The organism is Pseudoalteromonas sp. RB2-MNA-CIBAN-0110, from assembly GCF_040309305.1.
GTDB classification, from domain to species: domain Bacteria; phylum Pseudomonadota; class Gammaproteobacteria; order Enterobacterales; family Alteromonadaceae; genus Pseudoalteromonas; species Pseudoalteromonas arctica.
Genome location: NZ_JBEOOQ010000013.1, coordinates 1 through 57,671 on the forward strand (window position 1 = coordinate 1; position 57,671 = coordinate 57,671).

The 57,671-nt window shown below is 38.9% G+C and carries 51 protein-coding genes (1 of these 51 running past the window's edge); 32 read left to right on the forward strand and 19 right to left on the reverse strand.

Features of this window, described 5'->3' with window-relative positions:
- On the forward strand, positions 1-484 hold a 484-nt coding region (locus AAEY68_RS08375), incomplete at its 5' end, for an IS3 family transposase (protein WP_350585817.1).
- A 42-nt stretch (positions 485-526) separates the two neighbouring features.
- Here AAEY68_RS08375 and AAEY68_RS08380 read toward each other — a convergent pair.
- Entirely contained in the window at positions 527-1,285 is a 759-nt protein-coding gene (locus AAEY68_RS08380; RefSeq protein WP_024590993.1) for a hypothetical protein, read from the reverse strand.
- A gap of 350 nt (positions 1,286-1,635) precedes the next feature.
- On the opposite strand from AAEY68_RS08380, the gene cysB reads away from it, so the two are divergent.
- Positions 1,636-2,613 (forward strand): HTH-type transcriptional regulator CysB, encoded by a 978-nt coding sequence (cysB, locus tag AAEY68_RS08385; RefSeq protein WP_002961670.1) that lies wholly within the window; start codon positions 1,636-1,638, stop codon positions 2,611-2,613.
- A gap of 77 nt (positions 2,614-2,690) precedes the next feature.
- Here cysB and AAEY68_RS08390 read toward each other — a convergent pair whose 3' ends face one another.
- The 3 genes from AAEY68_RS08390 to pabB form a co-directional block, all read right to left on the reverse strand.
- Positions 2,691-4,067 carry an L-serine ammonia-lyase gene (locus AAEY68_RS08390; RefSeq protein ID WP_024590992.1) on the reverse strand — a complete coding sequence of 459 codons (1,377 nt, stop codon included), beginning with the start codon at positions 4,065-4,067 and terminating at the stop codon, positions 2,691-2,693.
- A 103-nt stretch (positions 4,068-4,170) separates the two neighbouring features.
- Positions 4,171-4,746 (reverse strand): NUDIX hydrolase, encoded by a 576-nt coding sequence (locus AAEY68_RS08395; RefSeq protein WP_024590991.1) that lies wholly within the window; start codon positions 4,744-4,746, stop codon positions 4,171-4,173.
- 6 nt (positions 4,747-4,752) lie between these two features.
- A complete protein-coding gene (gene pabB, locus AAEY68_RS08400; protein WP_024593926.1) occupies positions 4,753-6,111 on the reverse strand; it encodes an aminodeoxychorismate synthase component I in 1,359 nt (452 codons plus the stop codon).
- Between the two features lie 155 nt (positions 6,112-6,266).
- Between pabB and AAEY68_RS08405 the strand changes: the two genes are divergently transcribed.
- The 5 genes from AAEY68_RS08405 (at position 6,267) to AAEY68_RS08425 (ending at position 14,395) form a co-directional block, all read left to right on the forward strand.
- Positions 6,267-7,793 (forward strand): fumarate hydratase, encoded by a 1,527-nt coding sequence (locus AAEY68_RS08405; RefSeq protein ID WP_350585818.1) that lies wholly within the window; start codon positions 6,267-6,269, stop codon positions 7,791-7,793.
- Between the two features lie 429 nt (positions 7,794-8,222).
- A complete protein-coding gene (locus tag AAEY68_RS08410; RefSeq protein ID WP_024593927.1) occupies positions 8,223-9,263 on the forward strand; it encodes a Leu/Phe/Val dehydrogenase in 1,041 nt (346 codons plus the stop codon).
- Between the two features lie 185 nt (positions 9,264-9,448).
- A complete protein-coding gene (locus tag AAEY68_RS08415; RefSeq protein ID WP_024593928.1) occupies positions 9,449-10,087 on the forward strand; it encodes a chloramphenicol acetyltransferase in 639 nt (212 codons plus the stop codon).
- A gap of 198 nt (positions 10,088-10,285) precedes the next feature.
- The gene (locus AAEY68_RS08420) at positions 10,286-11,110 is read left to right on the forward strand and encodes a M90 family metallopeptidase (protein ID WP_002961680.1); all 825 of its coding nucleotides are present in this window, start codon (positions 10,286-10,288) and stop codon (positions 11,108-11,110) included.
- Between the two features lie 105 nt (positions 11,111-11,215).
- Positions 11,216-14,395 carry an amidohydrolase family protein gene (locus tag AAEY68_RS08425; protein WP_350585819.1) on the forward strand — a complete coding sequence of 1,060 codons (3,180 nt, stop codon included), beginning with the start codon at positions 11,216-11,218 and terminating at the stop codon, positions 14,393-14,395.
- Positions 14,396-14,594: 199 nt separating this feature from the next.
- Here AAEY68_RS08425 and AAEY68_RS08430 read toward each other — a convergent pair whose 3' ends face one another.
- Positions 14,595-14,936 (reverse strand): hypothetical protein, encoded by a 342-nt coding sequence (locus AAEY68_RS08430; protein WP_002961684.1) that lies wholly within the window; start codon positions 14,934-14,936, stop codon positions 14,595-14,597.
- A 150-nt stretch (positions 14,937-15,086) separates the two neighbouring features.
- Here AAEY68_RS08430 and AAEY68_RS08435 point away from each other — a divergent pair, with 150 nt between their 5' ends.
- On the forward strand, positions 15,087-15,839 hold the full coding sequence (locus AAEY68_RS08435) for a Nif3-like dinuclear metal center hexameric protein (protein ID WP_010555099.1): 753 nt from the start codon (positions 15,087-15,089) through the stop codon (positions 15,837-15,839).
- A gap of 80 nt (positions 15,840-15,919) precedes the next feature.
- Here AAEY68_RS08435 and AAEY68_RS08440 read toward each other — a convergent pair whose 3' ends face one another.
- The 3 genes from AAEY68_RS08440 to AAEY68_RS08450 form a co-directional block, all read right to left on the reverse strand.
- Positions 15,920-16,684, reverse strand: a complete 765-nt coding sequence (locus tag AAEY68_RS08440) for a YdcF family protein (protein ID WP_197111518.1) — start codon at positions 16,682-16,684, stop codon at positions 15,920-15,922.
- 54 nt (positions 16,685-16,738) lie between these two features.
- Entirely contained in the window at positions 16,739-17,626 is an 888-nt protein-coding gene (locus AAEY68_RS08445; protein ID WP_002961689.1) for a LysR family transcriptional regulator, read from the reverse strand.
- 413 nt (positions 17,627-18,039) lie between these two features.
- Complete coding sequence (locus tag AAEY68_RS08450) at positions 18,040-20,409, reverse strand: EAL domain-containing protein (protein WP_282114921.1); 2,370 nt, start codon at positions 20,407-20,409, stop codon at positions 18,040-18,042.
- Positions 20,410-20,699: 290 nt separating this feature from the next.
- Here AAEY68_RS08450 and pyrC point away from each other — a divergent pair, with 290 nt between their 5' ends.
- From pyrC to AAEY68_RS08495, 9 genes are all read left to right on the forward strand, one after another.
- Positions 20,700-21,752: a dihydroorotase gene (gene pyrC / locus AAEY68_RS08455; protein WP_165740288.1), complete on the forward strand. Its 1,053-nt coding sequence runs from the start codon at positions 20,700-20,702 to the stop codon at positions 21,750-21,752.
- 440 nt (positions 21,753-22,192) lie between these two features.
- The gene (locus AAEY68_RS08460) at positions 22,193-22,396 is read left to right on the forward strand and encodes a cold-shock protein (RefSeq protein ID WP_002961702.1); all 204 of its coding nucleotides are present in this window, start codon (positions 22,193-22,195) and stop codon (positions 22,394-22,396) included.
- Between the two features lie 1,097 nt (positions 22,397-23,493).
- Positions 23,494-24,264 carry a DUF3450 domain-containing protein gene (locus AAEY68_RS08465; protein WP_024590812.1) on the forward strand — a complete coding sequence of 257 codons (771 nt, stop codon included), beginning with the start codon at positions 23,494-23,496 and terminating at the stop codon, positions 24,262-24,264.
- Positions 24,265-24,270: 6 nt separating this feature from the next.
- Positions 24,271-25,635, forward strand: a complete 1,365-nt coding sequence (locus AAEY68_RS08470; protein ID WP_007583865.1) for a MotA/TolQ/ExbB proton channel family protein — start codon at positions 24,271-24,273, stop codon at positions 25,633-25,635.
- Positions 25,635-26,159 (forward strand): MotA/TolQ/ExbB proton channel family protein, encoded by a 525-nt coding sequence (locus AAEY68_RS08475; RefSeq protein ID WP_002961709.1) that lies wholly within the window; start codon positions 25,635-25,637, stop codon positions 26,157-26,159. Before AAEY68_RS08470 ends, AAEY68_RS08475 begins: the two co-directional genes overlap by 1 nt.
- 14 nt (positions 26,160-26,173) lie before the next feature.
- Complete coding sequence (locus tag AAEY68_RS08480) at positions 26,174-26,578, forward strand: ExbD/TolR family protein (protein WP_007583867.1); 405 nt, start codon at positions 26,174-26,176, stop codon at positions 26,576-26,578.
- A complete protein-coding gene (locus AAEY68_RS08485) occupies positions 26,578-27,195 on the forward strand; it encodes an energy transducer TonB (RefSeq protein WP_007583869.1) in 618 nt (205 codons plus the stop codon). The genes AAEY68_RS08480 and AAEY68_RS08485 overlap by 1 nt, the downstream gene beginning before the upstream one ends.
- Before the next feature lie 11 nt (positions 27,196-27,206).
- The gene (locus AAEY68_RS08490) at positions 27,207-28,466 is read left to right on the forward strand and encodes a tetratricopeptide repeat protein (RefSeq protein WP_350585820.1); all 1,260 of its coding nucleotides are present in this window, start codon (positions 27,207-27,209) and stop codon (positions 28,464-28,466) included.
- A 61-nt stretch (positions 28,467-28,527) separates the two neighbouring features.
- A complete protein-coding gene (locus AAEY68_RS08495; protein WP_350585821.1) occupies positions 28,528-29,571 on the forward strand; it encodes a hypothetical protein in 1,044 nt (347 codons plus the stop codon).
- A gap of 16 nt (positions 29,572-29,587) precedes the next feature.
- Here the strand turns inward: AAEY68_RS08495 and AAEY68_RS08500 are convergent, their stop codons facing one another.
- Both AAEY68_RS08500 and AAEY68_RS08505 read right to left on the reverse strand, forming a co-directional pair.
- The gene (locus tag AAEY68_RS08500; protein ID WP_024590816.1) at positions 29,588-29,914 is read right to left on the reverse strand and encodes a TraR/DksA C4-type zinc finger protein; all 327 of its coding nucleotides are present in this window, start codon (positions 29,912-29,914) and stop codon (positions 29,588-29,590) included.
- 61 nt (positions 29,915-29,975) lie between these two features.
- Positions 29,976-30,956 (reverse strand): tRNA-dihydrouridine synthase, encoded by a 981-nt coding sequence (locus AAEY68_RS08505; protein ID WP_007583877.1) that lies wholly within the window; start codon positions 30,954-30,956, stop codon positions 29,976-29,978.
- A 225-nt stretch (positions 30,957-31,181) separates the two neighbouring features.
- On the opposite strand from AAEY68_RS08505, the gene AAEY68_RS08510 reads away from it, so the two are divergent.
- From AAEY68_RS08510 to adk, 12 genes are all read left to right on the forward strand, one after another.
- Entirely contained in the window at positions 31,182-31,721 is a 540-nt protein-coding gene (locus AAEY68_RS08510; protein WP_350585822.1) for an HvfA family oxazolone/thioamide-modified RiPP metallophore, read from the forward strand.
- Positions 31,722-31,788: 67 nt separating this feature from the next.
- Positions 31,789-32,646 (forward strand): HvfB family MNIO-type RiPP peptide maturase, encoded by an 858-nt coding sequence (locus AAEY68_RS08515; protein ID WP_024590818.1) that lies wholly within the window; start codon positions 31,789-31,791, stop codon positions 32,644-32,646.
- Between the two features lie 36 nt (positions 32,647-32,682).
- Positions 32,683-33,435, forward strand: coding sequence for an HvfC family RiPP maturation protein (locus tag AAEY68_RS08520; protein ID WP_350585823.1), 753 nt, complete (start codon positions 32,683-32,685; stop codon positions 33,433-33,435).
- 72 nt (positions 33,436-33,507) lie between these two features.
- Entirely contained in the window at positions 33,508-33,630 is a 123-nt protein-coding gene (locus tag AAEY68_RS08525; RefSeq protein ID WP_002962301.1) for a hypothetical protein, read from the forward strand.
- A 170-nt stretch (positions 33,631-33,800) separates the two neighbouring features.
- On the forward strand, positions 33,801-34,346 hold the full coding sequence (gene apt / locus AAEY68_RS08530) for an adenine phosphoribosyltransferase (protein WP_010553391.1): 546 nt from the start codon (positions 33,801-33,803) through the stop codon (positions 34,344-34,346).
- Between the two features lie 3 nt (positions 34,347-34,349).
- Positions 34,350-36,875 carry a DNA polymerase III subunit gamma/tau gene (gene dnaX / locus AAEY68_RS08535; RefSeq protein WP_197103264.1) on the forward strand — a complete coding sequence of 842 codons (2,526 nt, stop codon included), beginning with the start codon at positions 34,350-34,352 and terminating at the stop codon, positions 36,873-36,875.
- A 60-nt stretch (positions 36,876-36,935) separates the two neighbouring features.
- Complete coding sequence (locus AAEY68_RS08540) at positions 36,936-37,262, forward strand: YbaB/EbfC family nucleoid-associated protein (protein WP_002962306.1); 327 nt, start codon at positions 36,936-36,938, stop codon at positions 37,260-37,262.
- A 7-nt stretch (positions 37,263-37,269) separates the two neighbouring features.
- Complete coding sequence (gene recR / locus AAEY68_RS08545) at positions 37,270-37,878, forward strand: recombination mediator RecR (RefSeq protein WP_008165968.1); 609 nt, start codon at positions 37,270-37,272, stop codon at positions 37,876-37,878.
- A 296-nt stretch (positions 37,879-38,174) separates the two neighbouring features.
- The gene (locus AAEY68_RS08550; RefSeq protein ID WP_024592696.1) at positions 38,175-40,076 is read left to right on the forward strand and encodes an MFS transporter; all 1,902 of its coding nucleotides are present in this window, start codon (positions 38,175-38,177) and stop codon (positions 40,074-40,076) included.
- A 4-nt stretch (positions 40,077-40,080) separates the two neighbouring features.
- Positions 40,081-40,806 carry an RluA family pseudouridine synthase gene (locus AAEY68_RS08555; protein ID WP_350585824.1) on the forward strand — a complete coding sequence of 242 codons (726 nt, stop codon included), beginning with the start codon at positions 40,081-40,083 and terminating at the stop codon, positions 40,804-40,806.
- 118 nt (positions 40,807-40,924) lie between these two features.
- Positions 40,925-42,838 (forward strand): molecular chaperone HtpG, encoded by a 1,914-nt coding sequence (htpG, locus tag AAEY68_RS08560; protein WP_024592695.1) that lies wholly within the window; start codon positions 40,925-40,927, stop codon positions 42,836-42,838.
- A gap of 188 nt (positions 42,839-43,026) precedes the next feature.
- The gene (adk, locus tag AAEY68_RS08565) at positions 43,027-43,671 is read left to right on the forward strand and encodes an adenylate kinase (RefSeq protein ID WP_007584076.1); all 645 of its coding nucleotides are present in this window, start codon (positions 43,027-43,029) and stop codon (positions 43,669-43,671) included.
- Between the two features lie 88 nt (positions 43,672-43,759).
- Here adk and tpx read toward each other — a convergent pair whose 3' ends face one another.
- The gene (gene tpx, locus AAEY68_RS08570; protein ID WP_024592694.1) at positions 43,760-44,341 is read right to left on the reverse strand and encodes a thiol peroxidase; all 582 of its coding nucleotides are present in this window, start codon (positions 44,339-44,341) and stop codon (positions 43,760-43,762) included.
- A 233-nt stretch (positions 44,342-44,574) separates the two neighbouring features.
- Here tpx and AAEY68_RS08575 point away from each other — a divergent pair, with 233 nt between their 5' ends.
- On the forward strand, positions 44,575-45,579 hold the full coding sequence (locus tag AAEY68_RS08575; RefSeq protein WP_007584074.1) for a response regulator: 1,005 nt from the start codon (positions 44,575-44,577) through the stop codon (positions 45,577-45,579).
- Positions 45,580-45,582: 3 nt separating this feature from the next.
- Complete coding sequence (locus tag AAEY68_RS08580; protein WP_350585825.1) at positions 45,583-46,554, forward strand: sensor domain-containing diguanylate cyclase; 972 nt, start codon at positions 45,583-45,585, stop codon at positions 46,552-46,554.
- A gap of 98 nt (positions 46,555-46,652) precedes the next feature.
- Here the strand turns inward: AAEY68_RS08580 and AAEY68_RS08585 are convergent, their stop codons facing one another.
- The 4 genes from AAEY68_RS08585 to AAEY68_RS08600 all read right to left on the reverse strand — a co-directional run bounded on the left by AAEY68_RS08585 (position 46,653) and on the right by AAEY68_RS08600 (position 52,216).
- The gene (locus AAEY68_RS08585; RefSeq protein ID WP_350585826.1) at positions 46,653-48,167 is read right to left on the reverse strand and encodes a SpoVR family protein; all 1,515 of its coding nucleotides are present in this window, start codon (positions 48,165-48,167) and stop codon (positions 46,653-46,655) included.
- A 19-nt stretch (positions 48,168-48,186) separates the two neighbouring features.
- Positions 48,187-49,470, reverse strand: coding sequence for a YeaH/YhbH family protein (locus AAEY68_RS08590; protein WP_342877382.1), 1,284 nt, complete (start codon positions 49,468-49,470; stop codon positions 48,187-48,189).
- A gap of 31 nt (positions 49,471-49,501) precedes the next feature.
- Positions 49,502-51,424, reverse strand: a complete 1,923-nt coding sequence (locus tag AAEY68_RS08595; RefSeq protein WP_350585827.1) for a PrkA family serine protein kinase — start codon at positions 51,422-51,424, stop codon at positions 49,502-49,504.
- A gap of 210 nt (positions 51,425-51,634) precedes the next feature.
- Positions 51,635-52,216, reverse strand: a complete 582-nt coding sequence (locus tag AAEY68_RS08600) for a superoxide dismutase (RefSeq protein ID WP_002960323.1) — start codon at positions 52,214-52,216, stop codon at positions 51,635-51,637.
- Between the two features lie 266 nt (positions 52,217-52,482).
- Between AAEY68_RS08600 and AAEY68_RS08605 the strand changes: the two genes are divergently transcribed.
- A complete protein-coding gene (locus AAEY68_RS08605; protein WP_004335359.1) occupies positions 52,483-52,821 on the forward strand; it encodes a Grx4 family monothiol glutaredoxin in 339 nt (112 codons plus the stop codon).
- 89 nt (positions 52,822-52,910) lie between these two features.
- Here the strand turns inward: AAEY68_RS08605 and AAEY68_RS08610 are convergent, their stop codons facing one another.
- The 4 genes from AAEY68_RS08610 to AAEY68_RS08625 all read right to left on the reverse strand — a co-directional run.
- Positions 52,911-54,224 carry a sensor histidine kinase gene (locus AAEY68_RS08610; RefSeq protein WP_024592689.1) on the reverse strand — a complete coding sequence of 438 codons (1,314 nt, stop codon included), beginning with the start codon at positions 54,222-54,224 and terminating at the stop codon, positions 52,911-52,913.
- Positions 54,224-55,555 carry a sigma-54-dependent transcriptional regulator gene (locus tag AAEY68_RS08615; RefSeq protein ID WP_024590831.1) on the reverse strand — a complete coding sequence of 444 codons (1,332 nt, stop codon included), beginning with the start codon at positions 55,553-55,555 and terminating at the stop codon, positions 54,224-54,226. Before AAEY68_RS08615 ends, AAEY68_RS08610 begins: the two co-directional genes overlap by 1 nt.
- A gap of 71 nt (positions 55,556-55,626) precedes the next feature.
- A complete protein-coding gene (locus tag AAEY68_RS08620) occupies positions 55,627-56,835 on the reverse strand; it encodes an ABC transporter permease (RefSeq protein WP_024592688.1) in 1,209 nt (402 codons plus the stop codon).
- A gap of 11 nt (positions 56,836-56,846) precedes the next feature.
- Positions 56,847-57,671, reverse strand: the 3' portion of a protein-coding gene (locus AAEY68_RS08625; RefSeq protein ID WP_010553404.1) for an ABC transporter permease. The gene runs 489 nt beyond the window's last position; 825 of the gene's 1,314 nt are visible here — the last part of the coding sequence; its start codon lies off the right edge, out of view; it ends in the stop codon at positions 56,847-56,849.

Sequence of the window (57,671 nt, forward strand, 5' to 3'; positions counted from 1 at the left end):
AAGCGATATAACCTATGTTCAATCAGAGCAAGGTGTTCACTATCTATCGCTAGTAACTGATGCGTATAGTCGCAAAATTATGGGTTATGAACTCAGTGATGAAATGAAGGCGACAGATGTTGTTAAGGCATTAGATATGACAATCAATAATCGTCAGTATCAATGTAGTACGATTCATCATTCAGATAGAGGGTTGCAGTATTGCTCGCAGGTATATCAAGTAAAGCTTAATGAAAATGGCATTATTCCATCAATGACCGATGGCTATGACTGCTATCAAAATGCACTGGCGGAGCGTATTAACGGCATATTGAAGCAGGAGTTCTTACTCTATAAATGCCAAAATCTAAAAGAGCTACGTGAACTCGTCGAAGAATCAATATTAATATACAATGAAATGAGGCCGCATTTGAGTTTAGGAATGAAAACACCAAACCAAGTGCACAAAAAAAGCCAGGAGCAAAAGCTACTGGCCTTCAATTAAAACCGTCAACGTATTTTAGGACGGGACACTTTTATAAAAGAATTACCATTTCTTTTTAGGAGCAAACAGTATATCTAAGTCGTCTTGCTCTTCTTCTGTTTTCTTTTTAAGTGCGCTTGCATTAGAAGCTCGCAGTTCAACACTAATTGCTTCTAAGTAACCCTCAACTTCTAGCCGTTTTGTTGTTACGTATTCATCAGAGTAGGTGACTGCACTGAGTGTTGCCTGCGCTTTTTCAAAGTACTGTCTTGCAGAACCAACCATACTGGCTGAGCGGGCAGACAAGCCACGTTTTATTTGGCTTTCAATATTAATACGCAGCTGTAGTTTTTCGAGACGTTTATCTTCTAAAACAAAAACTTGGCTATCAATACGACCTTTGCTGTGTTCAGAGCGTAAAATTGAGCGTAATTTTTTAATGCCTTGAATTAGGCCTACAAGTTGTTTGTCATTACTCGGTAGCGTTAAAGCTTCATTGCTATTATCTTGAACTGGATTAGATAAGTGCGTTTTTGCTTCACTTAAGCGGCTTTTAAGTGCTTTAGATGTTTGCGAGTTAGTAACCATTGTATTTAAGGCTTCGTAAATACGGCGCTGTAATGTACGAATTAGATTTTCAGAAAGGGGGATGTTAGCACTATTCATTAGTGCCTCTTCTGTTTCTTCTATTATAGCTTTTTGTTTTGTAAGCTCTTTACGGCGTTCTGCCTCTTGTTTTTCTTTGTGTTGTTGTACAGCACTTACCCAAAGTGCAATCACAATCAATGCAACTATAAGCACTATTATAATAGAAACGATCATGGTGTAATTCTCGGATATATAACCTAATTATTTAATCTTACATTAAATATACGTTAACAGGGTAGCTTTGCGCCGATTAACTTAAAAAATATACCAAAAAATTGATAGGTTGAGCTCTTTATAAACTGCAGTAAGCCTAAGGGCTTATAAACTGCAGTAAGCCTAAGGGCTTATAAACTAAAGCTGAATAATCATCGCTACCTGAAGCATATTTATTATGCTAGCCTTGAGCTCTAATCAGATAATTGCACACCTAAAGACCTAAAGTGCTATTTTACGTAAATAATACTTGGTTTTAAGCGGTATTGCCTTTATAAATAATATGAATAATAACGTTAAAATTTGCAGCCATGAAATTACAACAACTCAGATACATTGTAGAAGTACAAAATCATAAATTAAATGTTTCAGCGACTGCTGAGAGTTTATTTACCTCGCAGCCAGGAATTTCTAAACAAGTACGCATGTTAGAAGATGAGTTGGGTGTGCAAATTTTTGGTCGTAGTGGTAAGCATTTAACGCATGTAACCGGTGCCGGCGAAGATATTATTAATATTTCTCGTGAAATACTCTCTAAAGTAGAAGGTATTAAAGCCGTTGCTAATGAGCATACGCTACCTGATCAAGGTAAGTTAAATATTGCTACAACACATACCCAAGCGCGTTATGCTTTGCCTAACGTAATTCAAGGGTTTATGAAAAAATACCCTGCGGTATCGCTTCATATGCACCAAGGTACTCCACAGCAAATATCGGATGCTGCAGCACGCGGTGATGCCGATTTTGCTATTGCAACAGAAGCACTGCATTTGTATTCAGATTTAGTTATGCTGCCTTGCTACCATTGGAATCGCAGTATTGTTGTCGCTAAAGACCATCCGTTGGCTAAAAAGGCAAATAGTTTAACCGTTGCTGATATTGCTCAATATCCACTCATTACATATGTATTTGGTTTTACGGGCCGCTCAGAGTTAGATAAAGCGTTTAGCGCACACGGGCTTGAACCACACATTGTATTTACCGCAACCGATGCTGATGTTATAAAAACATACGTACGACTGGGTTTAGGAGTTGGTGTTGTTGCTTCAATGGCGATAGATCAAGTAAGCGATACCGATTTAGTGTGTATTGATGCAAGCCACTTATTTGAAGCTAGTACGACCAAGATTGGTTTTAGAAAGGGCAGCTTTTTACGTACTTATATGTATGATTTTATCGAACGTTTTGCACCGCACTTAACTAAAGAGCGAGTAGAGCGAGCAAGCTTATTACGTAACCAAGATGACGTAGATAAGTTATTTGCAGATATAGAGTTACCCGTTAAATAATGTCACTACATTAAACGAATAATAAAAAAGCCGCCTATTTTAAAAATAGGCGGCTTTTTCTTTTTATAGCGAGCTGATTAACATTCGATAATATTAACAGCCAATCCACCGCGAGCGGTTTCTTTATATTTAGTTTTCATATCGTTACCAGTTTCAAGCATGGTTTTAATCACTTTATCAAGCGATACCTTTTGCTCGCCACTGCCACGTATAGCTAAACGTGAAGCGTTAATTGCTTTAATAGCGCCCATTGCATTACGTTCAATACACGGTACTTGTACTAAGCCACCAACAGGGTCGCACGTTAGGCCTAAATTATGTTCCATACCAATTTCTGCTGCGTTTTCTACTTGCACAACATTGCCACCAACAATTTCTGTTAATGCGCCTGCAGCCATAGAGCACGCAACGCCCACTTCACCTTGGCAACCTACTTCGGCACCCGATATAGAGGCATTCTTTTTATATAAAATACCAATAGCAGCAGCGGTTAATAAATAACGCGTGGCTATATCGCGGTCTACTTCTTTCACAAATGTGTGATAGTACATAAGCACAGCCGGTAAAATACCCGCAGCACCATTAGTTGGTGCGGTAACTACACGGCCACCTGCCGCATTTTCTTCGTTTACGGCAAGGGCAAATAAATCAACCCAGTCCATTGCTCGAAGCGGGTCGTTACTGACCTCTATATTTAGTTTTAAGTATAAGCTGGGCGCACGGCGTTTTACTTTTAAGCCGCCAGGTAAAATACCTTCGGTGCGCATACCACGGTCAATACAAGCCATCATTACTTTCCAAATATGGAACAATGTGTCTTTTACTTCGTCTTCAGTGCGCAGTGTTTTTTCGTTTTTCATCATCAAGGTAGAAACACTAAACCCAGACTCTTTACACATCTCTAGTAGTTCTTTTGCGCTGCCAAATGGGAAAGGGGCTGGATTTTCTTCTCTAATATCGAGGGCCGCCTGTTTTTCGTTTTCAAACTCTTCGTCGGTAACAATGAAGCCACCGCCAATAGAGTAATATACTTTGCTGTAAATTTTTTCGCCGTTGTTTGAGGCGATAATTTCCATTGCATTAGAATGCTTAGGCAGTGTTTTACGACGATGAAAAACAATAGCACCTTGTTTTGGAAACTTAGCTTTGTGTGTTTTGTTTAAATAAATAACCTGATCTTTTTCAATGGTTGCTAAAATGTCGTCGACTAAATCGGCGTCAATTGTTTCAGGATCGTAACCGGCTAAACCAAGAATTACGGCTTTACCCGAGCCATGGCCAACACCTGTTTGACCAAGAGAGCCATAAAGCTCTACTTTAATATCGGTCACATTTGCTAATAATTGTTGTTCTTGTAGGTCATTAACAAATAAGCGTGATGCGCGCATTGGGCCAACGGTGTGTGATGACGAAGGGCCAATACCAATACTAAACATATCAAATGCACTGATCATAATGTGTGTGTCTCTACTTTGTTTTATCAGCACGAAGCTGCTCTTTGAACGGTCGAGCATGATAACGTGGAATTGTGATTGTGTAACTACTAATAACGAAGATTTAAACTGGTAAGGCGAGTTGTTTTGTAAAGTTTTTTATAATGCTTGCAGTCGCACCCCATAGTAAACCATGCGGCGTTTTAAAACCTTGCAAAATAACCGTTTTCCCAAATCGTTGAAAAGGTAAGGGTTGCCAGTTAGCTTCGTTATTTAACTCAGTGACAGAGAGCAAAAAGCTCGCTTGTACTTCATTATAGTCATTTTCCCAGGTGGTGTTTTTTTTGAGTAAACCCACATAGGGGCTAATACTAAAACCCGTTAAGGTTGAATACTCAGGTAAGTGACCTAATACATTAACGTTGCTTTGGGCAATATTTAGCTCTTCTTTTAGTTCGCGAAGTGCTGTGGTGCGAAGGGTAATGTCGCTTACTTCAAACTTGCCTCCGGGCAAACAAATCTCCCCAGGGTGATGGTGTAAATAAGTAGGGCGTTTACACAGTAAAATATGTGCATGGTTATCTATATCAATAATTGGCAGCATAACAGCGCTAGCGCGTTTTTTACGTGTGTCTTTTAACTGATTTGGCGCAGCTGTAGGGCTTAACAGAAACCGCGCCATAATGTGTTCACTATTCAAAACGACCTACTGTTTTAATAAAGGGAGGATTTTATTTACTTTATCGTAAGTTTCTTGATATTCCAATTCGACTTTAGAATCAGCGACTATTCCGCCACCTGCCCAGCAGTAAATTTGCGCTTTGTGGCACACCAAGGTGCGAATAGTGATACTCGTATCCATATTTCCACATGCACTTAAATAACCAATCGAACCACAATAAATGCTGCGGCGATGTGGTTCTAGTTCTTCAATTATTTCCATCGCTCTAATTTTGGGCGCACCGGTGATTGAGCCACCCGGAAAAGCCGCTTTTAGCTGATCGACCGCTGTTTTACCTTCATCAAGTTCTGAGGTTACCGTGCTTACTAAATGATGCACTGCCGGAAAGCTTTCAATAGCAAAAAGGGAAGGGACGTGAACGCTGCCTGGTTTTGCTACTTTGCCTAAGTCGTTACGTAGTAAATCAACAATCATTACATTTTCAGCGCGATCTTTAGCTGATGCTGCGAGTATTTTCGCTTGGCGTTGATCCTCTAGTGCATCTGCTTTTCGCGGCAGTGTGCCTTTAATTGGCTTGGTTTCTACAACGTTATTGTTTACAGATATAAAGCGCTCAGGAGAAATTGATAAAATAGCCCCTTGAGGGTGATTTATAAAGCTTGAAAACGGCGCTTTATTTGCCTCACGCAGTTTAATATAAGCTGCCCAAGGGGAGCCTTCAAACTGAGCGTTAAAGCGCTGCGCTAAATTAATTTGGTAACAATCGCCACTTTTTAAATACTCCTCAATTTGGGCAAACTTTGCAGCGTATTCCGTTTCGCTCATATTTGATTGCCAGTCGCTGTTTAGGGCAAAGGACTGCGTATTAACTTGGGAGTTAGGGTGTGTATTTAAGTATTGCTGATAAAGCGCTAATCGATCGGTGTTTGGCTGCGATACATAAAACCAGCTTTGTTGCTGCTTGTCGTAAATAAGGGCATCTAAGTAAAGGCCAATAGCCATTTGGGGAAGATTAATGTCTTCAATAGCACGAGTGGGGATGTTTTCAATTGTACGGCCTAGGTCGTAGCCAAAGTAGCCAAGCCAGCCGCCGTTAAAGGGTAAATCGTAACCGGCTTTTGTTTTATCAAGATGCGAAAGCTCATTATTCATAATTTCAAAGCAGTTATCACTACTTTCTATATTATTTAAAAAGCTTTTATTATTTTTTACTTCAAGGGTACTTTGCGGCTCAATGGCAATAATATCAAAACGGCTGTTTATATGATTACTATTTGCAGAATCTAATAGAATTGCATAAGGCAAATGTGAAAAATGCGCAAAAACGTCAATGCAGTTTTGTGTTATGCCTAATTTAATACAATTTTTTTTATTGTTTAGCATTTACTGCCCCTTTAAGAACTGGCTCGAAACGGGCTGGGAGGGTATCATAAGTCAAATTTTTTGGCAGCACTAAGCTGTAAAAAACAGTGCAAACCACCGTCACCGGTTTGATTTAGATTACGCGACAACGCGTAACGGTAACTTAAGGAACCACTATGAGTACAATTTGTCAGCAAGACTTTATTGATAGCATTGAAGATGCATTGCAATATATTTCGTTCTATCACCCACTTGATTTTGTTCAAGCTCTCGAAAAAGCTTACAACAAAGAACAAAGTAAAGCGGCTAAAGACGCCATTGCACAAATTTTAATTAACTCACGCATGTCGGCTGAAGGCAAACGTCCACTTTGCCAAGATACCGGTATTATTACCTGTTTTGTTAAAGTAGGTATGGATGTTAAGTGGGATAAAACAGATTTAACCGTTCAACAAATGGTTGATGAAGGTACTCGTCGTGCATATTTGAATCCAGATAACCCTTTACGTGCATCTATTGTTGCAGACCCTGCTGGCACGCGTAAAAACACGAAAGATAATACGCCTTCGGTTGTGCATATTGATTTAGTAGCGGGCGGTAAAGTAGAAGTAATGGTTGCGGCTAAAGGCGGCGGCTCTGAAAACAAAAGTAAAATGGTTATGTTAAACCCGTCAGATGATGTTGCTGAATGGGTAGAAAAAACACTACCAACAATGGGTGCTGGTTGGTGTCCGCCAGGCATGCTAGGTATAGGTATTGGTGGTACGGCTGAGAAAGCGGCAGTAATGGCTAAAGAGTCGTTAATGGACCCAGTTGACATCCATGAACTAATGGAACGCGGCGCAGAAACGACTGAAGAAAAGCTACGTTTAGAAATTTTTGACCGTGCTAATAAATTAGGTATTGGCGCACAAGGCTTAGGCGGTTTAACAACGGTTGTTGATGTTAAAATTAAAACAGCACCAACGCATGCAGCTTCAAAACCTGTAGTAATGATCCCTAACTGTGCGGCAACTCGCCATGTACATTTTACACTTGACGGTTCTGGCTCTGCTAATTTAAAAGCACCTAAGCTAGAAGATTGGCCACAAGTAACATTTGAAGTGGGCGAAGGCACACGTCGTGTTGACTTAAATACACTGACTAAAAAAGATGTTCAAGAATGGAAAATGGGTGAAACTGTTTTACTTTCGGGCACTATTTTAACAGGTCGTGATGCAGCGCATAAACGTCTGCAAGATATGATCAATTCAGGTGAAGGTTTACCAAAAGGCGTAGACTTTGATAATAAATTTATTTATTACGTAGGCCCTGTGGATGCGGTACGTGATGAAGCAGTAGGTCCTGCAGGCCCTACAACTGCAACTCGTATGGATAAATTTACCGATATGATGCTAGAAAAAACAGGCATTGTAGGCATGATTGGTAAAGCTGAACGTGGACCTGCAACTGTTGAGTCTATTAAAGAGCATAAATCTGTTTATTTAATGGCTGTAGGCGGCGCAGCTTACTTAGTATCTAAAGCGATTAAAAAAGCACGCGTAGTTGCTTTTGAAGATTTAGGTATGGAAGCTATTTACGAATTTGAAGTAGAAGATATGCCAGTGACCGTTGCAGTAGACAGTGAAGGTGCTAATGCGCACACACAAGGCCCTGCAATCTGGAAAGCTAAAATTGAAGAGCTTGATAGCAAGCTAAAATAACGTACGTTTTGTATTTTTAAAAAGCGAGCCTAGTGCTCGCTTTTTTGTTTTTTAAATAGAGTCATTACCAAGTTTACAGCTCTGACCAGTTTGCGAAAAAGCTCACTTTTTACTGGAAACCTATAGGCAGCAGTACGTGGCGGGCAAGCAGCACTTGTATATTAAACTTTACACGCAATAGTTGTGTTACGTTCACGTAAACGTAAATTGGTGTGGTTGTTCTATTTATAGTTTTTAAAACTTATAAATGACGATTTTGTGAATTTTTTATCTATACAATAGTTTTAATCCGGTTATTTAATTTAAGCTTGATGTTTTCATTGGTTTTATCTTCTGCGAGTATAGCGAACTCGAATATGAAGTGATAAAGTCTCGGCAATTTCCAGCGCGCATACCCTCTCACGGGTTAACTATTTCGGAGTATTTTAAGTGGCTGTGTTTAATCGAGTTGAATTTGATAACCATGAACAAGTGGTTTTTTGTTCTGATGAAGAGTCGGGTTTAAAAGCAATTATTGCTGTACATAATACTAACCTAGGTCCTGCAGTTGGTGGATGTAGAATGTGGGATTATGCGAACGACGAAGATGCTGTTTACGACGTGCTACGTTTATCAAAGGGCATGACTTACAAAAATGCAGTTGCGCGCTTACCATTTGGTGGTGGTAAATCTGTAATTATAGGTAACGCGAAAGAAATTAAATCTGAGCAATTATTCCGTGCATTTGGCCGCCAGTTAGAGCGATTAAATGGCAGCTATTACTCAGCAGAAGATGTAAACATCACATGTGCTGATGTAGCTATTATGAATAAAGAAACTAATTACGTACTGGGTCTTGAAGGTAAAAGTGGTAACCCATCGCCATTTACAGCATACGGTACGTTTTTAGGAATTAAAGCAGCGCTACAGCATCAACGTGGTCATCAAGATTTTGCAGGTGTGAAAGTGGCTGTTCAAGGTTTAGGTGCTGTTGCTTATGGTTTATGTAAGCATTTAGCCGATGCGGGCGCTGAGTTGTTTGTAACTGATATTAACCAAGTTGCAATTGATCGCGTAGTTAATGATTTTGGTGCGACTGCGGTTGGCATTGATGAAATTTACGACTTAGATGTTGATGTTTATGCACCTTGTGCATTAGGCGCAACTATTAACGATTTAACGATACCGCGTTTAAAAGCGACTATTATTGCAGGCTGTGCTAATAATCAGTTAGCAGAGTCTCGCCACGGTGAAGTTATTCGTGAAAAAGGCATTTTATATGCACCAGATTACGTAATTAACGCTGGTGGTATTATTAATGTTTATTACGAAACAGCGCCAGAAGGTTACAGTGCAGCAGCGTCTAATAAACATGTTGAAGGTATTTTTAATACGTTAACGGAAATCTTTGCCCGTAGCCAAAAAGAGCAAAAATCAACGCATTTAATTGCTGACGAATTAGCGCAAGAGATCATTAAAAACGGTCTGTGATCTAAGTTCTAATTTATATAAGGGTGTGCAATTGCACACCTTTTGTTTATCTGTAAGTTAAGGGGTGTTGATCTTTGCGGATTTAACCTTGAAAGATCAACAGACCCTGATGCAATTGTTACTGAACAGCGGTACACTTTATTTTTAATTTTGTGCGGCAAATTATGACTCCTTCAACTTCTCTCATGCAGCCTATCGATTTAGATAATTGGCCTAGAAAGCAACACTTTGAATTATTTAAACACTTTTCTCAGCCTTATTTTAATGTGTGTGTGCGTTTAGATGCTCAAGCACTTTACGACTATTGCAAAACCAATCAATTTTCTTTTTTTCAAGCGTATGTATATTGCACCTTAAAAGCGTGCCATGAGTACGATTCAATAATGCTACGTATAATAGATAATCAACCATGGTTACTTAATAGTGTTCGCGCAAGTGTGGTTGAGTTGTCTGAAAACGATACGTTTGTTTTTAGTTACTTTAACAGCACAGGCGAGTTTAAAGAGTTTGCAAATCATGCAAGTGACGTAAGCAAAAAAGCGAAATTACAGCCGTTATTTTCTGATGCATTTGCCCAAACAGAAGGGCAGGCAGATTTAATTCATATATCTGTTTTGCCGTGGCTGAATTTTAGTGCGTTTTCGCATGCATTTAGTGAAGGGCAGAGTTTAGGCATTCCTAAATTTGTATTTGGTCAGTTTGATAAACACACAGGCACAATGCCTTTAGCTATCGATGTACACCATTCATTAATGGATGGTTTGCACGTAGCGAAATTTATAAACACATTGCAGGGTACATTTGACACCTTTTGCAAAGGTTAACTTTAAACACATCAGTAACGGCAGTGCAAAGCAGTAAACAATTTATAAGTAATCTATAAGTAATCTATAAGTAATCTATAAGTAATCTATAAGCAATGCGATGTGAATTACTTTATATTCAAATACATAACCTTGTATGCTTGAAAAGCACGTGTGCTGGACATATTTATATACCATACCTTAGCTCAGGAAATCCCCATGATAAATGGACTGTTAATTGTTGTTTTAATTCTTTTTGTGGTGATTTTCTGGCGTTGGCCATCAATTCAAAACCGATTATGGCGCAGTAAATATAAAGACTTTGCTTTAAATTCGCAGCAAAAAGATATTTTACTGCGTTGCATGCCCATCTATAAAAAAATGACCGACGCCGACAGAGAAAAATTAGAGCGACATATTACGTGGTTTTTAAACGAAAAACGCTTTGTCGGTTGTGATGGCTTAAGGCTAACGTCTGCAATGAAGTTAATTGTTGCCGCCGATGCGTGTGTATTAGTACTTAATAAACCGTGGCCGTTATATAGAAATGTAAAAGAAATTTTATTATATCCAAGTGCTTATTATGCTCCGCAATCAACTCGCGATAGTGCAGGACTTGTGAGTTACCATAATACGGTAAGACTAGGCGAGTCATGGCCTGGCGGCACGCTCGTTTTAAGCTGGCATGATGTACTTGAGGGTAATCGTTTACCAAGCGATGGACATAACTTGGTATTTCATGAGTTTGCGCATCAACTCGATCAAGAAACAGGTAAAACAACGGGCACACCCATTTTAAAGAGCTCAGCAGATTACAAAGAGTGGGGCAGAGTATTTAGTCGCGCTTTCACCCAGTTAAAAAGCCATGTTGCCTATAGCATGCCGCATGTTATTCACAGCTATGGTGCGACTAACGAAGCTGAGTTTTTTGCTGTACTCACCGAAACCTTCCTCGAAAAACCCGCAGAGCTTCGCCGATACGATCCTGAAATTTATAGTATGCTAGTTAATTACTATCAATTTGACCCTATTGTTTGGCATTAAACCTACATAAACCGCGCTTTATCATATAACGCTGGCAAGTTGCGTTTGTTTTTGTTGCAATCATGTGAAATAGTTTTTACTGCAACAATAACAAGCGAGAAACGCATGAAAAAAATGCTTCATACAGTATTGGCGCTGTCGGTGTCATTAGCGATAGGGCAGGTAAATGCCGCTGAAAAAGACGAACAAAAATGGCAAGTAGATTCACCTAAGGGGCAATTTGTTGACGCTGCAATTAGCGTTGATCAGGGCACATGGATGAATATAGATATTAGCCCTGATGGTAAAACCGTGGTGTTTGACTTACTTGGCGATATTTACACTATGCCAATGAGTGGTGGTACAGCTACAAAGCTCACCTCTGATATTGCATGGCAAATGCAACCACGCTTTAGTCCTAACGGCAAAAGTATTGCGTTTACCTCTGATCAAGGTGGTGGCGATAACATTTGGATAATGGACTTAAATGGTGAAAATCAACACGCTGTTACCGATGAAACCTTTAGATTACTAAATAGTCCTGCATGGAGTCCTGATGGCGACTACTTAGTTGCGCGTAAACACTTTACAGCTAGCCGCTCATTGGGAGCAGGTGAAGTGTGGTTGTATCACAAAGCGGGTGGCAAGGGCGTACAGCTTACAAAACGCGAGAACGATCAAAAAGATTTAGGTGAGCCAATGTTTTCACCTGATGGTCGTTATGTATACTTTTCGCATGATGCAACACCCGGTAAAACCTTTCATTATTCAAAAGATTCTGTAGCGGGCATTTATAAAATTAAGCGCTACGACCGCGAAACGGGTGAAATTGAAACCATAATCGATACGATGGGCGGTGCTATTAGGCCTACACCATCACCAGATGGTAAAAAGCTTGCTTATATAAAGCGTGATGACTTTCAAACTAGCTTGTATTTATATGACTTAACTAGCGGTGAGCACACTAAGCTTTACGATAAGCTTGAGCGAGATATGCAAGAAACATGGGCTATTCATGGTGTATACCCAACCATTGCATGGACCCCCGATAATGAAGAACTGGTATTTTGGGCTGGTGGTACAATTCACAAGCTAGATGTTGCAGACAAATCCGTTAAAACCATTCCTTTTAAAGTGCAAACTACTAAAAAAATTCAAAAAGCGGTGCGCTTTACACAAAACTTAGATACTGATGAGTTTGATGTAAAAATGCTGCGTAATGTGCAAGTAAGCCCCGATGGCGAAACGGCAATTTTTGAAGCGCTTGGGCATATTTATAAACGCGATTTAGAGTCGGGTAAAATTAAGCGTTTAACAAAGCAAACTGATCATTACGAATTATTTCCGCAGTACTCTCGCGATGGTAAAAAAATAGTTTACACCACATGGGATGACAACAAACAAGGGTCTGTAAGGGTTGTGTCTGCGCGCAGTGGTCGTGGCGATACAATAACTAAAGAGCCTGGCAAGTACGTAGAGCCTACGTTTAGTCCAGATGGGAAAACGGTTGTTTATCGAAAAGCCACGGGGGGCAGTATTTTAAACCCTAAGTGGTCACTTAATCCGGGGGTTTATAGCGTAAGCGCAAAAGGCGGTAAAAGTGAGCTTATTTCAAAAAGTGGTTATCAACCACAATTTGGAGATGCAAACGATCGCGTTTTTATAATGAGTCCTTGGCCAAAACCAACGCTTAGTGTAGTTGAGCTTGAAAGTAAAAAAGTTCGCAAACTATACGAGTCAGAGCATGCGACTGAATTTAGAGTATCACCAGATGGGCAATATCTGGCTTTTGCTGAGCGATTTAAAGTATTTGTAACGCCGTTTGTTCAAAGTGGTAAAACAATTAATATTGGGCCTAAAGACAGTCAATTTCCAATAGAGCAGTTATCGGTACGTGCTGGTGAAAACATTAGCTGGAGTGCTAAGAGCAACAAACTTTACTGGACATTAGGGCCTGAGCTTTATCATGCAAGCCTTGAAGGGATGTTTGCCATTAACAAAGCTGAAGATGCCGACTTTAAAGTGAAAAGTGGCGATAATATCGGTTTCAGTAAAAAAATGGCAGAGCCTAAAGGCATGATTGCGCTCACTGGTGCAAAAATTATAACTATGGATGGCGAAAAGGTTATTGAAAATGGTGTAATCATTACTGATGGCAAGCATATTAAAGCAATTGGTAAAGCCAGCGAGATAAGCATCCCTAAAGGTGCTGAGGTTATTGATGTAACAGGTAAAACAATTATGCCTGGTATTGTTGATGCTCATGCACATGGCTCGCAAGCAAGTGACGAAATTATACCTGAGCAAAACTGGAAAAACTTTGCAGGTTTAGCGTTGGGTGTAACTACAATTCACGATCCATCAAACGATACCTCAGAAATATTTACCGCAAGCGAAATGCAAAAGGCAGGCATGATTGTTGGCCCGCGTATTTTCTCAACGGGTACTATTTTATATGGCGCAAATATGCCAGGTTATACGTCGCATATTGACTCGTTAGACGATGCTAAATTTCATTTAGAGCGCCTTAAAAAAGTAGGGGCGTTTAGTGTTAAATCGTATAACCAGCCACGCCGAGAGCAGCGCCAACAAGTTATTGAAGCAGGCCGGATGCTTGAAATGATGGTAGTACCAGAAGGCGGCTCATTATTACAACATAACTTAAGTATGATTGTAGATGGACACACAGGTATTGAGCATTCAATCCCTGTAGAGCACATATACGACGATATAAAGCAGTTATGGTCGCAAAGTGATGTTGGGTATACACCAACACTTGTAGTGGCTTATGGTGGCATTTGGGGTGAGAACTACTGGTACGATAAAACTGATGTATGGAATCATCCGCGTTTAAGTAAATTTGTGCCAAAAAATCAATTATTACCACGCTCTATGCGCCGCATTAAAGCGCCCGATCATCACTATAATCACTTTAATAACGCACGCGTTGCTGCTGAGCTGCAAGACCTAGGTGTATTAGTTAACTTAGGTGCTCACGGTCAGCGTGAAGGCTTAGGTGCACACTGGGAAATGTGGATGTTTGCACAAGGCGGAATGACACCGCTTGAGGCTATACGTGCTTCAACACTCGATCCGGCTAAGTATTTAGGTCTTGATAAAAACGTAGGATCACTTGAAGTTGGCAAGCTTGCTGATTTAATGGTTATTGATGGCGATCCACTTAAAAACATTCGAGATTCGGATAAAGTAGATTACACCATGATCAATGGTCGCTTATTCAATGCCGAAACAATGAATGAAGTAGGTAAAAAAGAGCGCGAACCACTTTACTTCGAAAAGTTATAATTTATTTTGATCTTTTGAAAGCGGCTACATAGCCGCTTTTTTTAGTCTTACTCAACTTATTAAGGCTCTATTTTTTTGATTAAATGGTGCAATTAAGGTTGGAAGACGATAATTAATATAATTTTTAGATATTTTTTAGCAAATAACGCACATAAAAAAACCGCTTAACGCGGTTTCTTTTAAAAATCATAAATGTTGATTAAACAACACCGCGCGGTAAGCGACAGTCATGATCTTTACGAGCTAAAATTACAATCCAAAGTTCTTCCGCTGTGTAACCTTCTTCGTTTTCGGTAACAACAGTGAATGGCGCTTTTTTCTGTGCTTTAACAGGCGCAGCTGCTTTTGGTTTTTTCGTTTTAGTTGTTTTACCAGAGTTTAACTTTTTAGTAAGCTCTGCTACGTCAGCTAGGCGTAAATTTTTACCGCCATCAATGCTGTACCAACCAGGTTTAGTTGTGATTTCAGGTTTTTTACCATTGGCAGTTTCGTACGCTGCTTCAAAGGCAGATAACACTTCTGTTTTGTCTAGTTTGCTCATCAGAGACCCTATACGTTGTGAACACAGATAAAGAAGAGGTATTTATACCTATTTTAAAACAGTTTTTCAATTTTTTGCGATTTTCCTTCCATTTTAGGGCTATAAACGCCAAAATTTGCACAAAATTCAGTGCTAAGTAAGGTAAGTTATATGCAACGTAGAGAATTTAACCAACTCCTAAATGACATTTTAAAACCTCAATTAATTAAAGATTTTTGCCCAAATGGCTTACAAGTTGAAGGTAAAAACGAAATTAAAAAAATTGTGACGGGTGTAACCGCAAGTCAAGCATTAATAGATGCTGCCATTGAGCAACAAGCAGATGCTATTTTAGTTCATCATGGATTTTTTTGGAAAGGGGAATCCCAACCAATAACGGGAATGAAAAAGCGTCGTATAGGTGCGTTATTAGCACACGATATTAATTTATTTGGCTATCACTTACCACTCGATATTCATCCAGCAGTTGGCAATAACGCGCAACTTGCAAAGTTATTGGATATTGAAATTGAAACAGGGCTAGAGCCAACTTCAAATAGCGTAGCAATGAAAGGGCGTTTAAAAACACCATTAAGTGGTGAAGATTTTGCAGATAAAATTGCAAAAGTGCTAAATCGAACCCCACTCACAAGTTTAGTACGTTCAACAAAAATTGAAACCATTGCACTGTGCACCGGTGGTGGGCAAGGGTATATTGATTTAGCTGCAGAGCAAGGCATTGATGCTTATTTAACGGGTGAGGCATCGGAGCAAACAATTCATAGTTCTCGTGAGCAAAACATTGATTTTTTTGCCGCAGGGCATCATGCAACAGAGCGCTATGGTGTAAAAGCTCTGGGTGAGTTACTTGCTCAAGAGCATGGTTTTGATGTGACATTTATAGACATAGATAACCCAGTTTAACTAGGCTATCTATTAGTTAACCTGAACTCTACTTGAGATAGATTTATTATCTAAAGTTCAGGTTAGTTAGACGAAATGAGCTACAGTGCCTCTGGATCTATCCAGCGGCGCAAACTTATCCATGTGTTTCCTACTACTTCGTGACTGTATTGCGTAACCACAAGTAAGGCATGAGCATTGGGAATAAACTGTTTGCTCCATGGAAGTGCAGCAAAATTATGATAATCAGTGGCTGCGGTTATGACTTCAATACCTTGAGCATTAAATAAGTCTTTTGCGCGTGGCATGTGCAGTACAGATGTTACTAGTGCAACTTTAAAGTCGACTAATTTTGATGCCAGTAACTTAGCTTCTTCACCTGTATCCATTGCTTTTGGGTTTTGGGATATACGACTCTTATTAACGCCTAAACTAATTGCCGTTTGATACATAAGCCCGCTATTAGTGATATTTTGATAACCCCCGCCTGACACTATAAGCTCTGCATTAGGGTAGTGCTTTGCTAGCTTTACACCTTCTACTAAGCGCGTTAGTGCACAATTACCTAATTGATTATTAGCACTGAGTGCAGGGTTTGGGTTTATATCGCAACCTAGTACAACTATTTTGTCTATTTTTGGATGCTTTAGGGTATTAAATGCAAGCGACGCAGGTTCATTATTTTGGATAATTAAATTGGCGATAAAGGGTGTGCTCAATGCAAGTAATACAATTAAGCTTAAAGTAGATAAGAAGAGAGCTGATTTGCGGCCTTTAAATGCGAGTAGGAGCATCAGGCACGCAAATAAACCAAATAGAGGCAGTGGCATAAGTAAGCCACCAATCATTTTTTTAATAACAAACATAAGAGTTAAACGCTGTAGAGTTAATTACAGCGATATTACTCATTATATTGATGATTATCGACCGTTATTTAGCTTACACGTATTTAAAAAGTGACGATAAACAGGGTTATCTTTCATGTCTTTTTTCATCGCTAAATACATAGGACGAGTAAGGCCAAGAGCGCCCAAAGGAATTGATTTAATTAAGCCTTGGCTTTCATAAGGTGTAACTAGCCAATCAGGTAAAGCGGCAACGCCCATGCCGGCACTTACTAGTTGAAAAATAAGTAATCCTTGGTCAACCGTTTTTAACGTACCGTCAAAACGTGCATTTTGAATGAAATGCTTAAATATATCTTGGCGTTCACGCGGGATAGGGTATGAAATAATAGTTTCGTTTTTTAAATCAAGCGCTGTTACATACGCTTTTTTAGCAAGTTCATGATCCGGTGCCACAATAAGCTTCAATTTAAAATCAAATAAGTGCGCGTATTCTAATGTGTCGGGTTCACGTATGTCAGATGTTAAAACTAAATCGAGCTCATCGCTTAGTAAGTCAGGAATAGCGTCGTAACTAAAGCCGCGCTCGTAATCAATTTTTATATCAGGCCAAAAGTTATTAAATTCTTTAATAGTAGGCAATAACCAATGAAAACATGCATGGCATTCCACACTTAAACGCAGTTGAGAAATAGGCTGATTTAAGCTTTCTTTCAAACGGCATTTAGTCGCTTCCATTTTTGGTAATATTTCGTGAGCTAACTCAAGTAATAGCATTCCCTGAGGGGTAAAGCGGACTGGTTGAGTTTTACGCTCAAATAATTGGCAATCTAATTTATTCTCTAAATCTTTGATTTGATGAGATAAAGCAGACTGTGTCAAAAATAACTCTCGTGCTGTATTAACCAAAGATCCTGTTTCTTTTAGGGTTGCTATGGTTTTTAAATGTTTAATACCAATCATCTTTAAAAATTCTCATGGGAAAAGTGAGTTCAGCTCAGATTAACCACATACTACGCCTATACAAAAAACGTTTCAACGTCTAGATGGCTAAAAGTTTGCGATTTATTGTGGTTTATTACAGTTTGTTGCTATGAATCGCGAAAATATTAGAATTAGTAACGATAAAAGTCATTCAAAAACTGGTTTGATGAGTTTTAGATGAGTTTGCTTCATGTTGTATTTTAAGTATATCGATTGCGGTGTGCTTCACCTCAGTGTGAATTTTGACTATATAAATAACTGTGTGGGGTGGGGAATGGTTACTTTAGGTTGTGGTTTAAAAACTAAAGTCATTTTGCTTTTTAGCTTTAGTTTAGGTTAATGGATGAGTATATACGTAATACTTAAGCCAGCGACCTACTCGCTGGCTCTTTTTATAAGGGCTTATTAATAAGTAATATGGCTTCTTTGGCTGTGACCGGTTTTGACTTTAAAAAACCTTGGCCATAGTCGCACGCGGTGGATTGTAAAATGGCTAATTGTTCAAGTGTTTCTATCCCTTCAGCAACAACCTCAAGTTTTAATGATTGCGCAAGTGATAAAATGGCTTCAACAAGTGGGTTGGTGGAATCTTGTAGGTGGTCAATAAAACTTTTATCTATTTTTAAAATATGAATAGGCAGTTGGTGCAAGTAGCCCAGTGCTGAATAACCCGTTCCAAAATCGTCAAGGCACAATTTTACTTTTAAAGGTGAAAGACCTTCTATTATTTGAGTGGCGAGTTCTAGATTTTCTATTAAGCCTGATTCGGTAATTTCTAAACATAAAGAACCCAGAGGTAATTGGTATTTATTATAAATAGAATGTATTTGCGCTACAAAATCGAGGCTTGCAAAATGTCGTGACGATACATTAACCGTTACTTTCAAAAAGCGATGACCTTGCTGGTGCCAATTAGAAATCTGCTGAGCGGCTAAATCAAGTAAATGTAAATCAAGATTTATAATTTGCCCTGTAGTTTCAGCTATCGGTATAAAGTCATTAGGTGGTACAAATCCTTTTTTTGGATGATGCCAGCGCACAAGTGCTTCAAATCCGACAACTTCACTTGTGGTAATTGTAAAAATTGGCTGAAAATAGAGTTCAAATTCGTTGTGTTCTATACCGTGTTGCAAGTCGTTTTCGATATCGGCATGGGTTTTAAGTTTTTTACGCATCGTGTTATTAAAAAACTTAACTTGTCCACGCCCGGTGGATTTTGCTTCATACATAGCAGCATCAGCTTGTTGCAGTAATATATAAGCTTTATCGTTTATGTTGTCGGTATAGGCAATACCAATACTAGTAGAAGCTTGAAGTAAGTGGCTATCTACATTTAGAGGTTTTGATAATGCGCTTTTAATTCTGTTTAAAGCTTCATTAACTTGGTTTTTATGTGTGATATTTTCCATAAATATAGCAAATTCATCACCGCCTAAACGAGCAAATGTATCCGTGCTTCGTACTGTACTTTTAATTAAGTCGCATATTTTTATAAGAAAATGGTCTCCGACTTCATGCCCTAGCGAATCATTTATACTTTTAAAACGATCAAAATCTAGATACAGCAGGGCATGGCTAGTACTTTTTTTAGCGCGCGTTAAACGTAAAATAGCATGCTTTATTCTCTCAATGAGTAATGAGCGGTTAGCAAGGCCGGTAAGCTCGTCATGCAATGCTTTATGCTCGAGCTCTTGTCGGGCTAGTTGTCTATCAATTGCCATACTTATTTGACGACTTACGTAAGTTAGAAGAGCGCTGTCGTGTTCGTTGTATTGCAGTGTTTTATCGTAGCTTTGTACAACAATAACACCGCTTATACGATCACTTGTTTTAAATGGAACACCCAACCAAGACTCTGATTGTCTACCTACCATTTTAAAATCACCGTTATCAATATGACTTTGAAAGGCATCTTTATTGAGTAATAAGGTTTGCTCTGTTTGCAGTAGGTAATATGAAGCAGTGTCTTTTAGCTGTTCTTTAGATATTTTTTGATGTGTTTTAGTGTTTATGCCTTCTTCGACTATATAAACAAGGTCAAGTATATCTACTTTTTTGTCATATAAAGCGATAAAAAAGTTATCAGCACGAAGTAAGTTATTGATAATTGAATGCAAGGCTTCAAAGAAGGTATCTAAGTCGTTAGCTTTGTAGGTTAGGTTAGCTATTTGTAATAAGCTATTTTCTAATTTTTGTGCGTTGTTAAGTTGCTCAACTGTTTTTTGTAAGTTATTTACCGTATTTACCTGGTTAATTTTAGCACTGAGTAAGTGGGCAACTGTTGTAAGAATTTCAAGGTGTGCGTTTGTAAAGTAGCCTTTAATAGGGTGCTCACAATCAATAACACCTAAAACTTGTTCTTTATATATAAGAGGGACGCATAGTTCTGATTGGGCAGGGCGCTCATCTGCGATATAACGGCTATCTTTTGTTACATCATCGATAACTACGGCTTTACCAGTAGTTGCAACAGCTCCAGTAATTCCTTCACTAAAACGTATTACTTTACGTTCGGCTTGATATTTGTCTCGGGCGTGAGCAATACCCATCGATGCAACTTGATTTAATGTATAAGCATTGTTATCGGCAAGGTAAATAACGCAATCAACAAATCCTAAACGGTTAACAACGTGCGTTGTAACATACTCAAATAGCTCGTCTAGTGTGTCTAGTTGCAATAAGCTTGATGAAAATTGATTAATAATACTCAGTTGATCAGTTTTTATCTCAAGTGCTCTTGAGGCATTATTTTTGTAAGACATAGGCAATTTATATTATTCTTTTTATTTTTAAATACGTAGCTAAGTTAACCTAATCTTAGATTTTGTACAAAATAAAGCGATGAGTGGTTTTAATTGGCTGTAAATTATTATGACGAATGACTTTAATTAATTGTAAGTAATAACAATGGCTAATCCCAATTGAATTGGAGTATTAAGCTTTAATCACACAACTCGATAATGTCATCAACATATGCATTATTTTTAATAAAATCTTTACTCGAAAACATCATATGCCTATGATCGGATAAATTCAGCCTTGGAACAAAGTAATGACAAGCAATAATACAAACTCTGTAACAACCCTTACTATCACTCGCCCAGATGACTGGCATGTACATTTACGTGATGGCGACCAGCTAAAGGATACTGTACGAGACATTAGCAGATACATGGGTCGCGCTATTATTATGCCAAACCTTGTTCCGCCGGCAACATGTACTGATACCGCTCTTTCTTATCGAGAACGTATTATGGCAGCAGGCCCACAAGGAGCCTTTGAGCCTTTAATGGTACTTTACCTTACTGATAAAACGACACCAGATGAAATAAAGAAAGCAAAAGCAACGGGTAAAATAGTAGCTGCAAAGCTGTATCCTGCGGGCGCTACAACCAATTCTGATTCGGGTGTTACATCAGTCAAAAATATTTACCCGGTTTTAAAAGCAATGCAAGAAGTAGGTATGTTGCTGTTAGTACACGGAGAAGTTACTGATTCATCAATTGATATTTTTGACCGTGAAAAAGTATTTTTAGAGACGATTTTAGGGGATGTGGTAAGTGACTTTCCTGAACTTAAAATTGTACTAGAGCATATTACAACTAAAGATGCAGTAGAGTTTGTAGTTAATGCACCTAGCAATGTAGCAGCAACAATTACAGCTCATCATTTGCTTTATAATCGTAATCATATGTTAGCGGGTGGAATTCGCCCACATTATTACTGTTTGCCAATCCTCAAACGTAACATTCACCAGCAAGCATTAATGGCCGCAGCTATAAGTGGAAATAAAAAGTTTTTCTTAGGAACTGATTCTGCACCACATTACAAAGATAAAAAAGAAGCTGCTTGTGGTTGTGCTGGTGCATATACGGCTCATGCCGCTATTGAGTTATACGCTGAAGCATTCGAAGACGCAGGAGCTTTGGACATGCTTGAAGGATTTGCAAGCCACTTTGGTCCTGACTTTTATGAGTTGCCGCGTAATGCCGATACAATAACATTACAAAGAAAACCATGGGACGTACCTGCAAGTTATACCCTAGGCGACTCTGAAGTTGTGCCTATAAAAGCAGAAGATACTATTGATTGGTCTGTTAAATAGTTAATATTTTATATTTAAACCAAAAGCCGCTTAATTTTTAAAGCGGCTTTTTTGTTTGTATTTTTGATGTTATTGAAGCGTTATTTGACAGTATTGCTGTTGTAGAGGGCTTTTATACGCGTTTATAGCAATATATATTACAATAATACTTTATAGTTTTTGCTTGGAAATTAGTCAGTTAAAGGCGATTTGAAACAAATTTATATTTTTAATAAATAATTCCCAATTAATAGAGCGAAAAAAAATATAATGTGTTAATCTTACCTTGCTTTGAGTTTTTATGTATTGAATTTACGGATATTGTGCTGCGTTTAAGGTTACCGGTTAGGTTATTACTTGTTCCTGTACTGTACCTCCATATTTTTGAGCATTGACTCAGGGAGGATATTGCCATAATAATATGGCTGAATTTTAATTATTGACTTACAGGAAAATTTAGTATGTCGGTTACTGGTAAAGTAAAGTTTTTCAACGAAGCTAAAGGCTTTGGTTTCATTGAACAAGAAAATGGTCCTGACGTGTTTGTACATTTCAGCGCAATCACTGGTTCTGGTTTTCGCACTCTTAGCGAAGGTCAAGCAGTGACATTCAGCATCAAACAAGGTCAAAAAGGCCCTGAAGCTGAGAACGTAGAAGCAGCATAATTTATTATGTGAACTCTAGTTCATCTTGGTGAAGCAGGTCTCTGTTTCACCATAATTCCTCTCTATGTACATAATTAATAAAATCCTTCTTTTTAAATCCTTGAACACAAATTTCATATATTCTTAAATTTTCTATTTTAATACAAACCCAAAATTCAATTATCTGAATAACTTATACAATCGAACCACTTTCTATCGCATTTAAAACATCCCTTACAATTTATCCAACTGATCCGATACTTATATACATAAAAATGATGCCAAATAACAATCTGTGTAAATTTTAGTGTAAGTCTTGCTAGTGCAATCAGGTTGAAGTTTTGTACTTTAACTATAAATGGGCAAGGGAACCTCTATAGGCCTCTGATAGCTTATTATGGAAGCGTTAGGCATCATTTATAGTCCATTATTATTAAAGTTGAGCAACTTTTTGTGATTAACTTTGTTACTAAATAAATTTAACTGTTAAATAGTATTAATGAGCACTCTAAAGCGGTAAATGTAACTCGTCTAATTATCGAAAGCTATTTGGCTATTTCAGGCCTTGCTAAAAGAAACTTATTATTACTATTTATGGGAAACACGTTTTATAAATGGCTTTAGGTATTGCGTGCATAAAGCAAGGTGGGCGGTATTAGAGATTATCCAGTGTTGTTTTTTTGTGCGACAAATGGTTTGTTTTTTCAGATGAAGTGTTATTGGGGAGATAAAATGTGCTGAAATCGTTTAAAAAATAACTTTTGTTATATCTATCTATATTTTTTTTTGTTTTTTTTCAGTGCGAATTCAGCTTTGGCTAAATGTTGCAATAATGTTGTTTTATGTCAGTACAATGCGAATAAATACACCCCTCAAAAGGCTTTAATCGAAATATTAAGCAAAAGCTTAGTTGCAATAATGTTAACAGTTGTGTGCTAGTACTTTTGTTTAAGCATTAACTTAGCTATTTATTTGCAGAGATTAGTAAACATCAAGTTGACAGCGCTAATTGCATTTAGCATTATTGGAAGGTTGATATCTATTAAAAGATATCAGGGTTGTTCTCTTCGGAGGATAATTAAATTATAAAAGTAACATTACTTAATTGGTTGGGAACTATGTCTGTTAAAATCAGAAAGAGTCTTGTAGCAACTGCGTTGGTTGGCGCATTTGCATTTGCAAGCAGCAATGTGATTGCAGATCCTTTGAATGACGTGCAAAAAGCAGGTCAACAAATTCAAAAGGCTGCGGTTAAGTCTCAAACTAAAATTGACAATGTATATGGTCAAACTCAGGAGCTAATCGCTGAGTACCGTAGCGTTGTTGATGAGACTGAACTTATGAAAGTGTATAACGATCACGTGTCGCGCTTGGTTGATAGCCAAAACGCGTCTATTGAATCGTTTGATCGTCAAATCGCTACGATTGATAACACGAAACAAAACGTTGTGCCTTTGATGTATCGCATGATCGATACGCTTGAGCAATTCATCAAAGCGGACGTTCCATTTAATCTAGAGACGCGTTTAGGACGTGTTGAAAGACTACGTGAAATCATGGTTTCTGCGTCTGTAACGACGTCTGAAAAATTCCGTCAAGTACTTGAAGCTTACACTATTGAAACAGCATACAGCTCACTTGTATCTGCTTCACAAGGTACACTAGAAGTTGATGGCAAAAGTATTAACGTTGATATCGGTCAGTTAGGTCGTATTACTTACGTTGCTCAGTCTTTTGACTTGAAACATGCTTGGGTGTGGGATAACAACACTAAACAGTGGAAAGAATTAGGTGAAGAATACCTAAAACCTGTTAAAGAAGTTATTCGTATGGCGCGTAAGCAAGCGACATTAGAACTTGTTAAACTACCTATCTTTGGCGCGGAGTAATCAATAATGAAGAAACTATTTAAAGGTTTTGCTGTTGCCGCAGTACTAACTGTTTCTGCAGGTACCGCGTTAAATGCACATGCAAATACTGGAGCTCTAGATAAAATACTTGAGCAAGTAAAGCAAGAGCGTATCTCTGAAGGTAAAATCGATAAGAAACGTGAACAAGAGTTCTTATCAGATCGTGCTGACAAGCAATCTTTACTTAATAAAGCTAAAAGCCAACTTGCTTCTGAGAAGTCTCGTGGTGAAAGCTTAACTAAGCAATATGCACAAAATGAAAACACGTTAGCTGAAAAAGAAGCTGCTCTTCAAAGTGCTCAAGGTACTTTGGGTGAGATGTTTGGTGTTGTACGTCGTGCAGCTCAAGACGCTATCGGTTCTATCGAAGCATCACTAGTTAGTGCTGAGAAACCTGGCCGTGCAGAAATCTTACGTTCATTAGCTGCTGCTAAAGAACTTCCAACTGTTCGTGAACTTGAAGAACTTTGGATTTCACTTCAAACAGAAATGACTGAATCAGCTAAAGTTTCAACTTTTGAAACTGAAGTTGCTGGTCTTGACGGTAACCCGTCAATGAAGAAAGTAACGCGTATCGGTAACTTTAACTTAGTTACAGACGATGGTTACTTAATTTATTCACCAGAAACTAAGTCTATTCAGCCTCTAGGTAAACAGCCTGATAGCTATATTTTAGACGGTATCACTGATCTTGAAAATACATCGCCAGATAACTACGCTGGTGTTTATATCGATCCGACTCGTGGTGCTATCTTACGTATCAACACTCAAAAAGCGACACTTATGGAATACTTCCATCAAGGTGGCGTAGTTGGTTATATCATTACAGCTTTACTAGCTTTAGGTATGCTAATTACTCTAATTCGCTTTGTTGACCTTACACTTACTACTAGTAAGATTAAGAGCCAGCTTAAAAATGTTGCTACACCGAATACAAATAACCCACTGGGTCGTATTCTTAAAGTGTACCATGACAACAAGAACCAAGATGTTGAAAACCTTGAGCTTAAACTTGATGAAGCGATTCTACGTGAAACGCCACGCATCGAAGCTGGTATCAACATAATTAAGATTCTTGCTGCAATCGCACCGTTACTAGGTCTACTAGGTACAGTAATCGGTATGATCTTAACGTTCCAAACAATCACATTGTTCGGTACGGGTGATCCGAAGATCATGGCAGGTAACATCTCTCTAGCACTTGTAACTACAGCGCTAGGTCTAATTGCTGCATTACCACTAATTCTACTTCATGCTCTTGTAGCTGGTCGTAGTAAGTCGGTATTACACATCCTTGATGAGCAAAGCGCGGGTATCGTTGCTACTCACGCGGAGAAGGAGAAAGCCTAATGCTAGTCCTGATGGAGATATGGGAATCTATCAGGGATTTTGTTGGCACAGGCGGCCAGGTTTTATACGTGGTCGCGATAGCACTCTTTCTGATGTGGGTTTTAATGATTGAGCGCTATTGGTTTCTACTTGCAGAGTTTCCTCGCACAGCGAAAGAAATTGTAGCAAAGTGGGATGCCCGCCAAGACACTACGTCTTGGTACGCACACAGAATCCGTGAAGCATGGATTTCTGAAGCGTCTGAAAAATTAGATCAGCGTATGTTGTTGATTAAGACATTAGTAGCTGTTTGTCCTTTAATAGGCTTACTTGGTACTGTTACTGGTATGATCTCGGTTTTTGAAACCATGGCCAATCAGGGTACGGGTAATGCACGCTTAATGGCATCAGGTATTTCAATGGCAACAATCCCAACAATGGCTGGAATGGTTGCGGCACTATCTGGAGTATTTTTTAGCTCACGTCTTGAGACAAAAGCTAAAATGGTGAAAGCCAAACTTATTGATAGTATGCCTCATCACTAGAGAGAGAATTAAATATGGCACGTAAACAACGTTTTCGTGAAGAAGAAGAAGCAGCGGTTGATATGACGCCAATGCTTGACATCGTATTTATCATGCTTATTTTCTTTATCGTAACTACATCGTTCGTTAAAGAGGCTGGTATCGAGGTCAATAAACCAAAAGCTGCCCAAGCTACTAAGCAAAAAAATGCTAACATTTTTATTGCTATTCGTAGTAACGGCGAAATCTGGGTTGATAAACAACAAATTGATGTTGAACGTATTTCAGCAAAAATCGAAAGTTTATTAGCAGAACAACCTACTGAAGTTGTGATTATACAAGCTGATAAAGAAGCTAAACACGGCACAGTGGTTAAAGTTATGGACCAGATTAAAGCGACGGGTGACAACCTTAGAATTTCAATAGCTGGAGATCAGTAATGATTCGTTTTCTGTTTTCACTGATTGCAGGTGGGGCAGTTACTTTCGGCTTGTTCTACTTCATGGCCTTCCTCATCTCTGGTGGGGCTGACCGTAATACGGAACAAAAAGAGCAGATCATAGTCGAAATAATGACGAATCCGCCTGAATCTAAGGTGCAGGAGAGGAAGCGTGTACCGCCTCCTCCTCCACCACCGCCAAAGCAGCCGCCTAAACCGCAGCCGCCACAGCCGGAAAATAATAATCCAAACCCTGGTGCTATGTCATTTAACATGGGTAGCATTGATGTTGGTAGTTCAGCTGGTGGACTAAGTGGTCCTGGTGCATTTGGACGAGATGGTGATGCGACACCTATCGTTCGTATAGAACCAAAATATCCAACGCAAGCAGCACGTGATGGCAAAGAAGGTTGGGTACAACTTTCATTCACAATTGATGAGTTAGGTGGAGTAACTGACGTTGAAGTAATTGACGCAGATCCAAAACGTATCTTTGACCGTGAAGCTAAACGCGCACTGCGTAAGTGGAAGTACCGTCCTAAGATCATTGACGGAAAACCACAGAAACAACCAGGTTTACAAGTTCAATTAGACTTTAAACTTAACCAAGGCAACTAAGGAGGCGAGTAATGAGAAATTTTTCTAAAGTAACTGCTCTTGCGATTCTTATGTCTGTGTCGGGTGCTACTTTAAGTGCATCTGTTTTAGCAGCGCCAGATTACGCAAAGATTGAAGAGCGTAAAAAAGCAAAAACTAAAATCATGGGCGAGCGTACTGGTAAAAAGGTAATTAAAGCATTTGACTTGTACAACGAAGAAAAAGTTGATGAAGCAATTGTTTTGCTTAGAGAGATTGATGCTTCGAATGACTTTGATAAAGCGACCGTAAATCGTTACTTAGGTAGCATGTACGCTCAAAAAGAAAAGTATGACGAAGCGATTAAGTACTCTAAGCAAGCAGTTGCCCCTGATGTTTTAAACTTTGCTGATCAAGAACAAACTCTAAAGCTGTTAGGTGATTTATACGCTGGCACAGAAAAGTATCAAGAAGCAAAAAAAGCTTATGTTACTTGGATGGATTTTACCGGTGAAGAAGATCCTACGGTTTACACGCGTATTGCCCAAGCTAACTATCAGTTAGAGCAATTTCGTGATGTTTTTGAACCAGCAGATAAGGCAATTAAACTTCAAAAAGAACCTAATAAAGGTCCTTACCAATTAAAACTGGGTGCATACTTTGAACTTAAAGATTATGCAAACATGGTTAAGATTGGCGAAGAGATTGTTCGTGTATGGCCTGATGATAAAAAAGCTTGGGTTAGCTTAGGTAAATATTACCTACAAACCGAAGACTATCAAAAAGGTTTAGCAACGATGGAAGTTGCTTACAAGAACGGTTACTTTGAAAATGAAGTTGAGTATAAAGTCTTATCTAACTTTTACTCTCTAAACGAGATACCTTTTAGAGCAGCTGTAACGCTAGAAAAGGCCGTTAAGAGTGAAAAAGTAAAACGTACAAAGCAGAATATTAGCGCGATTGCTAGTAACTATCATCGCTCTAAAGATCTAGAAAAAGCTGCTAAGTACTACGAAGAAGCTGCTAAATTTGATGACGACGCTGAACTTTACCGTAAAGCTGGTTCATTACTTTTACAATCTGAAAAATTCAGTGCTGCTGTTGTTCGTTTGAACAAAGCATTAGAGCTTGGCTCTGACAAAAAAGGTACTATTTATTCAGATTTAGCTGAAGCGTATTACTATCAAGGTAAGTATAAGCAAGCATATGCTGCAATTACTAAAGCTATGGATGACCCTCGCACACGTAAGTTTGCAAAAGGTTGGTCTACATATATTAAAGATAAAGCCGCTCGCAACGGTGTTAAAATTTAATTCTAATTAGCTAAAGCAACTTATAAAAAGCCCCTCTGGGGCTTTTTTTATTGGAACTACTATGTATAAAAAGCTCTCTTTTTCATTACTACTGTGCTTATTTTTAGCTGCATGTTCAAAGCAGCCTCAACCTTATGAGTCATTTGAAGACGCACAAGTTGCTTTAAAAACTTTAAACATGGCACTTGTACAACCAGACGCTAAAAAAATCGATAGGATTACTAAAGAGCAATTGGTATTTTCTGATGCGTATTTAGTTAAACGTCATACTATTTATCAGAACCTAATGGGTATGGAGCTTAATCTCAATCAAATTGCACAAGTAAACTACTTGGTTATTGCAGAGCGCTTTCCTGAGCGCTATTTTAATTGGCCGGCTCAAGTAGACGTATTAAAAAACATGCTTGCTTTTGAGGGGTCAAAAAGTACGCCGGATAATATTATTACTTGGCTTAAGTTAACCCAAGATACGCTAGACAGTGCTAAACAAAGCAATTTAAAGCTGAATAAAATTGAGCTCACACTACTACAAAACTATGTATTGAGTGCGATAGGTAGTAATGACGCTCAACCAGCGCTTAAGAGTCATATAAGAGCTTTTAGCGATTATTTAGCTAGTTACAAGCCTAGAGGTAGTGTTGGTCTGAGAGGCCTGCCAAATGGGTCACAGTGGTATCAGAGCAAACTTAATTACTTCAGTGGCGAAGTACATTCACCGCTAGAGTGGGTTACTATTTTAAATGAAAATATAAAAGTATTAGATCGTGTTGCATTCGACAGTAAATTGTCTATTTCTCATAAAAAATCGTTTTTAGTGCAGTATCTATCGAATGAAAAATTAATTGAAGGGCTTGATTGGCAGGCAGATTATCAAGACTTACCTGCAATGGCGAGCAATATGAACATGTCTGATAAAGATAAAACATTGATGCTTGCAATGATGGAATCAGATATTGGCATTCATTACCATGCGTGGACTTTGCCACAGGCAAAGGTAAACCTTATGAAACGCTTAGAAATCACCCAAGAAGAGGCTCAATATTTAGTTGAAGATATAATACTCTACCCAGGGCAATCATTTAGCTTTATACAACAAATTATATAATGATTTGAAAGTGCGCTTATTGTGCGCACTTTGTACACCGTTGAGTTGCGGGGTCTAGTTCAAGTGATTTGGCTGGTATTTTTTCTTCACAGTCGCAGCAGTAGCCATATTGCCCAATTTCTATTTGGCTGACCGCCGCTTCTAATTTAGTCATGCGACTGATCAAAAACGCATACTCAGGACCTAGCTTCTCTGCTGCACAGTCTAACCATTCATTGTTTGCTGTATTATCTAAAATTTGTATTAAATGCTGATGTGTAGGGTAGGCTGATTTAGAAAGCATAGTTAATATATTTAATTTAATTTGTGCTATTTCATCGTTTAGTCTTTTTTGATGATGCATTATCAGTACAACCTTATTAAATTGGCTTCACGTTATACTGATATTATCTAGAGGCTTTAGGTTAGCCGTTATGATTTGAATCAAGTTGCGGTGCTTTGGCGTATTTATTTAATACGCTTGCCACATCTTCTTTACTTTTTAAACGCCTGATTTCATCAAATAAATCGATCGCTTGCGGGTATTGGCGTTTAAGGTAACCTAGCCATTGCTTTGTACGAGAAGCAAAATACTTTTCATCTTTTGCAGGGTCTTGATGAATAGCAGAGTGGATTAAGTGATAAATAATATGCTCCCATTGAAGGCCATCATATTGTTCATTATTTACATGAGCTTTAATTTTTTTTGCTAAATCAGGGTGCGAAAGGGCGCCACGACCAAGCATCAAATCAGTACATCCACTTCGTTTTTGGCAAAGCATTGCGTCCTCAACTTGCCAAATTTCACCATTGGCAACAACGGCAATATTTTTATCTTTTATTATTGGTGGAATTTTTTCCCAATAAGCTGGCGGGTTATAACCATCACGTTTGGTTCTGGCGTGTATAGCTACACTATTTGCGCCTGCGCTTACCACAGCATCAACAATTTCTTGGCTGTTACTGTCGTCATCAAAGCCTAAGCGAATTTTTGCACTTACTTCATGTTTATCATCTACAGCATCTCGGACTGCTTTAATAATCGTATACATGTGGTCAGGATCTTTAAGCAGTACAGCACCCCCTCGACTACGATTAACGGTTTTTGCTGGGCAACCAAAGTTAAGGTCGACCCCATGAGATCCTAAAGCAATTGCTCTTACTGCATTTTCGGCTAACGGATTTGCTTCTTGGCCGAGTAATTGAACACGCACAGGAGTACCTGCTCGCGTAAATCCATTATTATGTAGTTCAGGGCAAAATCGATGAAAAACTTTATCAGGTAAGCATGTTTCAACCACTCTTACAAACTCGGTAACGCACAAATCGAACCCACCAATGTCTGTGAGTAATTGGCGCATTTTAAAATCAACGACACCTTCCATAGGTGCTAAAACAAGTTTCATAAAGTGATTAATTTTGATAAAAAACTGGATGCATAGTTTACCTGTAAATCACACATTGATAAATCTGTAATTACCAACCATATTTAATGTAGAAACCGCAAAAGTAAATATTATGAAAATAAATGAAAGTTTTTATTCTTGTACAGGTCTACTTAAGCATACAAGCAATTTAAAATACATTTTTATTGCTGAGATTTACAATACTTGATTAAAGAGAGTCACAAAATGAATACAGTTAAAAAAAATACAATCGCGTTAACTTTAGGTGCAGTAGTTGTTGGCTCTGCAAGCTTTGTATCTGCAGATGTACAAGCCAACCCATTTGAGTTTCAACAATTAGTGACAGGTTACCAACTAGACGCTAAAGAAGGTAAGTGTGGTGAAGGTAAATGTGGCGGCGATGCTAAAGATGCAAAAGCTAAAACAGAAGGTAAGTGCGGCGAAGGTAAATGTGGCGGCGATGCAAAAGATGCAAAAGCTAAAACAGAAGGTAAGTGCGGCGAAGGTAAATGTGGCGGCGATGCAAAAGATGCAAAAGCTAAAACAGAAGGCAAGTGTGGCGAAGGTAAATGTGGCGGCGACGCAAAAGATGCAAAAGCTAAAACTAAAACAGAAGGCAAGTGTGGTGAAGGTAAATGTGGCGGCGATGCAAAAGATGCAAAAGCTAAAACAGAAGGCAAATGTGGTGAAGGTAAATGCGGCGGCGATGCTAAAAAAACTAAAAAAGAAGGTAAGTGCGGCGAAGGTAAATGTGGCGGTCGTTAATATCTTATTCTAAATAAGTTATGCTAAAAGGGCCTTAAGGCCCTTTTTTGATAAGTTAGAGGTAGTTATGACACAAATCCAGAGTACAGATTTCGGGATGGTGGGCCTTGGCCTACGACGAGAAATGCTTGATGAACTGCTTGAACACGTACCTAATCAAGTAGATTTTTTGGAAGTTGCGCCAGAGAACTGGTTAAAATTAGGTGGACGCTTTAAAAAGCAATTTAGAACATTAACAGATGCAAATAATTTTGTGTGTCATGGATTATCACTGTCTATCGGTTCACCCGAACCACTGGATGTTGAATTTGTTAAATCTTTAAAAGTTTTTTTTGAAGAGCACAATATAAAAATTTTCAGTGAGCACTTAAGTTACTGTTCCGGTACAGGCCATATGTATGACTTAATGCCTATTCCGTTTACACAAGATGCAATAGCACATGTTGTCCCTCGTATTAAACAAGTACAAGACATACTTGAGCAGCAAATTGCGATAGAAAATGTTTCCTATTATGGCGCTCCTGGACAGCAATTATCAGAGCTGGAATTTACAAATACCATTTTAGAGCAAGCAGACTGCAAGCTTTTACTGGATGTGAATAACATTTATGTGAATTCGATTAATCATGGCTATAACGCACAAGAATTTTTAACAGGGTTACCCTCTAATCGTATCGCCTATGGGCACGTTGCAGGCCATTATAATGAGGCTGATGACTTAATAGTTGATACACATGGTGCTGATGTCATTGATCCTGTGTGGGAGCTACTGGATAAAGCATATGAAGTGCATGGCGTATTTCCAACCTTGCTTGAGCGCGATTTTAATATCCCTACCATGAATATTTTAACCAAAGAGTTAGATATAATTCATGAGCTACAAGCTAAACACATTACTTCAATGGTTTCAAAACAACGAGCTTAATATAAGCCTTTATAAATATTAAAAGAGTGCCTGGTTATGAGCTTTATTGAAATACAAAACGAATTTATGGCGCATATTCGCGAGCCTAAAAAAAATAAAAAGCCCAGCGGTATCGAAGACAGACGTATGTCCATTTATCGCGACCTATTTTTTAATAACATTGAAGGTTTTATATCATCAGGCTTTCCGGTATTAAAAACCTTATATACAGACAAGCAATGGCTGGTTCTTGTACGCCAGTTTTTTAGCGAATATGATTGTCATTCGCCGTACTTTTTAGATATAGCAGGGGAGTTTATTAATTACTTATCAAGTGATTATAAAATGAAAAGATACGATCCCGTGTTTATGCTAGAACTTGCACATTATGAGTGGGTAGAGCTAGATGTATCAATTGCACACGAAGATGAGCAAGAGCAAAAATTACAAACAACAGCGCTTACTAGTTCTGCTTTGTATTTATCGAAAACGGCAAGAAATTTAAGTTATCAATTTCCGGTTCAAAATATTAGCAATCGCTTTAAACTAAAAGAGCCATCACCTCAGCCTAATTATTTTGTTGTATATAGAGATGAAGATGATGACGTTCAATTTCTGGCTACGAATGCGATGACTGCTTTGTTACTATCAATTATTGAGGCAAGTGATGGAGCGACATTTGACGACGTTTGCCAACAGGTATTCGCTCATGCACCACAGTTTAATGCAGATCAAATTGCTCAAGGCGCATTAGTTACCCTTAATGCAATGGTTGAACGCGGTGTAATTGTGACAAAAAATCAAGATTAAGGTCTTTATTGATGATTTTACATCGTCTATTATGGCAGCCTTATTTGTCGTGCTTAATAAAAGGTTGTACCAATGTCAGATGATAAAGACTTTAAAGATCCGTTCAACGCTACTTATTTTCTTGCTTTCTTAGCTGTATTTGCAGGGATTGGTTGTTTAAATGCAATATTAGGCTGGATCACTAGCTTAACTTAAAATGCATAGCGTTTATTAAGGCTGTTGCTTACTTCAGCCTTGAACCACTTTATTTTAATTACCCCCCCATAGTTAATACTTCTTTTATAGTAACGCCAAACTCGCAATTAAAGGTTAGTTAAGGTTATAATCACCTGCTTTGTAATATAAACAATTGAGCAGTTAAAATTATGACTCAAGTAACACCAGCAATTATCAAAAACAGCATAACTACAATTGCTGATTATCCAAAGCCGGGCATCATGTTTCGCGATGTAACCACTTTAATGGCAAATCCAGAAGCCTTTAAAGCAACTATTGACGCGTTTATCGCAGAATATAAAGATCAGGGTTTTACTAAAATAATCGGCACAGAATCACGTGGCTTTATTTTTGGTGCGCCACTGTCTTACGCATTAGGCATTCCGTTTATTCCAGTTCGTAAACCAGGTAAGTTACCACGCGAAGTTATTCGTCAAGATTACTTACTTGAGTACGGTGAAGACACGCTAGAGCTGCATGTTGATGCAATTGTACCTGGCGATAAAGTATTATTAGTTGATGACTTATTAGCAACTGGCGGCACAATTGAAGCCACCGCTAAATTAGTTCATAAACTAGGTGGCAAAGCCACAGATGCTGCATTTGTTGTATCACTACCAGAACTTGGTGGCGAGCAGCGCATCAAAAAAATGGGTATTAAAATCCTAAAATTGGTTGAATTCGAAGGCGAGTAATCGATGAGTTATCAGGTTCTAGCGAGAAAATGGCGTCCTCAAACCTTTCATGAATTGGTTGGGCAGTCTCATGTTAAGCAAGCGCTTGTAAATGCGCTTACACAAAATAGACTGCATCACGCTTATTTATTCACTGGAACCCGCGGTGTAGGTAAAACCACTATTGCGCGTATTTTTGCTAAAAGCTTAAATTGCGACGAAGGTATATCTGCAAATCCGTGTGGCCAATGTAGCAGCTGTTTAGATATAGAAGCAGGGCGCTACATTGACTTACTCGAAATAGATGCGGCTTCTCGTACAAAAGTAGAAGACACCCGCGAAATACTCGATAACGTTCAATATGCACCAACACGTGGACGTTATAAAGTATACCTAATCGATGAAGTTCACATGCTTTCTAAGCACAGCTTTAATGCGCTTTTGAAAACGCTTGAAGAGCCACCAGAGCATGTGAAATTTTTATTGGCGACGACTGATCCTCAAAAACTACCAGTTACTATTTTATCTCGCTGTTTACAATTCAACTTAAATGCCTTGTCGCAAAGTGAAATTAAAACACAGCTTGAACACGTACTTACTCAAGAGCAGCTTAGCTTTGACACTGATGCACTTAGCATTATTTCAAAAGCCGCTGATGGCAGTATGCGTGATGCGCTTAGCTTAACTGACCAAGCTATTGCACAAACAAATGGTGATATTAATAATCAAGCAGTACAAACAATGCTTGGTTTAATGGATACTCATTATAGCCAAAGCTTGCTTGCAGCATTACTTGCACAAGATGGCGCTGCGCTAATGGATGAGATTGCACAGGTGGCAAGTCGTAATCCTAATTATGTTGCATTGCTTGATGATTTAATTGCACTTACGCATTTGACCCAACTAACCCAGTTAGTGCCAGAAGCGGCAGGGCTAGATGAAAAAAATGTAGATTATATTGCTCATGTTGCACAACATACGAGCCCACAACAAATTCAAATTTATTATCAGTTACTGTTAAATGGTAAAAAAGATTTACAATGGGCACCAGAGCCTCGTTTAGGTTTTGAAATGATAATGCTAAGATTATTAGCATTTAAGCCTACAGACGCTCAACAAACTGTACACACAGTAAACGAAGAGCCGGCTCCAAATAAACAAAGCCGCGCAAATGCACTGCGAGATATATTAAATAAAAATAAAACATCGCAAAACACTGTAGCTAGCCAAAGTAGTGCCCCTGTAAATAATACTAAGCCAGTTAGCAATACAGAGCAGCCTAAATCCCTTGAGATAGAGCCTTTACCAAATGTTGCTGCTCAGACATCGAATAATGATGTCGTACAAAGTAATAATGAGCCTGCCCAAGTTGCAGTAGAGCAACCGGTTCAACAAAGTGAAAACGCTTTTGAACAACAGGCTTCAGCTAATGAACAACCACAAACCAATGTTGTTTCGGATGCTCAAGCCCAGCGCCAAAGTGAAGATGAAGCTTACATGCAACATAGTGATGCTGAGCAAACGTTAGCTTCGCAGTTTGACGATATAATGAGTAGCGCTGTAGATCAGGGTTTTAAACCTGCACCTACTGCAAACTCAGAGTCTTCACCAGAGCCCTTAGCAAATCACAATGCAAGTACGCCAATAGCTGAACAAGAAGCGCAGGCGCAATCTGCCATTGCTCGTATTTTACGTGACAGAAACATATCGGGTGCGGGTAGGTTATCAGGCAAGAGTACAAGTACATCTGCAAATAATGTAGCAGTGCAGCCAAGCCAAGCGCCTGCTAAAAAGCCAGAACAGCATCCAAGAATGCCTAAAGCCCAAAGTGTTCATCAAGGTAGTGCAGATACAAGTGCAAGTGAGCTTAATAGCCCTTCAGGTAATGCGTCTGGCGATATCCCTCCTTGGGAAACTGATAGCGAAGGTGAGAGTGAAAAAAAGCATGAGCTCCCAGTAACAGGGGGCCAAACTCAGGCACATAATCACTCCAACATAAAGCCAACTAGTAAGATTGATTTTAAAGCAAAGCACCAAACAATTACTGAAAATCTTGCGCCAGAATTACTTGAGCAAATAAACCCTCAAAAAGCGCCTGAAATAGTGCCAGAGGAAGTAAGTATTCCTGCCCCTGATGATTTTCAAAGCCCAATTAGTGAAATTAGATTTGCACATCAACAAGATGAATGGGCTTATTTAATTAAACGTATGGGACTGGGTGGTCGTATGCGCCAATTTGCATTGCATTCAATATTTACCAAGCAAGGCAACAGTTTACATATAGACGTTGATGAATCACAAAAGCATTTAGATACACCGATGCTTCGCCAAAGATTAGATGCCGCATTGTCGAGTATTTATGAGCATAACGTGTCGTTAAGTATTAATTTTGCTAAGGGAGTTATTGACTCTCCTTATCTTATTCAGCAAAAAATTGATGCAGGTCGTCATCAACAAGCAATCGATGTGATCACATCTGATGAAAACATAGTACAATTTCAGCAAGTATTTAGCGCCGAAATTGACGAAAACAGTATTCAGGCATTGTAATTACTTACAATCGCCCTTATGTTCATGTTAATTAATGTATTAAAAGAAAGAGAGAAAGTTATGTTTAAAGGTGGAATGGGCAACATGATGAAGCAAGCGCAGCAAATGCAAGATCGCATGCAAAAAGCCCAAGACGAAATCGCAACATTAGAAGTTGTTGGCGAAGCCGGTGCCGGTTTAGTTAAAGTAACCATGCTTGGTAACCACAATGTACGTCGTGTTCAGCTTGATGAAAGCCTTATGGAAGACGACAAAGACATGATTGAAGACTTACTTGCAGCAGCATGTAACGATGCTGTACGCCGTGTTGCAGAAGAAACACAAGAGCGCATGGGTAAAGTAACTGGCGGTATGCAATTACCACCAGGTATGAAAATGCCGTTTTAAGTAAATAATGCAACTTTCAGATAGTTTAAATCAGCTTATAGAAGCACTGCGCTGTCAACCGGGCATTGGTCCAAAGTCAGCGCAACGTATTGCTTTTCACTTGCTTGAGCGCGACCGAAAGGGAGGCACTCAGCTGGGCAATGCATTGACTAAAGCAATGACAGCCATAGGGCATTGTCAGTCTTGTCGTACTTTTTGCGAACAAGCTCAGTGCGATATTTGTTTAAGTACAAAACGCCAAGACAGCGGCATATTATGTGTTGTTGAATCGCCTACTGACGTGCTTGCCATTGAGCAAACGGGTCAGTACTTAGGGCTATACTTTGTTTTAATGGGTCATTTATCGCCAATTGACGGTATCGGCCCTAAAGAAATTGGCTTAGACGTTTTAGAGCAAAAACTTGCTCAAGGCGGTATTAATGAGGTTATTTTAGCGACTAACCCTACCGTTGAAGGCGATACTACAGCTCATTATATTGCTCAGCTTTGTCATAAATATAAAGTAGGTGCTTCGCGTATTGCTCACGGTATTCCTGTGGGGGGCGAGCTTGATTTAGTAGATGGTAGAACGCTTATGCATGCTTTTAGCGGCAGGCGTTTAGTTACACAAGACTAACTCTAAGTTACTATTTGAAAAGATATTATAAAGGCCTGCATGATTAAATCATGTAGGCTTTTTTGTTTTTAAGGTAAGCTTAGAAACAATCAAATACCAATCCGCAATAATACTTAATCATTTTGCGGGGCTAAACGTGTCGCTACCTGCGTTAAAAAATTCTCATTTAGAACAACTAAATAGCGAATTTTTTGCCTAGCTATCAACACGTTTTTCCGCCCTCAAAATAGATCATTTAATTAAACAAATTGGTATAATATATTTTTGGGCTATGTCTCTAATTAGTAAGGAATACAATGAAAGATAATCAACCCTACCAAGGTACATTACTGGGTAGTAAGCGTTTTTTACCGCTTTTTATTACGCAGTTTTTCTCAGCGATAAACGATAACGTGTATAAGCAATCAGTGCTTATTTTATTGATATTCCAGGCTGCAACGCTTGCTGATGGCGCACTTTATTCAAATATTGCTGCTGGGTTATTTATCCTACCTTTCTTTTTATTTTCAGGGATGGCGGGGCAGCTAGCTGAAAAAACAGAAAAATCCAAACTAATCAGAATCGTAAAGCTATGTGAAATCCCTATTATGGTTGTAGGGGCTGTCTCTATTTTAACGCAGTATGTTTGGCTGATGTTAGCCACCGTATTTTTAATGGGCGTACAAAGTACGTTTTTTGGTCCATTAAAGTACTCTATTTTACCGCAGCACGTAGCCCCTAACGAATTAACAAAAGCGAATGGCTTGGTTGAATCAGGCACGTTTGTAGCAATATTAATTGGTACAATTTTTGGCACCTATTATATTACTCAATCAGTAGGGCCTACGCTTATAAGTATTGCCGTATTAGTACTGGCTGTTATGGGTTATGTGAGCAGTCGCTTTATACCCATTAGTGAGGCAAACGAGCCTAACTTAAAATTTACCTATAATATATTTTCATCCACGAAAAACGTATTTTCAGCACTTAATTCGCAAACAGAATCGGTTGGTAAATCAGTCCTCGGGATCAGTTGGTTTTGGTTAATTGGCGCAATTATTTTAACGTCCCTACCAAATTATGTAAAACACACAATGGGCGGCGATGAACTGGTTGTAACTAGCGCGCTTGTTGTGTTTTCACTAAGTATTGCTATTGGTTCGTTATTGTGTGAAAAGCTTTCTCGCTCTCGAATAGAATTAGGAATTGTGCCTTTTGGCGCTATTTTAATTACCTTGTTTTTATACTTACTGAGCCAAGAGAGCGCTATTAGCTCTTATTTACCTCAAAACCTTGAATTATTGACGCTTGATCAGTTATTAAAAACAGGCGACATGTTGTGGCATTTTGTATGGATGGCAGGCATTGGTATTGGCTCTGGTTTTTATACTGTACCTCTGTATGCGCTTATTCAACAGCGTACTGAAGAGTCGAGTCGCTCACGAGTTATAGCGGCTAACAATGTATTAAATGCACTGTTTATGGTGGGCAGTGCTGTTTTAAGTATTGTAACGCTGTCTGTTTTTCAGTGGAGTATTTCAGAGTTGCTACTGTTACTTGCTGGGCTAAACTTGCTTATATCTGTTTATATTTATACCAAAGTACCAGAGTTCTTTTTACGATTTATTATATATATTTTAGCTATTTGTATGTACAGAGTGCGTACAAAAGGTGAAAGTAATATTCCGGATGAAGGCGCTGCCGTTATAGTGTGTAATCACGTGAGCTTTGTCGATTGGATGTTTATTTTAGCAGCATCACCAAGGCCTATCCGATTTATGGTATTTGCCCCTATTTATTATTCGCCAGCCCTACATTGGTTATTTAAAATGGCCAAAGCTATTCCCATTAACAGTGAAAAAACCAATCCAGAAGCGTTTAAAAAAGCGTTTGACGAAGTGGCTGCTGCGCTTAATAAAGGCGAACTTGTTGGTATTTTCCCTGAAGGAAAACTAACCAGTGACGGCTCTATCGATATTTTTCGCCGTGGAATCGAGCGCATTATTGAGCGCTCACCTGTGCCCGTTATCCCTGTGCATTTAGGGGGCCTGTGGGGAAGTATGTTTAGCCGAAAAGCTAAGTGGCAACTACCACGATTAAAATGGTCTTTGGTGTCGGTTGCAGTAGGTACCCCGATTGCCGCTGACAAAGTAGTAGCAGACGATTTACGTGAGCAAGTATTGGCTTTAAAAGCGCTTCATTCAAAAGATATTGACTAATTTAATGGCTAACTCAACATCGCAAACACCTTCAGCACCACACATGATTGTTGATGACTTTGTAGCGCCTAAGTGCGACGGGTTTATTGAAATATTATATCAAGATGACGATATTTTATTGATCAATAAACCCAGTGGGTTATTAAGTTTGTCTGGTAAAAACCCCCTTAACTGGGACTCAGTACATTACCGTTTAGTACATGGTCAAAAAGAGTTAACAGCCGCATTTGCTGAGGCAAAGTTACCGCATCGATTAGATTTGGGTACATCGGGCATTATGATTGTTGGATTAAACGCCAAAGCATCAAAGCATCTTAATAAACAGTTTCAGGCGCGCACTATTCAAAAGCGTTATGTAGCGATGCTTGAAGGGTGCTTAGCTGTTGATGTGGGGTCAATTACTGCGCCAATAGCAAAAGATAAACTGCTTTTTCCGCGAGTTAAAATTTGCCAAACGATGGGCAAAGTAGCGGTGAGTGAATACAGTGTGCTTGAGCGGCTTAAACAGCCGTGCAGAACCTTAGTGCAATTTACGCCCGTTACCGGACGTACCCATCAATTACGAATACACAGCCAGTTTATAGGGCATCCAATTTTAGGCTGTGATTTATATAAAAGTGCACAAAGTGAGTACATGGCAGGACGCTTACAATTACATGCCAGCGATTTATATTTTGAACATCCAACAACAGGTGAAAAGATTCATATTAATTGTCCGCACCCATTTTAGATAAACGAGATATTCTATTTTTTCGTTTCACCTTTTTTTGATTTTTCCCTTGAAGTTCTAACACCTCACCCCATATTAAGTGCATAACGCAGACACTTTGCAAATTGGAGATATATAAATGACTGCAGCACAAAAAGAAACATTAGGCTTTCAAACAGAAGTAAAACAATTATTAAACTTAATGATTCATTCTCTTTATTCTAATAAAGAAATATTTTTACGCGAGCTTGTGTCAAACGCATCAGATGCGGCAGACAAGTTACGCTTTTTAGCGCTTTCTCAAGGCGACCTTTACCAAGGTGATGCCGACTTACGTGTTCGTATTAGTGCTGATAAAGAAGCAAATACAATTACCATTTCTGATAATGGTATTGGTATGACACGTGATGAAGTAATAAGCTCATTGGGTACTATTGCAAAGTCGGGTACTGCTGAGTTTTTTAAAAACTTAACGGGTGATCAAAGTAAAGATTCACAATTAATTGGTCAATTTGGTGTTGGTTTTTACTCAGCATTTATTGTTGCTGATTTAGTAACTGTTCGTACACGTAAAGCCGGTGAAACAACCGCTTACGAGTGGGAATCTCAAGGTGAAGGCGAATACACGCTTCAAGAAATTGAAAAAGAAGGCCGTGGTACCGACATTATTTTACATCTTCGTGATGAAGAAAAAGAATTTGCTGACGATTACCGCTTACGTGGCATTGTTACAAAATACTCAGATCATATTTCAACACCTGTACAAATGTTTAAAGCAGAAGTACCAGAGTCTGAAGGCGAAGACGGCGAAAAAATTCCAGCAGTACCAGGTGAGTGGGAAAGCATTAACCGTGCAACTGCATTGTGGACGCGTGATAAGTCAGAGCTTTCTGATGAAGAATACAAAGAGTTTTACAAGCACGTAAGCCACGACTGGGAAGATCCACTTAGCTGGGCACATAATAAGGTTGAAGGTAAAACTGAATACACGAGCCTTTTATACATCCCTAAAAAAGCACCTTTCGATTTATGGAACCGTGAACGTCAAAGTGGCTTAAAGCTTTACGTACAACGTGTATTTGTAATGGATGATGCTGAGCAGTTCATGCCAAGCTACCTTCGTTTTGTGAAAGGTTTACTAGATTCAAACGATTTACCTCTAAACGTATCTCGTGAAATTCTACAAGACAACAAAGTAACGCAAGCTATTCGTAAAGGGTGTACATCGCGCATTATTAAAATGCTTGAGCGTATGGCTAAAAACAAAGCTGACGATTACCAAGTATTTTGGAATGAGTTTGGCCAAGTAATGAAAGAAGGCCCAGCTGAAGATGCGGCAAATAAAGAAGCTGTATGTAAGTTATTACGCTTTTCTTCTACTCATACTGATTCAGAAACACAAGATGTGTCGCTTGAGCAATATGTTGAGCGCATGAACGAAGACCAAGACAAAATTTACTATGTAGTAGCTGATACATTTACTTCTGCGAAAAATTCTCCTCATTTAGAGATTTTCCGCAAAAAAGGGATTGAAGTATTGTTATTAAGTGACCGTGTTGACGAGTGGATGATGAGCCACTTAACTGAATTTGCTGATAAGCAACTACAGTCAATCACACGTGGTGATTTAGATTTAGGTAAGCTGGACGACGAAGAAACTAAAAAAGCACAAGAAGAGTCTGAAAAAGAAATGGCAGGCCTTGTTGAGCGTATTAAAACAGCACTAGGTGATGACGTTAAAGAAGTGCGCTTTACGCACCGCCTAACAGATTCTCCAGCATGTGTTGTAAGCGACGACAACGACATGAGCTCACAAATGCAAAAGCTAATGGAATCTGTTGGTCAAGCAGCACCAGAAGCAAAACCTGTGTTTGAGCTAAACCCAGAGCATCAACTTGTTAAGCATTTGAATGACGAACAAGATGAAGATAAATTTTCACAGTGGTCACATGTTTTATTAGACCAAGCATTACTTGCAGAGCGCGGTACACTTAAAGATCCAACAGGATTTGTTACTCGCCTAAACAAACTAATGCTTGAACTAAGCAAGTAGTCAGTTAACTATTTAGTTAATAAAAGTATAAATTATATACTTTAAATAAAAGGGAACGTATGTTCCCTTTTTTAATGCGCTGTAAATACATCAACAACTCATCAATTAGTATAAGTTGCTTGAGTATCGGCGGCGCTTGTGGAAGAATTCAGGCTTTAAAATAAATATCCATACTAGGGGACAATAATATGCGCATTATTCTTTTGGGCGCGCCGGGTGCAGGTAAAGGTACTCAAGCTCAGTTTTTAATGGACAAATACGGTATTCCACAAATTTCTACTGGCGACATGTTACGTGCAGCAATTAAAGAGGGCACGCCATTAGGCTTAGAAGCAAAAAAAGTAATGGATGCTGGTCAACTAATTTCTGACGATATTATTATTGGTTTAGTAAAAGAGCGTATTACTAAAGCTGATTGTGAGAAAGGTTTTTTACTTGATGGCTTCCCACGCACAATTCCTCAAGCTGATGCGATGAAAGAAAATGGCGTAGTGGTTGATCACGTTATTGAATTTGACGTGGCTGACGAAGTGATTGTTGAACGTATGGGCGGACGTCGCGTTCATCCTGGTTCTGGTCGTGTTTACCATATTGTATATAATCCACCAAAAGTGGAAGGTAAAGACAACGAAACTGGAGATGACTTAATTGTTCGCGCTGACGATACTGAAGAAACAGTACGTAAACGTTTAGGTATTTACCACGAGCAAACTATGCCATTAGTTGATTACTACCAAGCAGAAGCTGCTGCTGGTAATACTCAATACCACAAACTAGATGGTACACAAGCTGTTGAAGCTGTTAGTTCACAACTTGGTGAGCTTTTAGGTTAATTATAAAAGCACATTAAAAAACCGCCAATTGGCGGTTTTTTGTTTTAAGGCTGTTTAGCATTGCTTAATCAATGTTATTTAATCGGCTTTACAGCGTTTCAAGTTTCTCAATTACGCTGTTGTATTCTGGTTCAGTTGAAAGGCTACTAACTAATTGTTTATAAATGACGTTATGGCTTTCATCTAAAATAAATACAGTTCGCGTTAATAAGCCCATATCTTTAATAATCAATCCGTATTTTTGGCCAAAATCGCGCCAAACAGAATCTGATAACGTAGTGATTTTATCGATATTTTCAGCTTTGCAAAAACGCTTTTGAGCAAATGGTAAATCAGCACTAATTGTTAGCATTACAACACTTGGAAATTGCGAGGCTACTTTTTCATTGAAATGCTTAGTTTGCAGGCTACAAATACCTGTATCAAGACTTGGCACTACACTTATCAATACAGCTTGGCCTTTGTAATCCTCAAGCGTTACAGGGATGAAGTTGTTATCAACTACTTTGAAATTTGGCGCGCTATCTCCAACAGAGATCCCTTTGCCTAATAAAGTGACTGGTTTGCCTTGTGCAGATACTTTTCCTATGTCTAGCGTGTTTTCTGGGTAATCGGCTGCAATAGCCACAGAGCAAAATGCGCTCAAAGCAAAGGTAAGTGAACGTAACATAAGGTATTTCCTTTTAAATTAACGCAATGGGCGTCAGTGTATTATACTGCGCTATAGTAACCAAGAGATTATACCGCTCTGATGAAGTTGGGATTAGTTCTGCAATATAAAAATTGTAACTGTGCTAAACTTTGATTAACATGAAGTTACAAAATATATCTTCAATAATAAAAATAAAAACCATCATAAAATGATTTTAATGCTCATTACTGGTTTAGAAACAGAGAGATAATATGTCAACATCGGTACTAATATGTGATGACTCAAAATTAGCTAGGCGTCAGCTAGCTCGTTCATTACCTGAAGATTGGGATATTAAAGTTGAATTTGCACTCGACGGCGTTGATTGCATAAAGCAAATAAAGTTAATTGAACCAGAAATACTTTTTCTCGATTTAAACATGCCTGAAATGGATGGGTATGAAGTATTAATCGCTATGAAAGAACAGGGGCTAAACATACTCACTGTTGTTGTCTCTGGTGATATACAGCCAAGTGCACATCAAAGAGTGCTTGAACTTGGTGCTATCGATTTCATTCAAAAACCATGTTCCCCCGAAAAACTAGCCAGCATAATTGAACACCATGGGATTAAAGATAAAGCCATGCGTGAGCGTCTCTCTCATTCGCTTGGAGAGCAAGTCGACCCTGATGTTCGGGATATATACCAAGAACTCACTAACGTTGCTATGGGACAGGCTGGGGATTTACTTGCACGTCTTCTTAATGTGTTTGTAGAGCTACCAATTCCTAATGTGAATATTTTGGAAGTTAATGAACTCGATATGGCGCTGCAGTCTATAGATAATAATGCAGCTACATCGGGTGTGTGCCAGGGCTTTATTGGCGGTGGCATTTCGGGCGAGGCGCTATTACTTTTAAATGATTCAAGCTTTAAAGAAATAGCTTCTTTGATGAATTATGACGGCGAGTTAAACGATAAAATTGAACTTGAGCTGCTTATGGATATTAGTAATATTTTGATAGGCGCTATTTTAACGGGTCTTTCAAAACAGCTCGATATGTCATTTAGCCAAGGGCACCCAATAGTACTTGGCCAACACAGAGATGTGTCTGAGCTGGTTAAATCAAACAAGTCACGTTGGCAACGCACCCTTGCTATAGAGATTAGTTACGGTATTGAAAACCATGATATAAATTGCGACCTCATGCTGTTATTTACTGAAGATTCACTTAAAACTTTGAAGTATAAAGTTGCTTACCTATTAGAAGATTAAGTTATGGCTGCAGATTTAGAAATGAATGAGATCCATTGGCTTATGGATATGTTTAATACCGTTGATATAGGCCTTGTAGTACTTGATAGAGATTATAAGGTGTGTGTATGGAATGGTTTTATGGAAAACCATTCAGGGCTTCTACCAAGCGCAGTAAAAGATAAAGACCTATTTGATTTATTTCCTGCAATAGACGAAAAATGGTTTAGAAGTAAATCAGAATCGGTTTTTGTTTTAAAAAACCGCTCTTTTACGATTTGGGAGCAGCAGCCATACATTTTTAGGTTTAAAAATTATAGACCTATTACTGGTAAAGCTGATTACATGTATCAAAATGCGACATTTATCCCTCTTACAAATACGATGGGCGAAGTTAGCCATATTTGTATTATTTTGTATGATGTAACAGATGTCGCGGTAAATAAAAAAGAGCTTGAAGAGTTAAACAAAAAATTAGAACAAGTAAGTCAAACAGATAGCTTAACGCAGCTTGCAAACCGTGGACACTGGGAAGGTACGCTACGCCAAGAGTTTTTGAGAGTTAAGCGAAGTGGTGGCTGTAGTACATTATTAATGTTTGATATTGACCACTTTAAAAAAATAAATGATGAATATGGCCATAGCTGTGGTGATGAATCGCTTCGTCATTTATCTAACTTACTACGTACGACGCTGCGCGAAACTGATGTTGCAGGGCGTTATGGCGGTGAAGAGTTTGCAGTAACATTACTTGATACAGATAAAGAAGGCGCTTTTGTATTTGCTGAGCGTTTAAGGGTATTGATTGAAACTAACCCTGTTAAGTATAAACACTTTGAAATAACAATGACGGTAAGTATAGGGCTGGCTGGTAGCAGTAATGATTTTAAAAATCATGAGCGCTGGATAGAGGCTGCAGATAAAGCACTGTACCAATCTAAAAATACAGGGCGAAATAAAGTAATAGCCTACGAAGATATAAAAAATGACGCTTAAGCGTCATTTTTTATATCCAGAATTTAGGGTTAAATAATACCGTGTTTTTATAACCTGCTGAGCAAACCCAATCAGTATGAAAATTTTATTGCTCTTCATTATTGTGTTGTGTGTCGAGAGTCATCTATTGGGCATTGACCAATCATTGAAACCTCACCAGAATTTGACTCTTGCTCTAGTTTTACTTTAAAGCCCCATAATCTGTAAAGATGCTTAAGTACTTCCTCGTGCGAGTTTGCTAAAGGAATGTTGTTATGAGGTACGTAGCGTAGGGTTAGTGAACGGTCACCTCTAATATCAACGTCATATACTTGAATGTTGGGTTCATGATTACTCAAGTTGTACTGCGCTGAGAGCGCTTCTCTTACAGCTTTATAGCCGTTGTCGTTATGTATTGCGCCAATTTCTAAATGGGTATTATTAGTATGGTCAATAATAGTAAATAATTTAAAATCACGAATTAACTTAGGCGATAAAAACTGGCTAATAAAACTCTCATCTTTAAAGTTTTCCATTGCAAAATGCAGTGTATCTAGCCAATTACTGCCTGCATATTCAGGAAACCAGCGTTTATCTTCTTCAGTTGGGTGCTCACATATTCTGCGAATATCAACCATCATATTAAAGCCTAAAGCATATGGGTTAATGCCTGAATAATACTTACTGTTATAAGGTGGCTGATAAACTACGTTGGTATGGCTTTGTAAAGATTCTAACATGAAAGAGTCGGTGAGTTTTCCCTCATCATATAAGTGATTAAGGATGGTGTAATGCCAAAATGTTGCCCAGCCTTCGTTCATTACCTGAGTTTGTTTTTGTGGGTAAAAGTATTGCGAAATTTTACGAACAATACGTATCACTTCACGTTGCCAAGAGTCGAGTAATGGGGCATTTTTTTCAATAAAATACAAAATATTTTCTTGGGGTTCAGAAGGAAAATGGCGTACTTTCTTTTTGGTTTCTTGCTGTTGCTCAGGAATAGTCCGCCATAATTCATTTACTTGCGATTGAAGGTAGTCTTCACGCTCTTGTTGACGTTTTTGTTCTTCAAATAACGATATTTGTTGTGGACGTTTGTAGCGATCGACTCCGTAATTCATTAATGCATGACATGAGTCGAGTAGGGCTTCTACTTGTGTAATACCGTGCTTTTCTTCACAGCGACTTATGTAGTTTTTAGCAAATACCAAGTAATCAATAATTGAGCCAGCATCGGTCCAGGTTTTAAATAAATAGTTACCTTTAAAAAATGAGTTATGTCCGTAACATGCATGTGCCATTACAAGCGCTTGCATAGGTAGGGTATTTTCTTCCATTAAGTACGCAATACAAGGGTCTGAATTTATCACTATTTCGTAAGCGAGACCCATTTGTCCGCGCTTATAATTTTGCTCTGTTTGAATGAACTTTTTACCGTAAGACCAATGGCTGTAGCCAATAGGCATGCCAACGCTTGAATAAGCATCCATCATCTGCTCTGCGGTTATCACTTCAATTTGATTAGGGTAGGTGTCTAACCTGTAGTGAGCTGCAACACGGGCAATTTCACCTTGGTACTCATCTAATAAATCAAAGGTCCAATCTGGGCCATCACTCATTCGTTTATCATTCATAATGCTACCTCGCTTTTGGCTATGCAGAGTTTTGCTGTTGACGACCTTTTTTAAATAGCTCCCTAAAAATTGGGTAAATATCTTCAACGCTTTGAATATGCTGTATGGCGAAATTATTATGGCTGTGTGTTATAGATTCATATTCGCGCCATAGGCTTTGATGAGCACGAGTGGTTATTTCAATATAAGCAAAATAGCGTACTGCGCTTAAGAGCTTATTACGTAAAATTTCACCACACTGCGGGGTGTCGTCCGCCCAGTTATCGCCATCAGAGGCTTGTGCGGCGTATACATTCCACTCGTTTGCGTGATAACGCTCTTTTATTATTTCGTTCATTAATTTAAGTGCGCTTGAAACAATAGTGCCGCCAGTTTCTTGGGAATAAAAAAACTCTTGCTCGTCTACTTCTTTTGCTTGTGTGTGGTGGCGAATATAAACAACGTCTATGTCTTTATAGCTGCGTGTTAAAAATTGATAGAGCAAAATATAAAAGCGCTTTGCCATGTCTTTTGTTGGCTGATCCATTGAGCCTGACACATCCATAATACAAAACATTACCGCTTTGCTGGTGGGGTGAGGGCGCTTTTCGTAATTACGAAAACGTAAATCGTAGTTATCAATAAACGGGACCGATTTAATTTGTAGTTTTAATGCTGCAATTTCTTTTTGTAATAAAGCAATTGCCGCTTTATCGTTATGTGGACCAGCAAGCAGCAGAGCAAGTTGTTCTTCGAGCTCTTTTAAACGGCGTTTTTTACCTGCACTCATGGCAACACGCCGTGCAAGCGAGCCTTGTAATGAGCGGACAATATCAATATTGCTAGGCATACCATCACTACAAAACCCTGCGCGGTGGGTTTTCATTTGCACTAACTTATCAAGCTGGTTCTCTTGTAAGTTAGGAAGTTCTAAATCTTCAAACAGTAAATCAAGGTATTCATCTTTTGATATTGAAAATACAAACTCATCTTGCCCTTCGCCCGAATCGCTGGCGTCACCTTCACCGGCACCGCCGCCTTGTCCGCCTTTAGGGCGCTCAATTTTATCACCTGTAGAAAACTGATCGTTACCAGGGTGAATTTGTTCTCTATTCCCGCCTTGCCCTTGATGAAATGTAGGTTCGCTGATATCGCGTTGTGGAATAGAAATACTCTCACCAGAGCTTGAATCGGTAACGCTGCGTTTGTTAATCGCATCTGAAACTGCTTCTTTAATTTGTTTTTTATAGCGCCTAATAAAGCGCTGGCGATTAAGCGTACTTTTATTTTTTCCGTTTAAACGCCTATCTATAAAATGCGCCATATTGACCTCCTATATACTACGACTATGAAGGTTATTGCGATTTTCTAACCCGTAAATACCACTCAGAAAGCAAGCGAACTTGTTTTTGTGTATAGCCTTTTTCGACCATACGGTTCACAAAGTCTTCGTGCTTTTGCTGATCCTCTGCAGACGTTTTAGTATTAAACGAAATAACAGGAAGTAAATCTTCGGTATTAGAGAACATTTTTTTCTCAATCACCGTGCGTAGTTTTTCGTAGCTTGTCCATAGTGGGTTTTTACCATTGTTATGCGCACGGGCACGCAATACAAAGTTCACTATTTCATTACGGAAATCTTTAGGGTTAGAAATACCTGCTGGCTTTTCTATTTTTTCAAGTTCGGCATTAAGTGCCTCACGGTCAAATAGTTGTCCCGTATCAGGGTCGCGATATTCTTGGTCTTGTATCCAAAAGTCTGCATAAATAACATAACGGTCAAAAATGTTTTGTCCGTATTCTGAATACGATTCTAAATAAGCGGTTTGCAGTTCTTTACCTATAAACTCTACATATTGCGGAATTAAATAGCCTTTTAGAAAGCTTAAATAGCGCTCTTCTATTTCGCTTGAAAATTGTTCGCGCTCTATCTGTTGTTCAAGCACATAGAACAAATGCACCGGATTTGCGGCAACCTCAGTGGTATCAAAGTTAAACACACGAGATAAAATTTTAAACGCAAAGCGAGTAGAGAGCCCCGTCATGCCTTCATCAACACCTGCGTAATCACGATACTCTTGATACGATTTTGCTTTAGGGTCGGTGTCTTTTAGAGTTTCGCCATCGTATACCCGCATTTTTGAATAGATACTTGAATTTTCTGGCTCTTTTAAACGTGATAGCGTTGTAAATTGCGCCAATGTTTTAAGTGTACCCGGTGCGCATGGCGCGTTGTATAGCTCGCTGTGCTCAAGTAATTTGTCGTAAATTTTAATTTCTTCAGTTACACGTAAGCAGTAAGGTACTTTAACAATATAAACACGGTCTAAAAATGCTTCATTGTTTTTATTGTTTTTAAAAGTTTGCCACTCAGATTCATTAGAGTGAGCGAGGATCATGCCATTAAAGGGCAGAGCACTAATGCCTTCTGTTCCGTTGTAGTTACCTTCTTGGGTTGCGGTAAGTAAAGGGTGCAGCACTTTAATCGGTGCTTTAAACATTTCTACAAATTCCATCAGCCCTTGGTTAGCTAAACATAAAGAGCCCGAGTAGGCGTATGCATCAGGATCGTTTTGGGCAAAGTGCTCAAGCTGGCGAATATCTACTTTACCCACTAGCGCCGAAATATCTTGGTTGTTTTCATCTCCAGGTTCGGTTTTGGCAATGCCTATTTGATTTAAAATAGAAGGGTAGCGTTTAACCACTCTAAACTGGCTAATATCACCATTGAATTCTTTTAAGCGTTTACCAGCCCAAGGCGACATAATGGTTTTTAAGTAGCGCGGTTTAATACCGTACTCTTGCTTTAGTACGTCGGCGTCCTCTATTGGGTCAAATAATGCAAGAGGATGGTCGCTTACCGGAGAGCCTTTAATTGAATAAATAGGTACTTGTTGCATTAAATATTTTAGTTTTTCGGCAATAGATGATTTACCCCCACCAACAGGTCCAAGTAAATAGAGCACTTGTTTGCATTCTTCAAGCCCTTGGGCGGCGTGTTTTAAATAAGAGACTATTTGCTCAATGGCATCTTCCATACCATAAAAATCAGTAAAGGCAGGGTAGCGCGCAACTACTCTATTAGAAAATAACCGGCTTAGTCGTGCATCCGTTGCGGTATCTACCATGTTTGGTTCGCCAATTGCCATGAGTAGGCGTTCTGGTGCGCTGGCGTAGGCAGACTTATCGGTTTTACAAATCTCAAGAAATTCAGCGATACTGTATTCTTCTTCCTGTGCCGCTTCGTATCGTGCTTGGTAATGCTCAAAAATCGTCATAATAACCTCCGAAACCCGCTGTAAAAAGGTGCTTACCTTTTAAAGTCTAGTCACGAATGTGTATTTTTGTGCAATAAAATTAAAAATTTAAGTGAAAAAAGATCATGTTACTAAAAGTGTATTATTAAATGATGAGGCGCTTGGGTGTGATAAACAAGAAACAAAAAAAGACGCCTAAGCGTCTTTTTTACATTAGCGTTTAAAGGCTAATTAAGCGAAGTTAGCGTTCGCGAATTCCCAGTTAACAAGCGACCAAAAACCTTTAAGGTAATCTGGACGAACGTTACGGTAATCAATGTAGTAAGCGTGTTCCCATAAATCCACTGTAAGGATTGGAGTAACGCCATCATCAGTTAATGGTGTAGCAGCGTTAGATGTATTAACGATGTCTAGTGAACCATCAGCAAGCTTAACTAACCACGTCCAGCTTGAACCAAAGTTATTTACTGCTTTGTCATTTAATGCATCTTTAAACGCATCAAAAGAACCCCATTTAGCGTTGATTGCATCAGCAACTGCGCCAGTAGGCTCGCCGCCGCCGTTTGGAGATAAGCTGTTCCAGTAAAAAGTATGGTTCCAGATTTGTGCTGCGTTGTTAAATACGCCGCCTTCTGATGAACATACGATCTCTTCTAGAGATTTGTTTTCAAACTCAGTACCAGGGATTAAACCATTAAGCTTAACCACGTATGTGTTGTGGTGTTTGCCATGGTGAAACTCTAGCGTTTCTTTTGAAATATGTGGCTCAAGTGCGTCGATTGCATATGGTAGTGACGGTAGTTCAAATGCCATTTTTTTATCTCCATCTTCTTTGGTTGATAGTCCATTTGGTAATACGTAATGCCTGTTGAAACAGAGCAGTTACCTATACCAAGCGGTAATATAGTGTTACTATAATTGTTGAGTATTTTACTCAAGTTTAAGCAAACAGCAATGCTATTGCGAAAGACTATTTCAATTGCGGCTTTATTTGCCCATTTTAAGTTATATATTTGTGGTCACGATGAGTTATTTTCAAGACCTAAATATATTTAGCTATCGTTACTTTGAGGTTGTAGATGGAAACCATTGATAAAATTAAACAGCAAATTTCAGAAAACCCAATAATCCTTTTCATGAAAGGGTCACCAAAATTACCAAATTGTGGTTTTTCTTCACAAGCATCGCAAGCGTTAATGTCATGTGGTGAACCATTTGCATACGTTGATATTTTACTTAATCCAGACATTCGTGCTGAGCTTCCAGCATACGCAAATTGGCCAACATTCCCGCAATTATGGGTAGATGGCGAATTAGTTGGTGGTTGTGACATTATTATCGAAATGTTTCAACGCGGTGAATTACAGCCGTTAATTACAGAAACTGCTGCTAAATATAAAGAAGCTGACGCAGAGTAATTTATTACTCAACCTGCTATCAGGTTATTAAGCTCTTTAAACACAAAGCCACTTTTTAAGTGGCTTTGTTGTTTTTAATTTTTGTGAATTTACGAATAAGGAAGGCTCACTTGTACGTTTAAGCCGCCCTCTATTTTGTTATGTAAACTTATATGCCCCTGGTGCGCTTCTGCGATTTCTCTGCATAAGGCCAACCCTAAACCACTCCCCGTACTTTTTGTAGAATAAAAGGGCACTAAAGCATTTGCCATTACTTGCTCGCTCATTCCTTTGCCGCAGTCGCTCACATTTATAACACAAGCTTGGGGTACAAATTCGACCTGAATATGTATTTCATTGGAGTTGGAGCCTGACTCGTGTGAATTTTTTAATAGGTTTATGAGCAGCTGCTCGAGTTGGGCTTGATCAGCTTGTAATTCATTGTGTGAATTTTTTATTTCGTAGCTAAATTGCCAGTGATTTTTTAAATTATTGAGTGTGTTTTGCCAGTTAATCCGTGTTTTTTGTGGCTGAGGTAATTTAGCAAACTTGCCATAGCCTTGTACAAATTCAGTTAAATGACTAATTCGCTCATCAATAGTTGCAAATACACGGGCAAGGCGGGGCTCATCAACTTTATTTGCGAGCAATTGTGCGCTGTGTAACATGGACGACATAGGGCCGAGTGAATTATTCAATTCGTGGCTGATAATGCGTATTACCTTTTTCCACACGGCAACTTCTTGGCGACTAAGCTCACGGGTTAATTGTTTAAATATATATAAATGATGCTTTTGGTTATTGAGTAAAAACTCCCCGGTGGCTAAATGCCAAGTTTGCGAGTCTTGATTCTCTATTTCTATATTAAAGAGGCCATCAACACCGTGCTCTATAGCTGCTATTAATTGCAGGGGCGAATTTTCGAGCAATTTACTTAGCTGCATACCTTCAAGGCGGGTTGCGCTATTAAATAAACTACGGCTAATTAAATTACTAAATACCACCGTATTATTATCATTGACCAGTAATAACGCTTGCGGCGAGCTTTGCAATACTTTATCAAGCATTAACTCGCGCTGGTAAATCCATTGTTTTTCTTGGCGAAGCTGTTTAGCGGTTTGATTATAAAGTCGGCATAGTTTTCCAAGTTCATCATTACTTTTATACGCTAGTAAGCTGGAGAGCTCACCATCTTTAAAATTAAGCAACCCGGTTTCAAGCGATTGCATGCCAAGCTTTATTGGTTTGGTGAGAGCTCTTGAAAGCAAGGTGCTAAATGCAAGCGTTAGTAATATTAAAAACAGAGTGTAGTACATATCAAAACCACTAAGTGCGGCAATAATAAAAACAGGCAGCGCGCTACAAAGTGCGCAAATTAACACAACCTTTTGGCTTAGGGTAAAGTGGCTAATAATGTTTGGCATTAATAATCAATACCCATTTTTTGTAATCGACGATAAAGAGCTTGTCGGCTTAAACCAAATTCACGGGCCACTTTGGCTATAACACCTTGATGAGCGCGCATTGCGTGTTCTATTTCCTGTTTGGTCGGTTCTGCTTTTGCTTCTTGTTGAGCAGTAACCGATGACGAAAGTGCAAAGTCATCGACTGTAAGCGCACCTGTTGGTTTTAGTACCGCTACACGTTTACAAGCATTTTCTAGCTCTCGAACGTTACCTGGCCATTTATAATGTTGAAGTGCTTGCTCTGTGTTTATAGTCAGCTCTCGGTGAGGTAAGAAGTGGCTAATGAGTGCTAAAACATCATCTTGCCTTTCGCTAAGGGCAGGCACATTGAGTTCAATTACATTAAGGCGATAATATAAGTCTTCCCTAAATCGACCTTGTTCAATTGCTTGTAGTAAGTTTTCGTTAGTAGCCGATATTACTCGCACATTTACTTTTTGTGTTTGTGTTGAGCCTAAACGTTCAAACTCGCCGGTTTGTACTACGCGTAGTAATTTTATTTGTCCTGAGAGTGGTAAATTACCAATTTCATCTAAAAATAACGTACCGCCATCAGCTGCTTCAAATCGACCAATACGTTGTTTAGTTATCCCCGTGTATGCGCCAGCTTCAGCGCCAAAAAGTTCGGCTTCTATAAGTTCTTGTGGTAGTGCGCCTGCGTTTACCTTAATAAAAGGTTGCGATACAAGTGGGGAGTTTTTTTGAATGATATGCGCAATGCACTCTTTACCACTTCCATTAGGGCCTGTAATTAATGCAGATATATCAGATTTAGCTACTTGTAGCGCCATAGTGACCAGTCGTTCCATAGCCGTGCTTTTAAATATTAGCCCGGCAAGGTCTGCGCTTTTAAATGTACCTTCACGCTCTTGTTGATGGCGATTATGTGTCGCCACTATTTTTTTAGCACTGCCTAGCTCTATTAAGTTACTGATACAAACTAGTAGTTTTGCATCATCCCAGGGTTTTGGTAAGTAATCGGCAGCACCGGCTTTTACAAGCTCAATAGCGGTAGCAAGTTCGGTCCAGGCTGTAATAAGTATAATAGGGAGGTGTGGGTTTATTTCTCGTAGTTCATAAAACAACGTTTTACCTTCTTCGCCAGAGGTTGTGTCGCTGGTAAAGTTCATGTCTTGAATTACAAGCTCAATTCGCTGATAGCGAACTATTTGCAGAGCATCAAACGGATTTGTTGCAGTGACTACCGAAAAGTCGTGGATCTCGAGCAATAACGAAAGTGCGTCGAGTACTGCTTGGTTATCATCAACAATGAGTATTTTATGAGTCATAGGTTATTTTTATAATTTTTTAATGGCTACACTGCCTTACTAAGCAGTGTAGCATAGTGATTTACATATTATTAAATAGTGCGAGTTGCGATACTGGGCGAAATATTAGCAGCGCGTTTAGCCGGCGCTAATACCGCAAGTAAGCTCATTAAAAATACGGCAATGGCGGTAACGGCTATATAACTTGGCGGTAGTGCAGCTACAGAAAAATACTGCATTAACATTTTCCCAAGCAGTATTGCTGTTACTACACCTAAGGCTAAACCTAGGCTACAAATTAATGCATTTTCTACTAAAAAGTAGCTAACAATAGCTGACTTTCTTGCGCCAAGTGCTCTGCGTGTACCAATTTGCTTAGTACGTTTGCTAATATTAAATAAGGTTAAGCCAAAAATACCGAGAGCGGTTATAAGCACTAAAATAGTGATTAATACTATGAGCATGCGCATCATGAGGCGATCTTGAGCGGTATACTCATTTTTTAATTCATCAAGTCCTTTAATGTTATTAATAACGCGTTTGCTGTAATTTTCGAGCATAGCATTTCCTATTTCTTTCATTACAGCTGCTCGCTGACCAGGCTCTGTACGAACGGCAACTTGTGCATAACTTGCTGCTTTAATATAAGGAATAAACGCAAGATTATCGGGTTTACTGTCTTTGAGCCACGGGCCTTTCATTTTTCCGATTACGCCAATAACTTTAAGTGGTAGGTCACCAAAATAAACTATTTTTCCTAAACCATCTCCATCAGGGTAGAGCTCATCAAGTAAGGCTTTAGTGACTATAGTGACGTTGGTGCGCTTTTGTGTAATTTCGTTTGTAACTAGCACTTCATCTTCGGTAAAGTTTCGCCCTGCAATTAAGTTAACGCCGTAGGTATTAATTGCGTGGTCATCTATAAAAAAATAAGCGGTCCTGACACTTAGGCCTTCTTGTGGAGCAGGTTTTAAATTAAAGCTCGAAGCGCTGCCACTCCCTGATAGCGGAATACTACTGCTTAATGCGGCATCGACCACGCCTGGCATTTTTCTAAGCATGCTTTCATCAAGCTCAAACTGCTGACTTAAGTTAATATCAGTACCAAAGGTCATTACATTAAACTTAAATATATCTTGTTCAGGGTAGCCCGTTTCTTGGTTTAAATAGCTAATTCTGTCTTGAATGATAAATGCAGCATTACTGACTATTGCCGTTGTGATTGCAATTTGAATTAGCAGTAATACAGCGCCCACCTTTGAGCGGCATAAGGCGTTGAATATAGGTTTTATTTCTAACATTGTTAAATTCCTTATTGGCTCTTAAGATAAATGGCAGGGTTGGTTTTGCACACTAGCCAAGCTGGGTACAAACCAGCCAAAATGCAGGTTGTAATTGCAATCAATGGAGCGCTCAATAGCATGGTTAAATCCATTGTCGCTAAGTTTTCATAGTAGTCGTAGCTTTGCCCTACGCCCATTAAGCCAAGTTGTGCTAGTACAATTCCTAGCATGCCACCTATAAAGCCAAGCATGGCGACCTCAACTAAGTGCTGTAAAAATATTTGCCTTTTACTAGCACCTAATGCGCGCCTTACACCTACTTCTGGCGCTCTGCGTAAAAACTTAGCTAAAAGTAAACCTAAAATATTGGCTAAGCAGACACCTAAGAACATAAAGCTCAGGCCCACTAAAATTTTATTGTCTTCGGTGACGACGTTGTTGTATTGCATCCATTGGTTTACATCGCGAAGTTTATACTCAAGTTCTTTACGATTAAATCGACCACGTTTTTGTTGTTCTTGCATATAGGCTAATAAGTAATTTTGATAGGCTTGTTTTTGTTCAAGCGTATTTAGCTCTGCCCAAAACTGGATCCATACTTGCTCAGATTGCAGTTTATCTGCAAAGGTTGGTGTGTTTTCGTGTTTCCATCCATTGCTATTGCCCCAACTTACGAGCTCTTTTGCCTTTATTAAGCTAAAGGGCATAAATAACTCTTCTACTTGATTAAATGCACCGTTATTTAAATCATAATATTTAATATTGAGAGGCCAATGGTTAATAACACCAACTACTTGATAGCTTGCATCATCTAAGTAAATCAGTTCTCCGACAGAGTTTTGTCCTGCAAATAG

What these genes read in the sequence shown, in the direction of transcription:
- AAEY68_RS08380 (WP_024590993.1), bottom strand. Translation starts at nt 1,285, where the DNA reads ATGATCGTTTCTATTATAATAGTGCTTATAGTTGCATTGATTGTGATT.
- cysB (WP_002961670.1), top strand. Translation starts at nt 1,636, where the DNA reads ATGAAATTACAACAACTCAGATACATTGTAGAAGTACAAAATCATAAA.
- AAEY68_RS08390 (WP_024590992.1), bottom strand. Translation starts at nt 4,067, where the DNA reads ATGATCAGTGCATTTGATATGTTTAGTATTGGTATTGGCCCTTCGTCA.
- pabB (WP_024593926.1), bottom strand. Translation starts at nt 6,111, where the DNA reads ATGCTAAACAATAAAAAAAATTGTATTAAATTAGGCATAACACAAAAC.
- AAEY68_RS08405 (WP_350585818.1), top strand. Translation starts at nt 6,267, where the DNA reads ATGAGTACAATTTGTCAGCAAGACTTTATTGATAGCATTGAAGATGCA.
- AAEY68_RS08415 (WP_024593928.1), top strand. Translation starts at nt 9,449, where the DNA reads ATGCAGCCTATCGATTTAGATAATTGGCCTAGAAAGCAACACTTTGAA.
- AAEY68_RS08420 (WP_002961680.1), top strand. Translation starts at nt 10,286, where the DNA reads ATGATAAATGGACTGTTAATTGTTGTTTTAATTCTTTTTGTGGTGATT.
- AAEY68_RS08425 (WP_350585819.1), top strand. Translation starts at nt 11,216, where the DNA reads ATGAAAAAAATGCTTCATACAGTATTGGCGCTGTCGGTGTCATTAGCG.
- AAEY68_RS08430 (WP_002961684.1), bottom strand. Translation starts at nt 14,936, where the DNA reads ATGAGCAAACTAGACAAAACAGAAGTGTTATCTGCCTTTGAAGCAGCG.
- AAEY68_RS08435 (WP_010555099.1), top strand. Translation starts at nt 15,087, where the DNA reads ATGCAACGTAGAGAATTTAACCAACTCCTAAATGACATTTTAAAACCT.
- AAEY68_RS08440 (WP_197111518.1), bottom strand. Translation starts at nt 16,684, where the DNA reads ATGTTTGTTATTAAAAAAATGATTGGTGGCTTACTTATGCCACTGCCT.
- AAEY68_RS08445 (WP_002961689.1), bottom strand. Translation starts at nt 17,626, where the DNA reads ATGATTGGTATTAAACATTTAAAAACCATAGCAACCCTAAAAGAAACA.
- AAEY68_RS08450 (WP_282114921.1), bottom strand. Translation starts at nt 20,409, where the DNA reads ATGTCTTACAAAAATAATGCCTCAAGAGCACTTGAGATAAAAACTGAT.
- pyrC (WP_165740288.1), top strand. Translation starts at nt 20,700, where the DNA reads ATGACAAGCAATAATACAAACTCTGTAACAACCCTTACTATCACTCGC.
- AAEY68_RS08460 (WP_002961702.1), top strand. Translation starts at nt 22,193, where the DNA reads ATGTCGGTTACTGGTAAAGTAAAGTTTTTCAACGAAGCTAAAGGCTTT.
- AAEY68_RS08465 (WP_024590812.1), top strand. Translation starts at nt 23,494, where the DNA reads ATGTCTGTTAAAATCAGAAAGAGTCTTGTAGCAACTGCGTTGGTTGGC.
- AAEY68_RS08470 (WP_007583865.1), top strand. Translation starts at nt 24,271, where the DNA reads ATGAAGAAACTATTTAAAGGTTTTGCTGTTGCCGCAGTACTAACTGTT.
- AAEY68_RS08475 (WP_002961709.1), top strand. Translation starts at nt 25,635, where the DNA reads ATGCTAGTCCTGATGGAGATATGGGAATCTATCAGGGATTTTGTTGGC.
- AAEY68_RS08480 (WP_007583867.1), top strand. Translation starts at nt 26,174, where the DNA reads ATGGCACGTAAACAACGTTTTCGTGAAGAAGAAGAAGCAGCGGTTGAT.
- AAEY68_RS08485 (WP_007583869.1), top strand. Translation starts at nt 26,578, where the DNA reads ATGATTCGTTTTCTGTTTTCACTGATTGCAGGTGGGGCAGTTACTTTC.
- AAEY68_RS08490 (WP_350585820.1), top strand. Translation starts at nt 27,207, where the DNA reads ATGAGAAATTTTTCTAAAGTAACTGCTCTTGCGATTCTTATGTCTGTG.
- AAEY68_RS08495 (WP_350585821.1), top strand. Translation starts at nt 28,528, where the DNA reads ATGTATAAAAAGCTCTCTTTTTCATTACTACTGTGCTTATTTTTAGCT.
- AAEY68_RS08500 (WP_024590816.1), bottom strand. Translation starts at nt 29,914, where the DNA reads ATGCATCATCAAAAAAGACTAAACGATGAAATAGCACAAATTAAATTA.
- AAEY68_RS08505 (WP_007583877.1), bottom strand. Translation starts at nt 30,956, where the DNA reads ATGAAACTTGTTTTAGCACCTATGGAAGGTGTCGTTGATTTTAAAATG.
- AAEY68_RS08510 (WP_350585822.1), top strand. Translation starts at nt 31,182, where the DNA reads ATGAATACAGTTAAAAAAAATACAATCGCGTTAACTTTAGGTGCAGTA.
- AAEY68_RS08515 (WP_024590818.1), top strand. Translation starts at nt 31,789, where the DNA reads ATGACACAAATCCAGAGTACAGATTTCGGGATGGTGGGCCTTGGCCTA.
- AAEY68_RS08520 (WP_350585823.1), top strand. Translation starts at nt 32,683, where the DNA reads ATGAGCTTTATTGAAATACAAAACGAATTTATGGCGCATATTCGCGAG.
- AAEY68_RS08525 (WP_002962301.1), top strand. Translation starts at nt 33,508, where the DNA reads ATGTCAGATGATAAAGACTTTAAAGATCCGTTCAACGCTACTTATTTT.
- apt (WP_010553391.1), top strand. Translation starts at nt 33,801, where the DNA reads ATGACTCAAGTAACACCAGCAATTATCAAAAACAGCATAACTACAATT.
- dnaX (WP_197103264.1), top strand. Translation starts at nt 34,350, where the DNA reads ATGAGTTATCAGGTTCTAGCGAGAAAATGGCGTCCTCAAACCTTTCAT.
- AAEY68_RS08540 (WP_002962306.1), top strand. Translation starts at nt 36,936, where the DNA reads ATGTTTAAAGGTGGAATGGGCAACATGATGAAGCAAGCGCAGCAAATG.
- recR (WP_008165968.1), top strand. Translation starts at nt 37,270, where the DNA reads ATGCAACTTTCAGATAGTTTAAATCAGCTTATAGAAGCACTGCGCTGT.
- AAEY68_RS08550 (WP_024592696.1), top strand. Translation starts at nt 38,175, where the DNA reads ATGAAAGATAATCAACCCTACCAAGGTACATTACTGGGTAGTAAGCGT.
- AAEY68_RS08555 (WP_350585824.1), top strand. Translation starts at nt 40,081, where the DNA reads ATGGCTAACTCAACATCGCAAACACCTTCAGCACCACACATGATTGTT.
- htpG (WP_024592695.1), top strand. Translation starts at nt 40,925, where the DNA reads ATGACTGCAGCACAAAAAGAAACATTAGGCTTTCAAACAGAAGTAAAA.
- adk (WP_007584076.1), top strand. Translation starts at nt 43,027, where the DNA reads ATGCGCATTATTCTTTTGGGCGCGCCGGGTGCAGGTAAAGGTACTCAA.
- tpx (WP_024592694.1), bottom strand. Translation starts at nt 44,341, where the DNA reads ATGTTACGTTCACTTACCTTTGCTTTGAGCGCATTTTGCTCTGTGGCT.
- AAEY68_RS08575 (WP_007584074.1), top strand. Translation starts at nt 44,575, where the DNA reads ATGTCAACATCGGTACTAATATGTGATGACTCAAAATTAGCTAGGCGT.
- AAEY68_RS08580 (WP_350585825.1), top strand. Translation starts at nt 45,583, where the DNA reads ATGGCTGCAGATTTAGAAATGAATGAGATCCATTGGCTTATGGATATG.
- AAEY68_RS08585 (WP_350585826.1), bottom strand. Translation starts at nt 48,167, where the DNA reads ATGAATGATAAACGAATGAGTGATGGCCCAGATTGGACCTTTGATTTA.
- AAEY68_RS08590 (WP_342877382.1), bottom strand. Translation starts at nt 49,470, where the DNA reads ATGGCGCATTTTATAGATAGGCGTTTAAACGGAAAAAATAAAAGTACG.
- AAEY68_RS08595 (WP_350585827.1), bottom strand. Translation starts at nt 51,424, where the DNA reads ATGACGATTTTTGAGCATTACCAAGCACGATACGAAGCGGCACAGGAA.
- AAEY68_RS08600 (WP_002960323.1), bottom strand. Translation starts at nt 52,216, where the DNA reads ATGGCATTTGAACTACCGTCACTACCATATGCAATCGACGCACTTGAG.
- AAEY68_RS08605 (WP_004335359.1), top strand. Translation starts at nt 52,483, where the DNA reads ATGGAAACCATTGATAAAATTAAACAGCAAATTTCAGAAAACCCAATA.
- AAEY68_RS08610 (WP_024592689.1), bottom strand. Translation starts at nt 54,224, where the DNA reads ATGCCAAACATTATTAGCCACTTTACCCTAAGCCAAAAGGTTGTGTTA.
- AAEY68_RS08615 (WP_024590831.1), bottom strand. Translation starts at nt 55,555, where the DNA reads ATGACTCATAAAATACTCATTGTTGATGATAACCAAGCAGTACTCGAC.
- AAEY68_RS08620 (WP_024592688.1), bottom strand. Translation starts at nt 56,835, where the DNA reads ATGTTAGAAATAAAACCTATATTCAACGCCTTATGCCGCTCAAAGGTG.